The 57367-nt window shown below is 65.6% G+C and carries 53 protein-coding genes and 1 tRNA gene (1 of these 54 cut by a window edge); 44 read left to right on the forward strand and 10 right to left on the reverse strand.

Going from position 1 to position 57367, the window contains the following annotated elements; all coding sequences use genetic code 11:
- Positions 1-76: 76 nt before the first annotated feature.
- The 3 genes from G3572_RS18635 to G3572_RS18645 all read left to right on the forward strand — a co-directional run bounded on the left by G3572_RS18635 (position 77) and on the right by G3572_RS18645 (position 2208).
- Positions 77-153: transfer RNA gene (locus tag G3572_RS18635), tRNA-Met, on the forward strand.
- Positions 154-389: 236 nt separating this feature from the next.
- Entirely contained in the window at positions 390-1508 is a 1119-nt protein-coding gene (locus G3572_RS18640) for a thiamine-phosphate kinase (RefSeq protein ID WP_164614723.1), read from the forward strand.
- Between the two features lie 16 nt (positions 1509-1524).
- Positions 1525-2208, forward strand: coding sequence for a thymidylate synthase (locus G3572_RS18645; protein WP_164614725.1), 684 nt, complete (start codon positions 1525-1527; stop codon positions 2206-2208).
- Positions 2209-2224: 16 nt separating this feature from the next.
- Here the strand turns inward: G3572_RS18645 and G3572_RS18650 are convergent, their stop codons facing one another.
- The 3 genes from G3572_RS18650 to G3572_RS18660 all read right to left on the reverse strand — a co-directional run bounded on the left by G3572_RS18650 (position 2225) and on the right by G3572_RS18660 (position 9787).
- Positions 2225-5410: an RNA-binding domain-containing protein gene (locus G3572_RS18650; protein WP_164614727.1), complete on the reverse strand. Its 3186-nt coding sequence runs from the start codon at positions 5408-5410 to the stop codon at positions 2225-2227.
- Between the two features lie 118 nt (positions 5411-5528).
- Complete coding sequence (locus G3572_RS18655) at positions 5529-7844, reverse strand: hypothetical protein (protein WP_164614728.1); 2316 nt, start codon at positions 7842-7844, stop codon at positions 5529-5531.
- A gap of 1265 nt (positions 7845-9109) precedes the next feature.
- The gene (locus tag G3572_RS18660; RefSeq protein WP_164614730.1) at positions 9110-9787 is read right to left on the reverse strand and encodes a LexA family transcriptional regulator; all 678 of its coding nucleotides are present in this window, start codon (positions 9785-9787) and stop codon (positions 9110-9112) included.
- A gap of 108 nt (positions 9788-9895) precedes the next feature.
- On the opposite strand from G3572_RS18660, the gene G3572_RS18665 reads away from it, so the two are divergent.
- The 17 genes from G3572_RS18665 (at position 9896) to G3572_RS22390 (ending at position 23846) form a co-directional block, all read left to right on the forward strand.
- A complete protein-coding gene (locus tag G3572_RS18665) occupies positions 9896-10579 on the forward strand; it encodes a hypothetical protein (RefSeq protein ID WP_164614721.1) in 684 nt (227 codons plus the stop codon).
- A gap of 203 nt (positions 10580-10782) precedes the next feature.
- Positions 10783-10986, forward strand: coding sequence for a helix-turn-helix transcriptional regulator (locus tag G3572_RS18670; RefSeq protein WP_071166986.1), 204 nt, complete (start codon positions 10783-10785; stop codon positions 10984-10986).
- Positions 10983-11348, forward strand: a complete 366-nt coding sequence (locus G3572_RS18675; RefSeq protein ID WP_240335636.1) for a hypothetical protein — start codon at positions 10983-10985, stop codon at positions 11346-11348. The genes G3572_RS18670 and G3572_RS18675 overlap by 4 nt, the downstream gene beginning before the upstream one ends.
- A 26-nt stretch (positions 11349-11374) precedes the next feature.
- Positions 11375-11863, forward strand: coding sequence for a hypothetical protein (locus G3572_RS18680; RefSeq protein ID WP_164614732.1), 489 nt, complete (start codon positions 11375-11377; stop codon positions 11861-11863).
- Positions 11860-12729, forward strand: a complete 870-nt coding sequence (locus G3572_RS18685; RefSeq protein ID WP_164614734.1) for an ATP-binding protein — start codon at positions 11860-11862, stop codon at positions 12727-12729. The genes G3572_RS18680 and G3572_RS18685 overlap by 4 nt, the downstream gene beginning before the upstream one ends.
- Before the next feature lie 20 nt (positions 12730-12749).
- Positions 12750-13364: a hypothetical protein gene (locus tag G3572_RS18690; protein ID WP_164614735.1), complete on the forward strand. Its 615-nt coding sequence runs from the start codon at positions 12750-12752 to the stop codon at positions 13362-13364.
- 11 nt (positions 13365-13375) lie between these two features.
- Positions 13376-15067, forward strand: a complete 1692-nt coding sequence (locus G3572_RS18695) for a DEAD/DEAH box helicase (RefSeq protein ID WP_164614737.1) — start codon at positions 13376-13378, stop codon at positions 15065-15067.
- A 200-nt stretch (positions 15068-15267) separates the two neighbouring features.
- Positions 15268-15468 carry a DUF6511 domain-containing protein gene (locus tag G3572_RS18700; RefSeq protein WP_164614739.1) on the forward strand — a complete coding sequence of 67 codons (201 nt, stop codon included), beginning with the start codon at positions 15268-15270 and terminating at the stop codon, positions 15466-15468.
- On the forward strand, positions 15468-16235 hold the full coding sequence (locus G3572_RS18705) for a hypothetical protein (protein ID WP_164614741.1): 768 nt from the start codon (positions 15468-15470) through the stop codon (positions 16233-16235). The genes G3572_RS18700 and G3572_RS18705 overlap by 1 nt, the downstream gene beginning before the upstream one ends.
- Positions 16232-18529 (forward strand): AAA family ATPase, encoded by a 2298-nt coding sequence (locus tag G3572_RS18710; RefSeq protein ID WP_164614742.1) that lies wholly within the window; start codon positions 16232-16234, stop codon positions 18527-18529. Before G3572_RS18705 ends, G3572_RS18710 begins: the two co-directional genes overlap by 4 nt.
- A gap of 440 nt (positions 18530-18969) precedes the next feature.
- Positions 18970-19506, forward strand: coding sequence for a hypothetical protein (locus G3572_RS18715; RefSeq protein ID WP_164614744.1), 537 nt, complete (start codon positions 18970-18972; stop codon positions 19504-19506).
- Positions 19503-19709, forward strand: a complete 207-nt coding sequence (locus G3572_RS18720) for a hypothetical protein (protein WP_164614746.1) — start codon at positions 19503-19505, stop codon at positions 19707-19709. Before G3572_RS18715 ends, G3572_RS18720 begins: the two co-directional genes overlap by 4 nt.
- Entirely contained in the window at positions 19706-20134 is a 429-nt protein-coding gene (locus G3572_RS18725) for a DUF6362 family protein (protein WP_164614748.1), read from the forward strand. The genes G3572_RS18720 and G3572_RS18725 overlap by 4 nt, the downstream gene beginning before the upstream one ends.
- 412 nt (positions 20135-20546) lie before the next feature.
- Entirely contained in the window at positions 20547-21923 is a 1377-nt protein-coding gene (locus G3572_RS18730; RefSeq protein WP_164614750.1) for a site-specific DNA-methyltransferase, read from the forward strand.
- A gap of 1 nt (position 21924) precedes the next feature.
- Positions 21925-23022: a DNA cytosine methyltransferase gene (locus tag G3572_RS18735; protein ID WP_164614752.1), complete on the forward strand. Its 1098-nt coding sequence runs from the start codon at positions 21925-21927 to the stop codon at positions 23020-23022.
- A 9-nt stretch (positions 23023-23031) separates the two neighbouring features.
- Entirely contained in the window at positions 23032-23241 is a 210-nt protein-coding gene (locus tag G3572_RS18740; protein WP_164614754.1) for a DUF7220 family protein, read from the forward strand.
- A gap of 305 nt (positions 23242-23546) precedes the next feature.
- A complete protein-coding gene (locus G3572_RS22390) occupies positions 23547-23846 on the forward strand; it encodes an HNH endonuclease signature motif containing protein (protein ID WP_354004070.1) in 300 nt (99 codons plus the stop codon).
- 51 nt (positions 23847-23897) lie between these two features.
- On the opposite strand, the gene G3572_RS18750 is transcribed toward G3572_RS22390, so the two are convergent.
- Positions 23898-24416 carry a DUF3489 domain-containing protein gene (locus tag G3572_RS18750; RefSeq protein ID WP_164614758.1) on the reverse strand — a complete coding sequence of 173 codons (519 nt, stop codon included), beginning with the start codon at positions 24414-24416 and terminating at the stop codon, positions 23898-23900.
- A 96-nt stretch (positions 24417-24512) separates the two neighbouring features.
- Positions 24513-24737, reverse strand: a complete 225-nt coding sequence (locus G3572_RS18755; RefSeq protein ID WP_164614760.1) for a hypothetical protein — start codon at positions 24735-24737, stop codon at positions 24513-24515.
- 112 nt (positions 24738-24849) lie between these two features.
- On the opposite strand from G3572_RS18755, the gene G3572_RS18760 reads away from it, so the two are divergent.
- The 24 genes from G3572_RS18760 (at position 24850) to G3572_RS18865 (ending at position 48258) form a co-directional block, all read left to right on the forward strand.
- A complete protein-coding gene (locus G3572_RS18760) occupies positions 24850-25410 on the forward strand; it encodes a hypothetical protein (RefSeq protein ID WP_164614762.1) in 561 nt (186 codons plus the stop codon).
- A complete protein-coding gene (locus tag G3572_RS18765; RefSeq protein WP_164614764.1) occupies positions 25358-27361 on the forward strand; it encodes a phage terminase large subunit family protein in 2004 nt (667 codons plus the stop codon). Before G3572_RS18760 ends, G3572_RS18765 begins: the two co-directional genes overlap by 53 nt.
- Positions 27362-27363: 2 nt before the next feature.
- Positions 27364-27573 (forward strand): phage head-tail joining protein, encoded by a 210-nt coding sequence (locus G3572_RS18770; protein ID WP_164614766.1) that lies wholly within the window; start codon positions 27364-27366, stop codon positions 27571-27573.
- Positions 27573-29084 (forward strand): phage portal protein, encoded by a 1512-nt coding sequence (locus G3572_RS18775; RefSeq protein WP_164614768.1) that lies wholly within the window; start codon positions 27573-27575, stop codon positions 29082-29084. Before G3572_RS18770 ends, G3572_RS18775 begins: the two co-directional genes overlap by 1 nt.
- A 4-nt stretch (positions 29085-29088) precedes the next feature.
- Positions 29089-31122 (forward strand): prohead protease/major capsid protein fusion protein, encoded by a 2034-nt coding sequence (locus G3572_RS18780; protein ID WP_240335637.1) that lies wholly within the window; start codon positions 29089-29091, stop codon positions 31120-31122.
- 77 nt (positions 31123-31199) lie between these two features.
- Positions 31200-31535 carry a DUF2190 family protein gene (locus G3572_RS18785; protein WP_164614770.1) on the forward strand — a complete coding sequence of 112 codons (336 nt, stop codon included), beginning with the start codon at positions 31200-31202 and terminating at the stop codon, positions 31533-31535.
- The gene (locus tag G3572_RS18790) at positions 31535-31846 is read left to right on the forward strand and encodes a head-tail joining protein (protein ID WP_164614772.1); all 312 of its coding nucleotides are present in this window, start codon (positions 31535-31537) and stop codon (positions 31844-31846) included. Before G3572_RS18785 ends, G3572_RS18790 begins: the two co-directional genes overlap by 1 nt.
- 5 nt (positions 31847-31851) lie before the next feature.
- Positions 31852-32496, forward strand: coding sequence for a DUF6441 family protein (locus G3572_RS18795; protein WP_164614877.1), 645 nt, complete (start codon positions 31852-31854; stop codon positions 32494-32496).
- Positions 32497-32681: 185 nt separating this feature from the next.
- Complete coding sequence (locus G3572_RS18800; protein WP_164614774.1) at positions 32682-33590, forward strand: DNA-processing protein DprA; 909 nt, start codon at positions 32682-32684, stop codon at positions 33588-33590.
- Positions 33547-34230: a hypothetical protein gene (locus G3572_RS18805; protein ID WP_164614776.1), complete on the forward strand. Its 684-nt coding sequence runs from the start codon at positions 33547-33549 to the stop codon at positions 34228-34230. The genes G3572_RS18800 and G3572_RS18805 overlap by 44 nt, the downstream gene beginning before the upstream one ends.
- Positions 34231-34347: 117 nt before the next feature.
- Positions 34348-34767 carry an acyl-CoA transferase gene (locus G3572_RS18810; protein ID WP_164614778.1) on the forward strand — a complete coding sequence of 140 codons (420 nt, stop codon included), beginning with the start codon at positions 34348-34350 and terminating at the stop codon, positions 34765-34767.
- A 24-nt stretch (positions 34768-34791) separates the two neighbouring features.
- On the forward strand, positions 34792-35730 hold the full coding sequence (locus G3572_RS18815; RefSeq protein WP_164614780.1) for a phage tail tube protein: 939 nt from the start codon (positions 34792-34794) through the stop codon (positions 35728-35730).
- 11 nt (positions 35731-35741) lie between these two features.
- The gene (locus G3572_RS18820) at positions 35742-36179 is read left to right on the forward strand and encodes a phage-derived protein YdaY family protein (protein ID WP_164614782.1); all 438 of its coding nucleotides are present in this window, start codon (positions 35742-35744) and stop codon (positions 36177-36179) included.
- Positions 36180-36241: 62 nt separating this feature from the next.
- Entirely contained in the window at positions 36242-36406 is a 165-nt protein-coding gene (locus G3572_RS21920; RefSeq protein WP_205518803.1) for a DUF7697 family protein, read from the forward strand.
- Positions 36407-36433: 27 nt separating this feature from the next.
- The gene (locus tag G3572_RS18825) at positions 36434-38875 is read left to right on the forward strand and encodes a phage tail tape measure C-terminal domain-containing protein (protein ID WP_164614784.1); all 2442 of its coding nucleotides are present in this window, start codon (positions 36434-36436) and stop codon (positions 38873-38875) included.
- A 61-nt stretch (positions 38876-38936) separates the two neighbouring features.
- A complete protein-coding gene (locus G3572_RS18830; protein ID WP_164614786.1) occupies positions 38937-39563 on the forward strand; it encodes a DUF2460 domain-containing protein in 627 nt (208 codons plus the stop codon).
- Positions 39560-39910, forward strand: coding sequence for a hypothetical protein (locus tag G3572_RS18835; protein WP_149589976.1), 351 nt, complete (start codon positions 39560-39562; stop codon positions 39908-39910). The genes G3572_RS18830 and G3572_RS18835 overlap by 4 nt, the downstream gene beginning before the upstream one ends.
- Complete coding sequence (locus G3572_RS22325) at positions 39903-40034, forward strand: hypothetical protein (protein WP_275897804.1); 132 nt, start codon at positions 39903-39905, stop codon at positions 40032-40034. The genes G3572_RS18835 and G3572_RS22325 overlap by 8 nt, the downstream gene beginning before the upstream one ends.
- A gap of 4 nt (positions 40035-40038) precedes the next feature.
- Positions 40039-40698, forward strand: coding sequence for a lysozyme (locus G3572_RS18840; RefSeq protein ID WP_164614788.1), 660 nt, complete (start codon positions 40039-40041; stop codon positions 40696-40698).
- Between the two features lie 4 nt (positions 40699-40702).
- Positions 40703-40933, forward strand: coding sequence for a hypothetical protein (locus tag G3572_RS18845; protein WP_146284400.1), 231 nt, complete (start codon positions 40703-40705; stop codon positions 40931-40933).
- Positions 40934-41017: 84 nt separating this feature from the next.
- Positions 41018-41902: a phage/gene transfer agent baseplate hub protein gene (locus G3572_RS18850; protein WP_164614790.1), complete on the forward strand. Its 885-nt coding sequence runs from the start codon at positions 41018-41020 to the stop codon at positions 41900-41902.
- A complete protein-coding gene (locus G3572_RS18855; protein WP_164614792.1) occupies positions 41899-42333 on the forward strand; it encodes an NlpC/P60 family protein in 435 nt (144 codons plus the stop codon). Before G3572_RS18850 ends, G3572_RS18855 begins: the two co-directional genes overlap by 4 nt.
- A gap of 9 nt (positions 42334-42342) precedes the next feature.
- Positions 42343-46314 (forward strand): baseplate multidomain protein megatron, encoded by a 3972-nt coding sequence (locus G3572_RS18860; RefSeq protein WP_164614794.1) that lies wholly within the window; start codon positions 42343-42345, stop codon positions 46312-46314.
- A 21-nt stretch (positions 46315-46335) separates the two neighbouring features.
- On the forward strand, positions 46336-48258 hold the full coding sequence (locus G3572_RS18865) for a DUF2793 domain-containing protein (protein WP_164614796.1): 1923 nt from the start codon (positions 46336-46338) through the stop codon (positions 48256-48258).
- Positions 48259-48384: 126 nt separating this feature from the next.
- On the opposite strand, the gene G3572_RS18870 is transcribed toward G3572_RS18865, so the two are convergent.
- From G3572_RS18870 to G3572_RS18890, 5 genes are all read right to left on the reverse strand, one after another.
- Positions 48385-51492: a DEAD/DEAH box helicase gene (locus G3572_RS18870; RefSeq protein WP_164614798.1), complete on the reverse strand. Its 3108-nt coding sequence runs from the start codon at positions 51490-51492 to the stop codon at positions 48385-48387.
- Entirely contained in the window at positions 51489-53621 is a 2133-nt protein-coding gene (locus G3572_RS18875) for an EH signature domain-containing protein (protein WP_164614800.1), read from the reverse strand. The genes G3572_RS18870 and G3572_RS18875 overlap by 4 nt, the downstream gene beginning before the upstream one ends.
- Positions 53618-54700, reverse strand: a complete 1083-nt coding sequence (locus tag G3572_RS18880; RefSeq protein ID WP_164614802.1) for an OmpA family protein — start codon at positions 54698-54700, stop codon at positions 53618-53620. Before G3572_RS18880 ends, G3572_RS18875 begins: the two co-directional genes overlap by 4 nt.
- A gap of 2 nt (positions 54701-54702) precedes the next feature.
- Positions 54703-56751 carry an anti-phage ZorAB system protein ZorA gene (gene zorA / locus G3572_RS18885; protein ID WP_164614804.1) on the reverse strand — a complete coding sequence of 683 codons (2049 nt, stop codon included), beginning with the start codon at positions 56749-56751 and terminating at the stop codon, positions 54703-54705.
- Between the two features lie 492 nt (positions 56752-57243).
- Positions 57244-57367 carry the end of a BrxR family helix-turn-helix transcriptional regulator gene (locus tag G3572_RS18890; RefSeq protein WP_164614805.1) on the reverse strand. Its footprint extends 737 nt past the window's final position, so only the last 124 of its 861 coding nucleotides appear in the window; its start codon lies off the right edge, out of view; the stop codon is at positions 57244-57246.

Here is a 57367-nt window from a genome sequence, read left to right on the forward strand (position 1 = left end):
CGCCAAACCTAATAAGAGACAAAACTCTCAATACGATAACAAAAACCCGATCGAAATTAATCGCCCTCGGGAATGGCGCGGGGTGGAGCAGCCCGGTAGCTCGTCAGGCTCATAACCTGAAGGCCGCAGGTTCAAATCCTGCCCCCGCAACCAAATATCTCCGCGTTATCAAATGCTTATGCGCCGCCCTCCGGGGCGGCTTTTGCGTTTCAAGCCCCCGTGGAAGCACTGTGGAAGCAAGAAGGCGCGAAGTCTCGCGCGCCCCTTCGAATGATAGAGCTCGCTTCCTCCCGCGCTCGGCCAGGCGATATTGACTACTCGCGGGGACCTGTTGCAGCTAGGGATCTGAACAGGATCATCTCTTTCGACAATGAGTAACGGGATCGCTGATGGATGAAGAATTGACGATCCGCGAGGTTGGAGAGCGCCGCGTCGTGGCCGAGATCACCCACATGATGCGCGCAACTAGCATGCTGGTCGATGGGTTTGGACATGACGCCGCCTTCATCGAGCTCTGTCAAAAAGACAATGAGCTGCTCGTGCTGAACACTGACCGATCCGGGCTAAATGCGGCCTACGGCCTCGGGCTTGCCGGCCCAGAATGTGTTGGGGACTTCGGCGTATCTCATGCCATCAGCGATATCGTAGTCGCCGGTGGCGTTCCGCGCGCAGTCACAGTGGCCTTGCTGCTCCCTATCGATACTACGCTCGGGTTTGTCCGCGGTGTCATGAAGGGCGCGGCCGAGGCTGCTAGGCGCTACGGCGCAGAGATCGTTGCCGGTGACACCAAGCAGAACCCAAAATTCGCCCTCGTCGCCACCGCCCTCGGTACGGTGCCGCGCGACAAACGTATTTGCCGCTCAGGTGCCCGCCCGGGCGATGTCCTGGTGGTTACTGGTTACCTCGGCTCTATGATGCTGGGACTGATCGCCTTCAAGCGTGCACTCCCGCTCGATGCACGTGTCCGCCGCGTCGTCGAGCAAGCAATTATCGAGCAGCGCCCACCGTTTTCTCTCGGCCGCGCCATTGCAGAGGCTGGCATACCACATGCCGGAACCGACATAAGCGATGGCCTGCCCGGGGCAATTCACGCAATATGTGGTGCAAGCGACTGTGGCGCGTTTGTCGATGAGCTAAGCATCCCTATGCATCCCCACCTCAACGATCTCGTTACAGCATCGGGCCTCTCGCCGCTTCAGCTGAGCATTGCAGGTGGGGACTGGCAGTTTCTCTATGCCGTCCCGCCCGACCACCTGCCGATGATGCACCAGTTGGCTTCATCGCTGGATGCTAAGGTTACTGTTATCGGTGGCATTACCACGAACCAAGAGATTGCCATCCGCCATTCTGACGGCGCGTGGCACCTACTTGAACGTCTCGAGCACGACAGCTTCACAGATGACGGGAATGGCGCCGGCCATTTCGCGCGGACTGAGGCGGCCACTGCGCGACGCGGCGCGTCACTCGAAGGACGACATTTCGAGACGCTCTGGCGCAATCTGGCCTAGAATGGGGACCATTTTCATGGCGGACATGCCATTGGCCATCCGTACGCAGACTATCGGAGAGTGTTGGATCGTGAGCGTCAACCATGTGCTGAGCCACGGCCAACCTCATCACGATGGAGAGGTCGGGCTGCTCGAGGTGCTTGGTCTAGCAGTAGAGATTTCGGCGCCAAGCGTTTCCGATCCGTTGCTATCTGCCCACGGTGACCCAACCGTCCTGGCCCGGACCCTTGCCAAGTTTGCGCGAGGCGCCTGCATGCCTGACCGGCCCTTCACCTATGGACAGCGAATTTTCGACATGGCGGGAGTTGACCAGTTTGACTGGATGGTGGAGCGACTAAAACGCAAACCCGAAACGAAGTCTGCGACGATCAACCTGTTGGTTCCCGGCAGTTCTGCGGCCAGCCTGCCTTGCCTGACCACGCTTGACGCTAAAATCCGGAAAGGAAGGCTGGATCTTCAGTTCTTCTTCCGCAGTCAGAACATCTTCGGGCGCCAATATGCCAATCTGGCCGCGCTGGCGCAGCTACAAAGCGATCTTGCGAGACACTGCAACACGGTTAGCGGCACATTACGCGGCTATGTCGCCTCGGCCCATATTTATGATTTCGATAAGGACGAGGCAGGAAAGCTACTCACCGGGGCCCCGGTAAGAATTACGGACAGATACTATGAACACGGCCCCCAGGCGTCGGGGGCGTGACAGCGCCAGCTCTTTGCTACTCTACGGTGTGTCCCGATTCGACGGCAAAGCTCCAGTGCTGCCGTGCTCTGTCGAAACTAGTGATGATCCTCACATTGAGCACATTGCCCTCGCGTAGCGCATTTCGGTCCGTCGCGGCGATCGTTGACAACAGGCAGAAGATGTCCTCATCGAAGTCCTGGTGCCGGACGAAGCCGAAACCTCGCTCAGGGAGGGTACGCTTCAGTTCAACTGTCCAACGTGTCTTCGCAAGCTCCGCATTTACCTTCATCCGCGATTTGGCATCGCTCAGCAGGGCGACTGAAAACTTTGCACCCCCAGATCTTGCACGCGGCTTTCCGTGCGTCGATGGGGCGGCGGCCACAATTCGCTCACGCAACTGCATTGGCAGATCCTCCGGGTTCAGGAGCCCGTTCCTGATTGCATCGTCAATGTTCCGCCTTGTGGTTTTGCGGTCATAGACAAGACGTGCCCGCGTTCCGGCATCGACATCTGCAGGCCGCAACATGCCTTGCCTGGCTAGGCGGATAGCATTCATCATGGACATCCGGGCGCACACATTTGCCAGAAAACCTGACCGCTCACGGAGTTCCTCGGCTTGGACTATCCCTCCCCTAAGCAGGATGCTTAGCACCCGCAGTGAAAGCTCCGGTTCGACGGCAATCCGCCGAAGCTGGGCTCGGTAGCGCGGGAGCATGTCTTGTAAAATATCGTCCACCTGCTCTTTCTCGGTGCGCAGAATGTCCAGAAGGTCGAGATCCACTCGCCACGTTGATGAGCGGTCAAGTGCTGTCTTCCAAGAGGAGATGAAAGTTTCGGCAGAGATCATCTTGCGCCGCCGGAGAGCACAGAGTTCTGAGACCGAGCATGAAGACAACACTTCACGCAAGGTTGGAGTGGGGCTGACCCCCGCGATGGCGCGGAGCGCCGGCGAGAGGCCCTCGGCCCAAGCTTTGCAGCCGACCAGCGTATCAGCCAGCAATTCAATCCACGGGAAATCGGGTCCGCAGACCAGTCCGCGTAGGCGTTCGACTCTGGCGATTCCGTTGGCATGTGTTAGCGCCGTGTACCAGAAAGCATGACTGTTCAGGCTGCTCAGCAGATACTGCGAGATTGGATACTTCGGCGGCAAGCGGGCGATGATCGAGATAGCGCGGGCCTGTGCAGCAGCATCCTTCCCAAGCAGGACGTTCAATACGGCTTCTTCCCAAAGGTCATGGGCCACATCTTTGGCACGAGGGTGTAACTCGCTGCGAGTTCCGGCAGCAACGATCAGCGGCTCAACCCGCCACGCTGAATCTACAAACGCTGGTGATGGCTGCGCTAGCATCTCGAACGTGAAGGCTAGCGGCATCGCCCATATTCCTGGCTTCGCATCAGCCCGCACGGCTAGAACATCGGAATGCAAGTCTTCGTGTCGAGTTACCAAATATCTGGCACAGAGATACTCTTGGATCGTCTCATGCTCGAAGACCAGCTCTCCGCGACCTTCGTTACGAACCAAAACGGTGCCCTGTGAGGCCCAGTCGATGAAGCGTTCGGTATCCTCGCCAAGACGATGGATCAGCAGGGCGTTAGCCTGCGGCAGAGGAATTCGACCGCTACCCTTCTGCCGCGCTCGAAAGGCCAACTCCGCCAGCGCTGTGATGGCCAGCTCGTGATCCCATGGCAGCGTCTTCCCGTCGCGCCTTGACCGTTCGGTCTCGCGCCGGAACCAGGCATCGAGAAAGCGGCAATACAGTTTCGAGCGCTCGTTCGGGATTTCATCGGTCTCGCGGGTGACCTCAGCGGCGATGCGTAGCAGCATCGGGCTGCCAGCGATCACACTACCACCGTCATGAAGGTGGAGTTGCTCAAGTATCGACTCGGCCTTCTGCGGTTGCTCGAGGTAGGTCACCAGGAATTTGCTTTGACATGCCCGGTCCATTGCCTCGAGCTCGAACACCTCCAACTTGATCTGTGGCGGCAGCTGTGCGCTCCGGCTTGTCAGCTGTAAGCGCGCGGCGGGATACTCGCGTGAGATCCCTGCGATCTCCTTCAAGCATTGATCATAGTGCAAGTCCGGGCATTCATTCAGCCCATCAAGACAGAGAGTTAACTCGCCTGCACCGACCCTCGGCGCCAGATCTTGCCAGTCGATGCCGCTTTCGGTTGCAAGCAAGCCTGCCAAGCCTTCGGCGGAATAGGAGGCAAGCGATACCAGAAGCGGCCAAGGCTTGCCGGGCTTCCACTCGCGCGCCGCTTGGAAGGCGAAGGCAGCAAGGCACCTGCTCTTGCCCGACCCACCTTCTCCGATCAGCAGCGCTTGGCTGGTTCGTCCGAGCAACTCGGTAGCCGGCCCCCTACGCGGCTCGGGGTCGGTCCGCAGCAGATCGCTGCCCTCGCCAGAGCGCGTCGATTCGCTCCGGACCCAGTTGTCGACGTCATTGAGTACCTGTACCTTGCCGCTGGCGCTCAGCCCTGAAGTGCGCCGCTGAACCGCGCAAAGCGGGACGAACTGAGCCGCGACCGGCGCCAGACGCGCCTTCAGCGTGGCTACATAGCGGCTTACATCGGGTAGGAGTTCCTCCGTCGAGCGCGCAAGCAGGCCAGCTTGCTCGAACCGTTTCCAGAGCAATGGTATTTCAGCGGCAAGCTTATGGCGCTGCGCTTCATGTGCCGACAGCACATCCGCTTGATCTCCGTCCAACGACACGACCTGCCCGACCGCGCCGCGTTTGCGCAGGTAGATCTGCCGGGTGACATCCTTTGATGCCTCGACCTCGACAAAGCCGTAGCCCTCAGGCGCGGGGTCGACAAAAATGGCTAAAACGCTCTGCTCGCCTTGCGGAATCTCTTCCAGCGCAACCAGACGCTCGAGCAACGGGGCGTTCACAAGTCGGAAATTACCTTGGCGGCCAGTCCTCCAACCCTTGGTCGGGCATAGAACCTGCTGCATGACCACCTCGCGACGAAACGCCTCCGCCCCCTTGGATCGCCGCCGACCGTGTGGATCGCTGGCCTCGATACCGATAAGGCCGCCATCGTCGGCAACCCCCAACAGCACCACTCCACCGATCGAGTTGGCCAGCGCAATGACCGCCTTCGCAACGTTCCAGCGATAGTCGTCTGCATTCGTTCCCTGCTCAAAATTGCCACCCTCAGGATAGAATGAGGCCTTAAGCTCCAGCCACTCAGTTTCACTATTTCTGACCAATTCCATCAATGTATTCACGCCCCCACGAGGATGCAGCAGAACTCGGCGTGCAAGTTCAGGAGCGGAAATGGGGGCTTTGGGGAGAGACATATATTCTGTGCTCAAGAGTGTACCGGTACGCGGCTCAGTGAAAGTTGAAGGGAAGGCATTTCGCCAGATGTACCCAGATCCGGGCGGGCGTTATTCTGCCATTTGAAGCCTCAGCGGTGAATTCGGCCAACGCCTCCCAAGGCGCGTGCTGCAGGCGCTTTCGCAGCCCGTCCTCCTCTGCATGATCAGAGCTGGCTAGCGGCACGCCAATCGCCTGCGCCATAGTACTAAGCACCAACGCCATCCACTCGAGCGTCACACCGTGGTCATCGTCGAGGCAGGTGCGGACGGCCGCATCTAGGTGCGAGCGCGCCTCCTCAGTCTCGCCCGCGTCCTTTAGAAGCCAGGCCCGATAGGCTAGAATTAGAGGCCAAGGGTGATCGCTACCGCTCTTCCACTTTTCGCGGTTGCCGAGATAGGCCGCGCGGGCAATGGCCATCTGCCGGGGAAAGCGGTTCAGCGCACGCAACCATAGATGATTTTCGAAGCGCCTTTCCTGATCCGACGCGGACAGGGACCGACTGATTGCTTCGGGTTCACGGTTGCCGAGCAATCGAAGTATGGAGTCCAGTACCATTCCCACTTCGGCGCTCGCCTCTTCGCCGTCGGCATCGAAAGGCACAGCGTCCATCCGGGCGATCATCTCGTAGATGCGGGTTTGATGCGTCTCTCGTGCAACCTGCCGTGGATCGCTCAGTCGGGCGAAACTTTCTGCGGCCGCCTCGAAAAATGAAACGGCTGTGGCAGGATCATGTGAGAAGGCATGCATCTGGCCGCGCGTGGATTGCAGTTTACCATAGTTCAGCAGTCCGGCCACCGCGATGGGCTTAGCAAGCCATGTTTCGACGATCTCCTCTAGCGCGCTGAATTGAAAGTTATTTGTCATGGTGCTTGCCATGCGCAAAAGCGCCTCGGCTACCAGTTGTGGCGCCTCGTCCTCAAGCTTATTGACCCACTCGAGGCAGCGGAAGACAAGCTCATCCTGGATCTGCCCGCGATGATTGGCCAATGATAGGTTGCTGCTGTCGAGCTGCAGTCGCAGCGTGCCTGGTATGATCTGCGACTGGTCGGCATACTGCTCCAGCCAATCGATGGCTCTGCCCAGCGCGGCAAGGGAGTACTGCTTGCTAGCAAGGCGCGTCTGGACTTCTTCGAGGTATAGCTCCCATTGCCGAGGGAGGCGCGCCATCGCCTTGCCGAGGCGGTCGAGTTCGCGGCGCAGGAAGCTACCGTCTTGCTCTTCCGCCGACGCAGCACAAAGTGCATACCAATCGGCCGGTGCGAGCGGTCCCCCGCGGGTCAATGCCAAATAGAGATGGTGCAGACTGCTTTCGTTGGCCTTGACGAAGCAATGGCCCTGCAATTGCGATTTTCGCAACCGGTCCTTGTTCGACCAGTCCGAGCTGCCCCACGTAAAAGCCACGACATCGACATAACCGTTCATCGGGTGCTTCTTGTCCATGAAGCCCATTTTAAGTGCAAGGCCCTTGAAACGCTGCGGATCAAGGGCAGCCAATTCACTTTCGAGCGCCTGTGCCAGCGCCTTCAAATCGGTCTGAGAACTGTAGGCGTCACGCTGCTCAATCAGGATTCGAACCTGGCTTTTACGCCCATCCATCGGAATCGGAAGTTGCAGCAGCGTCCAGCGCACAAGATGGAGAACGTGACCGATCCAGTACCGATGTTGTGCAGTATCATCAAGAACGCTGAAGCCAAGAATGCCGACCGGTGCATCGAGAACCCGTTGCAGCACATCGTCGACCTCAGAGAAGCTTCGTTCAACGGCGTGAAAGCCGCCGCAATCAGCCAGTTCGACGCCGTCGGGAACGGCTAGCGCCACCACTCGGCCAGTTAGATTCGGGTTGTCGGCGCGCTCCGTACTGTCGAAATTAACGCCAGTTTCATCGACATAAACCGTCCAGGAGTCGGCAGGATGTAACGCACGCAGGCAGTTCGGGTGTCGACCATCCCGCAAAGTTGTCCGAACCCTCGACCGCTGCTTGGGATGATTATTTCGGCCACGAAGATTCTGCTCACGCTTAATCAGATCGCTGACTTTCCGTTCGAGGCTTGAAAGTATATCGCGGTCGCGCAACCACGCCCCCCTTGCATCGACCAGCCATTGTCGGGCAGCGTGCTCCCCGCCGGCGCTGAACACCTTCTCCAACTCCTGCTTGGCGATGTAAGCTTTCGCCCCCTTGGTGCGCCTGGCGAGAAACTCATCGACCCTGTTGGCGGGGCCTTCGGCGCGAACCTCGTCCTCGAGCTCCTGTAGGTTTCGTTGCCGCTCCGGGGTAAGTCCCCATGATTCCCACAGATAGGCAAGCCAAAGCGGGTCATTGTCCTTCATCGCGCGATTTTCTTCCCTGCTTGCTGGAGACAAATATAGAATTCCGTGGTTGGATCGTTCCTGCTATCGATATGAGCTCTTGATAAATTTGCCACTACCGTTGCACTTATTGCAGATTACGCTCCGCCTTCCGCTGCCTTCACAGCGATTACAGCTTGTCTGCTTTCCCGATGAATAGATTCCGGTTCCAGAGCATCTTCGGCATTGATCTTCTCCATAGCGACCGGTTCCATTACAGGCTCGACATTGACCGTCGGGAAACGTAAAAGTTCCCGTGCCGTTGCAAGTCCTGCAATTTATCTCCTTCTGACCAGTGCCATCACATTTGAAGCAGATACCATTTTCGTGCGTCGTCACATGATCTCGGAAAAAACCAGGTGAATACTTGCGCGTGACGTCAGTACCATCTCTCTTCCGCGCGCGCTCCGTCGCGCCGCTCCAAAAGATGTTCTCCCGGACTGTTCCTTCTTCAACAACTTTCCCTTGCTTGACAGTCTTTGTCCGCGTCTTGTTGCCGAAGAAGCCAGTTCCATGCGTGTAGGTCTTGGTTTTTCCAGAGTCGTGATGCTTCACGACCTTCTGCTTCCGGCCCAACCAGTCAGTTTTGTAGTGAACGGTCGTGCCAACGCCAAATACTGATTTGAACAGCGTTTCAAACAGACCACTTTGGCGACGTCGTCCCATTTCAACTCCGACCAACCGCTTTGTCCTCGAAGACCCATCCTGAGCCTACACTTCGCAAGAAGTCGCGACACACCGATCATACGCCGCATGAAGGGTCCGGTACATTGGCAAGGCGTGGCCCCAAGGAAGCTTGATTGTGAAGATTCAGTACCGCTTCATTCCCGAAAGGCGCGAGAGAGCACATTTTAGATAGTCAACCAGCTCAAACTTCGTCCCTCTGACCCTGCGCCGAAAGATACCCGATCCGGAAACCCTCGTGAACTGCCGTCGAGCACGTGTATAGCAGTTTGACGGATGCATTGCCCAGCCACGGGCCGTAAGCAAGCGTTTTCTGAACTGGACAGTTTCTGTCGTTGTCGCAGTGTGTTTCATGTTAGGGTGAGAAGTGTTCGCTGCGATGCTCCATTGGGCGGCGCCATCCTGTGGCGGTGTTACGCATTCCACGGCAGGAAACAAAGACTTCGATTGACAACCCTGCCCCCCTTGACGCAAGCTTCAATCATCGCAGAGGTGCGTCCGGAGAGAAATCTCGCGGGCGCTTTTTCGTTTCTGGCTCCGGGCGGAAACGGCAACACCCATCCTCATATCTCCCGTGCGAACCAGCGGATGCGGCCGATGATGCGGATCTCGTCCGCCGTGCGCTCGTAGGCGGGGTAGAGCGTGTTGTCCGAGATCACCCGTACAGCTGGTGGGTCGCTGTTGGGGATGTGCTCGAGGCGCTTGGCCACCAGGCCCATGCCATCGTCGAGGACGAAGATGCCGGGGGGGCTGGGGAACTGGCGGGTCATGTCGACAAGCACGGCATCGCCGTCCTGCAGCGTCGGGACCATGCTGTCGCCTTCGACATGCATGATCCGGAGTTGTGACGGACTGGCCTTCAGCTTGTGGCGGATCCACGACTGGCGGAAGTGGTAGGCGCGACCGGGCGTGTCGTCATCCTCGGTCACCACGGCGCCGCCGCCCATGGCTGGGCGGGGCGTGGCATGCGCGATCGCCACGAAGGTATCCTCGGGGGTCTCGTTGAAGGGGGAGGGGCCCTCGATCTCGCCGATACCGTGGATCAGCCACTCGCGGTCGACCTTCAGCACGCGGGCGACATCGGCCAGCCGGTCGATGCTGGGGCGCGAGGAGCGCCCGCGCAGGATGTCATAGACGAAGGATCGGTTGACCCCGGCCATCTCCGCAACATGGGCCGGTGCCAGGCCGAGCTGGTCGGAGCGGGCCCGCAGACGGTCGGCCAGGGTGTGAGTTTCGGTCATCTTTTCCCCAAGGGGTTGTGGATATAGTTGGATATGACAGGATTGAATTGGGATCGTCAAGCGGCTAGAACAAAAGCCAAACAGATTGCATGGGAATCGGGGGCCCGGATGGAGATCGAGAAGGCGTATTTCACCCTGCCGGAAGTCCTCGCCCGCTGGTCGATGCCCGAGGTCGATCTGGTCTATCTGGCCGAGAACGACCAGTTGCGGCTGTCGGTCCGCATCCTGAACCTGCCCATTGAGTTTGGCGACTACGAAGAAACCGACGATGGCCGCTGCTACTCGATCCCAACGGAGCGGTCCGTGTTCAATGGGCTGCTGGACCTGCACGTCCAGGACGTCTTCCAACTTTTTCGCAAGGGTGAGGTCAGCATCACCCGCTTCCGGACCGCAAAGGCGGACTACGCCTGTTTCTACGGCTCGCGCGAGAGCCTGACGATCCGCAAGCCGGATTTGATGTTAAGGCGCGAAGAACGCGACCGTTTCGAGGCTGCGACCGGATTTGGCGGCGCCTCGGGCATGAAGCCAGCAGGCGCCTTCCACGCCTCCGCTGATTACCAGAGCGTCCGTTGCAATGGCTGCGAGTTCCGGCTGGGGCCGATCCAGGCGCAGGTCGTGCGGATCCTGCATGCTGCGGCCAAGCGGGGCGATCCGTGGCAGAGCGGCAAGGCGGTGCTCTCCCAGGCTGGGTCGCGCAGCCTCAAGATGGCGGACGTCTTCAAGTCCAAGAAGGACTGGCCGCTGCTCATCGAGTCGAACGGCCGCGGGGCCTATCGCCTCGCGGGCATCTGAGTCGAACGCCCCGTGCCCCTCCCTCTGGCTCACCGCTGTGGGATGCGCCGGGGGATGGAGGGGGATGGCGATCCCACCGTCATACGTTTCACCCCATGATTGAAACGATCCGGCTGATCCCCCGCCGTATCCCACTCTGATCCCGACGACATCCCCGCATCGCGCCGTGCATCTTCCTCCCGACGACACACCGGGAGAGGACGATGCAGACCAGAACCTGCCTGAACCAGACCGAACTCGCCGCGCGCTGGAGCATTTCGGCGCGCACCCTCGAACGCTGGCGCTGGACCGGCGAGGGCCCGGCCTTCCTGAAGATCGGCGGCCGTGTGGTCTACCGGCTCGAGGATGTGCTGGCCTATGAGCAGGCCCGCCAGCGGCGCAGCACCGCGGATCGGGGCGCGGCATGATGGCTCGGCATTCCATCCTCCGCGCCACAGGCGTCGTGTCGATCTTTGGCGCGGCCGGACCTGCGCTTGACGAGGTCGGGCTTTCGGCCTGGATCGCGCAGGCCGCGCCCGGCGAGACGCTGGTCTACCATCGCGGCTTTCTCGCGGTCGATGCGACCTCCGTCATCTCGAAGCTGCCCGCCGAACAGCAGCGCGCCCTTCGCCTGGTGGCCTCGGCCGCGCTGCGCGCCGCCGAGCAGGGGCTTGTCCACCTCGTGCAGGCCCGGATCGGCCCCGACCAGTTCGCCTACATCGCCATCGCCCGGGCCAAGCCGCGCCAGGCCGGTCCTGCCCTGTCCATGCGCCTTCTCGAGGCCGCCTGACCCTATCCCCCATTACGGAGACCTCCATGACGTTCCCGCAAAACACCCCCAGCATCGATCAGCTGATCAACTTGCCCGCAGGCGAGATCGCCCAGCTTCCCGTCGAGCTTCTGGCCGCCCTGCAGCGCGAGATCGACGCCGCGGCCAAGCAGATGAAGGCCGTCACCGCACGCTTTTCCACCGCGCTTGAGGTCCGCTACGCCGCCCGAGCTGCCGAGGCACGCCGCGCCTGCGGCAAGGACACCGGCACCGTTCGCATTGTCGACGGAGATTTCACCGTGGTCGCCGACCTGCCGAAGCGCGTCGAATGGGACCAGGCCAAGCTCGCCGCCATGGTCGAACGCATCCGCGCCGCAGGCGAAGATCCGGCCGAATACGTCGAGATCAGCTTCAAGGTGCCTGAGCGCGCCTATGTCGCCTGGCCCGAGGCAATCCGCCAGGGCTTCGAGCCCGCCCGCACCGTCAAGACCGGCACGCTGAAAGTCGACCTCCTCCCGCTGGAGGATCGCGCGTGAGCCTGCCCATCATCACCGCCGACCAGCGGTTGGCCGAGCCGCGCGGCATCAAGGGCTGCATCTTCGGCAAGTCCGGCATCGGCAAGACCAGCCTGCTTTGGACGCTCGACCCGGCCTGCACGCTGTTCATCGACCTCGAGGCGGGCGATCTGGCCATCGAGGGCTGGCCGGGCGACAGCATCCGGCCACGCACATGGGCGGAGTGTCGGGATTTCGCAGTGTTCATCGGCGGGCCGAACCCGGCCCTGCGCGACGAGCAGCCCTACAGCCCCGCGCATCATGCCGCCGTCTGCCAGAAGTTCGGCGATCCTGCCGCGCTCGACCGCTACGACACGATCTTCGTCGACTCGATCACCGTGGCGGGGCGGCTCTGCTTCCAATGGTGCAAGGGCCAACCCGAGGCGGTTTCGGAAAAGACCGGCAAGCCGGATGTGCGCGGGGCCTACGGGTTGCACGGGCGCGAGATGATCGCCTGGCTGACCCACCTCCAGCACACCCGGGGTCGCAACGTCTGGTTCGTCGGGATCCTCGACGAGAAGTTCGACGACTTCAACCGGCGTATCTTCCAGCCGCAGATCGACGGCTCGAAGACCGGGCTCGAGCTGCCGGGGATCGTCGACGAAGTGATCACCATGGCCGAGCTCAAGGCCGATGGCGGCGATCCCTACCGCGCCTTCGTCTGCCACACCATCAACCCATGGGGCTTCCCGGCCAAGGACCGTTCCGGTCGTCTTGGCCCCGTGGAAGAGCCGCATCTTGGCCGCCTGATGGAGAAGATCCGCGCCCCCGGCACGCCCGCGCCAAGGCGCCTGACCTTCACGCCGCCCGCTGAAGGCGCGGCCGATCACCCCCATCCGCAATCCTGATCCGCAAAGGAGACACCCCCATGAGTTCCTGGAACGACTTCAACGACGCCCAGTCCAACACCAACCTCATCCCCAAGGGCACGCTGGCCAAGGTGCGGCTGACGATCCGCCCCGGCGGTTTCGACGACGCGTCGCAGGGCTGGACGGGCGGCTATGCCACGCGCGGCTCGACCGGCGCTGTGTACCTGAACGGTGAGTTCACGGTGACCGAAGGCCAGTATGCCCGGCGCAAGATCTTCACCCTGATCGGGCTTTACAGCCCCAAGGGGCCGGACTGGGCCAACATGGGCCGCAGCCTCGTGCGTGGCATGCTGAACTCGGCGCGCGGGATTTCCGACAAGGACCAGTCCCCGCAGGCGCAAGCGGCGCGCCGGATCAACGGGCTGAAGGATCTCGACGGGATCGAGTTCCTCGCCCGGATCGATGTCGGCACCGATGCCACTGGCGATGACAAGAACCAAATCCGCAGCGCCGTGACGCCGGACCATCGGGATTACGCCCAACATATGGGCTTGTCCGCACAGCCCGGCTACCACCCGCCCGCGCAACCCGCGCCGCAGCAGCCGGTTCAGCAGCAGCCGGTTCAGCAGCAGCCCGCGTCGCCCGTACCGGGTCGTCCCTCCTGGGCACAGTGAGGGCCTGACTCATGCGCCTTCGCCCCCGTCAGAGCCTGTTCGTGGAGCGCAGCCTCGCTGCGCTCTGCGATCACGGCAACACCCTCAGCATCGCCTCGACGGGCTTCGGCAAGACCATCGCCCTGTCGGCGGTTGTCGCGAAGTCCCTCGAGGGCGGTGATGCCAAGGCCTGCATCCTGGCCCATCGCGACGAGTTGACCGCCCAGAACCGGGCGAAGTTCGGCCGGGTCGCGCCTGACATCCCCACGTCCGTCGTCGATGCCGAGGCCAAGAGCTGGGCCGGACGTGCGACCTTCGCCATGGTGCCGACCCTCTCGCGACCCACCAATCTGGCCGCGATGCCCGCGCTCGACCTGCTGGTCATCGACGAGGCGCATCACGCGGTGGCTGACAGCTACCGCCGGATCATCGATCATGTCCGGGGTGCCAACCCCGCCTGCCGGATCTTCGGCGTCACGGCCACGCCGAACCGGGGTGACCGCAAGGGTCTGCGCGAGATCTTCGACAATGTCGGCGACCAGGTGCGGCTGGGCGAGCTGATCGCCTCGGGCCACCTCGTCCCGCCCCGCACCTTCGTCATCGACGTGGGCGTGCAGGAACAACTGCGTGCTGTGCGCAAGAGCGCCGCTGACTACGACATGACCGAGGTCGCGCAGATCATGAACCGCGCGCCGGTGACGGACGAGGTCGTGCGGCACTGGCAGGAAAAGGCGAGCGAGCGGCCGACCGTGGTCTTCTGCTCCACCGTCGCCCATGCCGAAAACGTCGCGGCGGCCTTCAAAGGCGCAGGTGTTTCGGCGGCCGTCATCCATGGCGATCTCGATGCCAGCACGCGTCGCCGGATCCTCGCCGCCTATGCCTCAGGCGAAATCCGCGTCATCGTCAACGTGGCCGTGCTGACCGAGGGCTGGGACCACCCGCCGACCTCCTGCGTCGTCCTGCTGCGCCCCAGCTCCTACAAATCGACCATGATCCAGATGGTCGGGCGTGGCCTGCGCACAGTGGAACCCGAGGAACACCCCGGTGTCGTCAAGACCGACTGCATCGTGCTGGATTTCGGGACGTCGAGCCTGATCCACGGTACGCTGGAACAGGATGTCGACCTCGACGGCAAGCTTGATCCCGGAGAGGCGCCGACGAAGACCTGTCCGGCCTGCGAGGCTGAAATCCCATTAGCCGCCATGGAATGCCCGCTCTGCGGCGAGGCGTTCGCGCGCGACCCGGAGGAGCAAGGCGAAGGCCAGGATGCCATTCCGCTCTCGGGTTTCATCATGTCCGAGATCGACCTTCTGAGGCGGTCGAGCTTCGCATGGGTCGATCTCTTCGGCGATGACGCCGCGCTGATGGCCAACGGCTTCAATGCCTGGGGCGGGATCTTCTTTCTCGATGGACGCTGGCACGCGGTGGGCGGCGCGAAGGGGCGTGCACCCCGGCTGCTGGGTGTTGGGGAGCGGACGGTCTGCCTCGCGCAGGCCGATGACTGGCTGAATGAATACGAGACCGACGAGAGTGCCTTCAAATCGAAGGGCTGGCTAAAGCAGGCCGCGACCGAAAAGCAGCTGCAATACCTGCCGCCCGAGTTCCGTCAGGATTATGGCCTGACCCGCTATCGCGCCTCGGCGCTGATGACCTTCGGCTTCAACAAGCGCGAAATCCGCCAGCTCGTCGGCCGTGCCAGCCCGGGTATCGGGAGGGCGGCGTGACCCATGCCGGGCAAATTGCACCCCTTCCTGAACCGGCCCGCCATTGGCACCCGCGCCTGCAACCTTGCGCCGTCTGCCTGCGCCCGGCGCAAGGCTTCGGCTTCTTCAACCCCGCCAAACCACGCCCTCGCAAGCATCGCTGGTTCTGCTCGATGCCCTGCCAGGGATGGTTCGCGGCCCGCCATCGCAAAGGACTGACCATGCAGGGAATGACCGAGGAAGAGCGCGTGGCCATCGCGCTGGTGATGAAGCGTCTGGGCCAGACGATGGACCGGATCGGCTGGGACAAGCGGCTTCGCGATCTCACAGCGGCAGACGTCACCGCGCTGATCGAAGAGGTGCTGGAGGGCTACGGGGCCGAGATGTCGCGCATCGCGGCCACGGCGGAGGTGCCGTTCTGATGCTGGACTACAACCATCGCCCCGGCATTGCCGAACGCGTCAACGCTGCCATCGATGCCGCGCTGATCGCCGAGCGCGAGGCCACGCCACCCCGAACCTATCTCGGCGCATCCCGGCTGGGCCATGCCTGCGAACGGGCCTTGCAGTTCGAATTCGCGGGCGCGCCCAAGGACGACGGTGCGGATTTCGGCGGTCAGACGCTGCGGATCTTCGAGATCGGCCACCAACTCGAGGATCTGGCCATCCGCTGGCTGCGCGCGGCCGGGCTCGACCTCTACACCCGCAAGGGCAATCGCCCCGATGGCGAGCAGTTCGGCTTTTCCGTCGCGGGCGGGCGCATCCGGGGGCATGTCGACGGGATCATCGCCGCGGCACCTGCGCCGCTGGGCATCGGCGTTCCCGCGCTCTGGGAATGCAAGACCATGAACGCCAAGAACTGGCGGGCCTGCGTCAAGGACGGGGTCGCTGTCGCCAAGCCGGTCTATGCCGCGCAGATCGCGCTCTACCAAGCCTACATGGAAGGGGCGGTCCCCGGCATTTCGGCCCATCCGGCGCTGTTCACGGCGATCAACAAGGACACCGCCGAACTGCACCACGAGCTTGTGCCCTTCGATGCAGGGCTCGCGCAGCGCATGTCGGACCGGGGCGTCCGGATCCTGCAGGCGACCGACGCGGGCGAGCTGCTGCCCCGCATCGCCACCAATCGTGACTTCTTCGAATGCCGCTTCTGCCCATGGGCCGCGCGTTGCTGGGGGCTGCCCGGATGAGCGACGACAACATCATCCACTTCAGCCCATGGCAGGACTTCAACGACGCCCCGGCGGCCGAAGATCCGTTCGGCGTGGAGCCCGACCCGGTCCAGATCGCGACGTTCCTCGATGTCGTGTTCGGCTGGTGCGAAGGCCAGATCCCGGTTCGAGGCTTTGTCGACATGGGGCAGGGCAAGGAGGGCCGGCCCCACAACGTCTGGATGGACGCTGACGCCACGGCAGCTGGCAAGCTCGCCACCTTCGCCAACTGGGCCTGGCGCGAAGGGGCCGCCGTCTACGTGATCCCCGGCACGGTCGCCGGGGCAGGGCAGGCCAAAGCCGCCGAAGTCCTGCAAATGCAGGCATTGGTCGTCGACCTCGACGCGGGTGGCATCCCTGCCAAGCTCGCTCATCTGTTGCGTCATCTGGGTCAACCCACCCTGATCATCGAGAGCGGTGGGCGGACGTCCGAAGGTGCAGCCAAGCTGCATGTCTGGTGGAAGATGACCGAACCCGCCGAGGGGGCGGCGCTGGCCAGTCTTTGCCGCCTGCGGGGCGAGATTGCCCTGAAGGTCGGCGGCGACACGCATTTTCGGTCTGCGCACCAGCCGATCAGAGTGGCAGGCACAGTCTATCACAAGCATGGCAACCAGCGGCTGGTGCAAATTCGCGAGCACCATTCCGTCGAGGTCGATCTCGACGAGTTCGCAGAGCGCGTCGCCGAAATGCCGCCCTTGCCGGGGGCCGGGATGGTCGCCAGCGGCAGTGTCACCCCGGACAAGCCCCGCCTCGACGATGTCTTGGTGACCCCAGTGCGCGAGGGCGGGCAGGACGACTGGTCCCGTTTTGAGGGGGCATCGGCCGCGATCGGCCATTTCATCCGCATGGTCCACGAAGGCCGGATGTCGAAGGACGAGGGCTGGCAGGCGATCTGCGGCTACAATTCCGCGATGCTCCGGCCCTCCTGGCCGATCGAGCGCCTTCAGCGCGAGTCCGAGCGGCTCTGGGATCTGCATGTCCAGAAGAACGGGCCGCCGCTGGTCCGCCTCGACAGCGCGGCCCCCGCGCCCTGCGAAATGCCCACCTTCACGCTCGGCGCACTGCTGGACGATACCAGCCCGATGCCCGAGGACATCATCGCGCCCCGCGTCCTGACGCCGGGTGGCTTGCTGGTGCTGGGCGGTGCGCCGAAGGTCGGCAAGAGCGATCTGACCATCAGCTGGCTCGTGCACATGGCTGCCGGGGTGCCGTTTCTCGGCTTCACCCCGCCGCGCCCGCTGCGGGTGTTCTACCTGCAGGCCGAGATCCAGTATCACTACCTGCGCGAGCGGTTGGGCCAGATCGCGCTGCCCGCCAGGGTTCTGGCCGCCGCACGCGAAACCTTCGTGGCAACGCCGAAGCTGAAGCTGCTGCTCGATACCGAGGGCAGCATGCGCGTGGCGCGCGCCATCCAGGCAGCCTTTCCGGATGTGGGCCCAGACATCATCTGCATCGACCCGATACGCAACCTCTTCGATGGTGGTCCGGATGGTGGCGGCGAAAACGACAACACCGCCATGATGTTCTTCCTCAAGGACCGGGTCGAGGTGCTGCGGGATTACATCAACCCCGCTTGCGGGGTGATCCTGGTTCATCACACGCGAAAGCTGTCGAAGCAGCAGCTGAAGGACGATCCGTTCCTCGCCCTGTCGGGGGCCAGCGCGCTCAGGGGCTTCTACACTTCCGGCCTGATCCTGCATCGGCCGGATGAGGACGCACCGGAGCGCAAGCTCGAGATCGAGCTCAGGAATGGCCCCGCGCTGCCCTCGAAGCTGATCGACAAGGTTGGCGGCCAGTGGGTCGAGATCAACCCGATGAATGAGCGCCTGGTCCGCGCCGAGGTTGGCGCGAAATACGACGCCGAGCGCGTGCGCAAGCAGGAGGTGATCCTCTCCATCCTGCTTGAGGAAGCCGCCGAGGGGCGTCTCTATACCGCCAACCAGTTCGCAGAAGTATTCGAGAACAAGGGCGGTCTGGGCGGCAAGGATGCCATCCGCGACCGGATTGCCGTGCAGGCCACCAAGGGCACCATCAAGTTTGTCCGCAACGCGGCGCCCTATGGCCTTGGGCCGTCACGCTCGCGCTTTGGCTACCTCTGCGTCGAGGGAATGGTCATGCCCTTGGGGCGCGAGGAGGTCGATCCGGAGACCGGCGAAGTCAGCCCCGCACGCGTTGCAGTGCTGCCGACCCATTACAAATCGCCCCAGACCGGCGCGCTTCTCGAGGTCGAGAACCCGCATATCTGGGTCTATCCCGAGGGGGATCGTCCATGATCGCGCCCGCAGATCGCTTCGCGCGGAATTGCGCAGAGGCCAGTTTGAACCAGATTGGCCAAACTGCCGAAACTGCCTCGCCATCCTCACGCAGGACCACGCAGGGTCCAGTTGTGACCAGTTTCGGCCCGCTTCCGAAACTGCCCCTGCAGGATTGCGCGGAAGCCGCAACGGCTACGCTGCAACCAGTTTCGGCAGGATCGACCGAAACACACCTCCCGAAACTGGAATTCCCGTTTCCTGTCAGTGTCTTGATCGGTGTTCCAAGTTTAGGGGGTGAAACCACCCCCTACGGGGGTGGGGGAGAACGCCGCAGGCGGGTTCTCCCTCGCCCACCCCCAGGGGGTTCGCGCGCGGGGCCTGTCACTGGTCCGATCACGCCGAGTTCCCAATCTGACGTCGCCTTCCACCGAGCAGCCAACTAGAAGAGGAGACCCCCCATGGCTGACCTGTCCTTCGCCACCCAACCCCATGTGGTCATCCCCGATCTGCCGACCGCCGTCAGGTCAGGCCTCACCCTGTTGGCCCTCGACCTTGGCACCACGACGGGATGGGCGCTGCATGGCCTTGATGGGCTGATCACCAGCGGCACCGTCTCCTTCCGTCCCGGTCGCTTCGATGGCGGTGGCATGCGCTATCTGCGGTTCACCAACTGGCTGGGCGAACTCGACCGGCTGTCCGGGCCCATCGCCTCCATCTGGTTCGAAGAGGTCCGTCGCCACGCCGCAACCGACGCCGCCCATGTCTATGGCGGGCTGATGGCCACGCTGACCGCATGGGCCGAACTGCGCGGCGTGCCTTACGAGGGCGTCCCGGTCGGCACGATCAAGCGCCACGCTACCGGCAAGGGCAACGCCGACAAGGCGGCGATGATTGCCGCCGCCCGGGCAAGGGGCTTCAGTCCCGCCGATGACAACGAGGCTGATGCCATCGCGATCCTGTTCTGGGCGCTCGAGACCAAGGGGGGCCTGCAATGACCGGGATGCGTTTTGCGCCGAAAGGCTATGGCGGCCGCCGTCGGAACCCCGATGAGGTCAAACGCGATGGCTGGCACGAACAGCGCGTTCTGGCCGTCGCCCTCGACGATCACCGCCTGACCTGGCCCGAGCGGGAATTGGTGCGCCAGCTAGGCGAGAAGCTTTATGGCCCGGCCAGCAGCGGGCGGGAGGTGCAGCGATGACCGTGTGGACCCCCGCGCTGGTCGAGGAACGACTGGCCGAAGCCGCCTTCGTCCTGAAGCGTCTGCCCGAGCCGCGCAGGCAGGGTTACTTCAGCACCTGGCCTGCGGTCCTGCACAGCTTTGGCGACAACGTCGGGCAGGAACCCAAACCTATGCGCGTGCTTCCCTCGCCGCAGGCAATCAGCCGCATGGAGGAAACGCTGACCTGGACTGCCTGCCTCGAGCCGGTGGACGGTCGCATCGTCTGGATGAAAGCCCATGGCGAGCGGTGGAAGGAGATCTGCTGGTCCGCGGGGCTGCACCGGTCGGCGGCACATCAGCACTGGCAATTCGGCCTCGCGGTGATCGCTCTCACTCTCAACAAGCGGCGGTTCAACCGCAACCTGTCGAAGCAGAGGGTGATCGAACTGGCCCGTGGCGCGTAAACCTGCGCGCCAGATAGAAAATTGTCCGCCGGACAGTTTTCGAAGGGACAGAAAGCCCTCTCCCGGGCTAGAAAGTTGATATGCTCGGGAGAGGAGCGCGCGGGGCAGGGGGGCCACTGGCTTCCGGTATCCAGCGGGAGTCCGGCCGGGGTCCAACCCGAGGGAGTTTCCGGTTCCTTCCGGGCAACATTCGTATGCTGGCGGGCGAAGCGCGGCGCATCGCTAGCGACAGGGCCGGATTTTTGGGAAGCCACCAGGAAGCCAGCGCTGCCTGAACCCGCCTGAAACACCGCAAAATCAAACTCTTGAAGCTGGACACCCCAATGGCCGCTGGACCCCGCGTGGAGTCCAGTCTGGACCCCGGCGTCCGGAAGCCAGGGGTTTCCACCCTGATCCGAGGAATGACCCGCCGATGACGCTGAGCTTTGCCCCGGATCGGATCGAGATGTGGCCACTGGCGAGGCTGCAGCCCTACGCCCGCAATGCGAAAACGCATTGCGCGGATCAGGTCGCGAAGATCGCTGCCAGCATGGCCGAGTTTGGCTGGACCGTACCCTGCCTCGTGGCGGAGGATGGCGAACTGATTGCAGGGCACGGCCGGGTGCTGGCGGCGACACAACTGGGGCTGACCGAAGCGCCGGTGATCGTTCTCGGGCATCTGACGGAGGCGCAGCGTCGGGCTTACCGGATCGCGGACAACAAGCTGACGGAACTCGGCACCTGGGACGAGGCGCTGTTGTCGGCGGAACTGAACGACCTACTGGCCGAGGATTTCGACCTGTCGCTTGTCGGGTTTTCCGATGGCGAACTCGACAATCTGCTTGCCTTTGTGCCGGAGGGGGACGGGGAAGAAGGTGGCGCCGGGGGCTCCGTGCCGCCGGTGACCATTCCCGAACCGCCGCGCAACCCGGCGTCTCGCACGGGTGATCTGTGGATCCTCGGCGATCACCGGCTGCTCTGCGGCGACAGCACCAGCGCAGCCGACGTGCGCCGCCTGATGAATGGCGAGCGCGCGATCCTGTTCGCGACGGACCCGCCGTATCTGGTGGACTACGACGGCTCGAACCATCCGACCCGGAACAAGGACTGGTCAGCGTCCTACGGCACCACGTGGGACGACAGTTCGCAGGGCGCGGAACTCTACGACGGTTTCATCGCGGCGGCCGTGGCCGAGGCCATCGCCGACGATGCCGCCTGGTATTGCTGGCATGCCTCGCGCCGCCAGGCGATGCTGGAAGCCTGCTGGGAGAAGGCTGGTGCCTTCGTCCATCAGCAGATCATCTGGGTGAAGGACCGCGGAGTTCTGACCCGGTCGCATTACCTCTGGAAGCACGAACCCTGTTTCATGGGCTGGCGTCGCCCGAACCGCCCGCCGAAGGTGGCCGAGGAAACGCTGCCATCCACATGGGCGCTGCCCAGCTTCGCAAAGGACGACCGGCCCGACCATCCGACGCCGAAGCCGCTCGACGCCTTCGGGATCCCGATGCGCCAGCATGTGGCGCGGGGCGGCCTCTGCTACGAGCCGTTCTCGGGCTCCGGATCGCAGATCATGGCGGGCGAAGCCAATGGCCGACGCATCTTCGCGATGGAAATCAGCCCGGCCTATGTCGATGTCGCCGTGGAGCGCTGGCAGGCCGAGACCGGCCGCGACGCGATCCGCGACGGTGACGGAAGGACATTCGCGCAGGTGAGGACCGAGCGGCTGGGCGACGATGCCGACGCACGGGCCGATGCGACGGACACGGACGCCGCCCCCGAACCCGCGCGAAAGCGCAAGACCGCCGCGTGACATGCATGACCTGGCTTTACCTTCCTCCGGACGCGCTTCCGGAGCCGGAGACGCATGCCTCTTCGGCCTCTCCCTCTGCTCCGGCGCAGGCGGGCTCGATCTCGGGCTTGTCCTCGCCATCCCCGGATATCGTGCTGTGGGCCATGTCGAACGGGAAACCTACGCCGCAGCCACTCTCGTGGCGCGGATGGAAGACGCGTCCCTGGATCGCGCGCCTGTCTGGGACGACGTTGGAACCTTCGACGGCCGCCCTTGGCGCGGCGCGGTGGACATCGTCACTGCGGGCTATCCGTGCCAGCCGTTCTCGGTCGCGGGCAAGCGCCGGGGTGCCGACGACCCGCGCCACCTCTGGCCCCATGTCGCCCGCATCATCGACGAGGTCCGGCCGCCCTTCGTCTTCCTCGAGAATGTCGCTCATCATCTCCGTCTCGGCTTCCCCGAAGTCGCCAGCGGAATGGTCGGCATGGGCTACCGCCTTGCGGCAGGCCTCTTCACGGCGGCGGAAGTCGGCGCGCCCCACAAGCGCGAACGGCTGTTCATCCTTGCCATCCGCGAGGGGGACGAGCTGGCCGACCCCGCGCGCCTGCTCTGGGACCCGGTCGAGTGGCGGGAACCGGACGGAGCTGCTGCGGCTCTGGCCGACGCCGAGGGCCAGCGCGAACGAGAACCGGCAGACGAAGCCGACGCCTTCGCAAGCGGCGGGGCAGCATGGGATGAACCTCGCGACGACGGCCGCGCTCTGGCCGACGCCGATGGCGAACGACGGCTGCAAGCCGAGCGCGGGCAACCGTCGCTTGGCCGACCTGACCCATTCGGCGGGGATGTGGATGACGCCGACGGCTCGAGACCACAAGGATGGGGCGACCACCTTGGCGAACACGCCGGTGAACGGGCTGCTTGGCCGCCAGGTCCTGGTGACACCGACGGCTGGGCCGAATACCTCCGACGTGCGCCGAACCTTGAACCCGCTGTTCGTCGAGGCGCTGATGGGCTGGCCCACCGGGTGGACCGGCTTCGCCTCTGTGGCAACGGCGTGGTCCCCTTGGTTGCGGCGCATGCGCTGCGAACTCTGGCAGTTGAACTGCTGGCCGATGGATGAGGTGGCGGCATGAAGCAAACCCGCCTCATGTCGCTGGTCGAGTCCGTCGCCAACGTGATCGTCGGCTATGGCGTCGCCGTGGTCACGCAGATCGTGATCTTCCCTATCTTCGGGCTGCACACGACGCTGGCCCAGAACCTGAAGATGGGCGCGGTGTTCACCGTGGTCAGCATCGCGCGGTCCTACGTCCTGCGGCGGCTGTTCGAAAGGTTCCGTTGACGTGATGCGGGACGATCATTTATCCTGGCGCTGCTGCGAATTCGGCCACGGCCGAATTGAGTAAGCCAGCGGCTACTCTGACCTGAGGTCTTTTCCTGCAGGTTTCGCGGTCCGGCATGCGGAGCCACGGATTACCGGGCCTCGCGCGAGCAGGAGCTTCCAGCCGGGGAGCGTCCGTTACGGGCGTCGCGCATTCGCTTCTCACGAAGTCGAATGAAAGGGCCCGTGTAATGGGATTTGTTAAACGTATCCGTCAAAGGAAGATGATAGCCCAAGGTGGCCGCTGCTACTATTGCGGCCTGCCGATGTGGGACGATGCTGTGGAAGCCGCATCTTCTCAACGAAACTACCAAACGAGGCGGACCCCAAAGGCGCTACGCTGCACCGCCGAGCATCTACACGCCCGCTCCGACGGTGGTCGCGACACGGATGAGAACATCGTTGCGGCGTGCTGGTACTGCAACAGCCAGCGCCATAAGCGGAAGTGCCCGCCCTCGCCCGAAGAGCATCGCGTGTATGTCCAGAAGCGCATGGCAGCCGGAAAGTGGCTGCTGGCGCAGGTGTCATTGGTCGGTCTCACAGCGACACTGACGAGGCCATTGTAGATAAAGGCCGCCGCCCAGTCGGGGCGGCGGCGTCGCATTTCTGGCGTTGGGTCAGGCGCCGGGAAGCCGGTAGACCCGCCCGCGCCCCTCTACCTTCTCCGAGGTCACCTCGAGCCCGAGCTTCTTCTTCAGAGCACCGGCCATCGCGCCGCGTACCGTGTGCGACTGCCAGTCCGTCGCTGCCATGATCTCCTCGATTGTGGCGCCGTCCGGTGCCCGCAACATTTCAATCAGCGCTTCCTGCTTGGTGCCCTTCCGGCGCGGGGAAGATGTGGTGACGTTTTCGGCTGGTGTCGTGGTGGCATCGTGCTCGGTGATCCCGAGCATGCTCTGTGCCAGCGGCGTTGCGCGCAAGGTGATCGGGCCGCGCGCCTCGTCGTGCCGCCAGACGGTGTTGATGTCGGTGGCCGGGACTTCTTCGATCAGCCCGAGCTTCAGGAGGCTCTTGCAGACATTGCCGACAGCGCCGCCCTTCAGCTTGGCGGTGACGGGGAATACCGCGCCACCATCACGCGCGCAGGCCGCCGAGAGGACAACGGCTTGGGTGTCGGTCAGCTGGATCTGGGTCATGGGGTCGTCTCCGTTCTCGGGGCCGCGACCGTCGCAGCCCTTCTACGACCCCAAGCCGCGCTGGGCGCGCGGCTGGAGCTTTGGCGTTGCGGTTGGTCAGATGGCGTGCTCGCCCTCCCTGAAGGCGCTGTCGCTGATCTCGCGCAGCTTGGCGCGGTAGTGGTTCAGGGTGCCGACGTGGCCCCAGTGGATCTCGTCGGGGCTGGTCTCGAAATGGTCCGCGCTGAGGGCGGCGAGCCGCTCCAGCATCGCGTCGATCTCGGCCTTGGCGTCGATGAAGGCGTCGAGGGCTTTGGTGTTATCGGTGGCGCGGCGGGTCATTTCGGTGGCTCCTTGGCGAGTTGCATCGTCCTTGTGGGATGAACGTTCGCTCCAGGGGCGCAGCTTATCAACTCGATAAGCACATGAATCTGAATGATAATCGGAGCCGTCGATGCAGGGCATGAGCGAGCGCCAGTACGCCGCGCATGTCGGCCTGTCGCGGGGCGCGATCCAGAAGGCGAAGACTGCCGAGCGGCTGGTCCTCTATCCCGACGGCAGCATCAACGCTGCCGCCAGCGATGCGCGGCGTGCCGAGACGACAGACCCCTCGAAGACCTGCAAGCCGCCCGCGCCGAAGCTGAAGCCCGTCCCCGAGGCGGCGGTGGCCGCTGTCGGCGACACGCTGCGCGAACAGGGTCTGGCGGTTCCGGCGGTGGGCAGCGGCACGACCTTCCTTCAGGCGAAGACCGCGAACGAGGTGCTGAAGGCGCAGGAGCGGCGCATCCGGCTCCAGAAGCTGAAGGGGGAGTTGATCGAGCGGGCCCGCGCGCTGTCGCTGGTGTTCCGGCTGGCGCGGGAGGAACGGGACGCATGGGTAAACTGGCCTGCGCGCGCGGCGGCGCTGATGGCGGCCGATCTGGGCGTCGAGCCAGCCGCGATGCAGAAGGTCCTTGAGAAACATGTCCGTGCCCACCTCGACGAGCTTGCCGAGGTCCGGCCTGACTTCCGGTGATGATGAGGGCCTGACCGACTTCGACGGCGCAGCAGAAATCCTGCGCACCTGGGGTGCAGGGCTGACGCCCGACGCGGACCTGACCGTCTCGCAATGGGCGGACCGGCACAGGATGCTGTCGGGCCGGGCTTCCGCCGAACCGGGGCGCTATCGCTCGGCCCGCACGCCTTACATGCGCGAAATCATGGATCGGCTGTCGCCCGGCGACGAGATGCAGCGCATCGTGTTCATGAAGGCCGCACAGGTCGGCGCGACCGAGGCGGGCAACAACTGGATCGGGTTCGCCATTCACCAGGCGCCGGGCCCGATGCTGGCGGTCCAGCCGACGGTGGAGTTGGCCAAGCGCAACTCGCGCCAGCGGATCGACCCGCTGATCGACGAGAGCCCGGAGCTTCGGGAGAGGGTGAAGCCCGCACGATCCCGCGATGCGGGCAACACGATGCTGTCCAAGGAATTCGCGGGCGGCATCCTGATCATGACCGGGGCGAACTCGGCGGTCGGGCTGCGCTCGACCCCGGCGCGGTACATCTTCCTCGACGAGGTGGACGCCTATCCGGCCTCGGCCGACGAGGAAGGCGATCCGGTCACCCTGGCGGAAGCGCGGTCACTGACCTTCGCACATCGGCGCAAGGTCTTCCTGGTCTCGACCCCGACCATCCGGGGGCTGAGCCGGATCGAACGGGAATACGAGGCCAGCGACCAGCGGCGGTTCTTCGTGCCGTGCCCGCATTGTAGTGCGATGCAGTGGCTGAAGTTCGATCGGCTGCGCTGGCAGAAGGGCCGCCCGGAGACGGCGGAATATCACTGCGAGGGCTGTGACGCGGCAATCGCGGAGCACCACAAGACGACGATGTTGGAGGGCGGCGAATGGCGGGCGACCGCCACGGCGGCCGATCCGACCACGGTCGGCTACCACCTCTCGGCGCTCTATTCGCCGGTGGGCTGGCTCAGCTGGTCCCGCATTGCCCGTGGCTGGGAGGCGGCCCAAGGGTCGGACGAGGCGATCAAGGCGTTCCGCAACACGATCCTCGGCGAGACATGGGTCGAGACCGGAGAAGCGCCGGACTGGCAGCGGCTCTACGACCGCCGCGAGCGCTGGAAATCCGGCACCGTGCCTGCGGGCGGGTTGTTCCTGACTGCCGGGGCCGACGTCCAGAAGGACCGGATCGAGGTCGATGTCTGGGCCTGGGGGCGCGGGCTGGAAAGCTGGCTGGTCGATCACGTCGTGATCGAGGGCGGGCCCGACCGGCACGATGCATGGTCGGAACTGACCGCGCTGCTGGACCGGTCATGGCCGCATGAACGTGGCGCGCATCTGCGCATCGCGCGACTTGCCATCGACACGGGTTATGAGGCCCCGGCGGTCTACTCCTGGTCGCGGGCGCAAGGGTTTGGGCAGGTATCGCCGGTCAAGGGCGTCGAGGGTTTCAACCGTTCGAGCCCCGTTTCGGGGCCGACCTTCGTCGACGCGACCGAGGGTGGCAAACGCCTGCGGCGCGGGGCTCGGCTATGGACCGTGGCGGTGTCGACCTTCAAGGCCGAGACCTACCGCTTCCTGCGGTTGGCGCGGCCGACCGAAGAGGACATGGCCGAGGGGGCCGCGTTTCCGCCCGGTTCGGTCCATCTGCCGCATTGGGTCGAGAACGAATGGCTGAAGCAGTTCGTGGCCGAACAGCTGGTGACAGTGCGCACCAAGCGCGGCTTTGCCCGGCTTGAATGGCAGAAGCTGCGCGAGCGCAACGAGGCGCTGGATTGCCGGGTCTATGCCCGCGCCGCCGCCTGGATCGCGGGCGCGGACCGTTGGCCCGACGAGAAATGGCGCGACCTCGAGGATCAGCTCGGGGCCGCCCCCACCGACACCGATCCCGCGGGACAGATCAACCGGCCGGGACAGGCCCCGCAGGGCAAGCGCCGCTCCGATTGGCTCGGACGGCGCGGAGGATGGTTTTGAACATGACCGACTGGACGGAAACCGAGCTCTCGGCGCTGCGCCGGGCCTATGCCAGCGGCACGACCCGGGTCAGCTATGACGGCAAGTCGGTCGACTACGGCTCGGCCGAGGATCTGCTCGCCCGCATCCGCACCATCGAGCGCGCGATCGCCGGGACAACCCGACCGCTGCCGGTGTCCGGGTTCGCGGGCTTCAGTCGCGGAGATCGCTGATGTCGGCCAACTGGTTCGATCATGCCATCGCATCGGTGGCGCCGCGCATGGCGGCCAGACGCGTGATGGCGCGTCAGGCCTTCGAGACCCTGACGCGGGGCTATGACGGTGCGGCGCGCGGGCGGCGGACCGAGGGCTGGCGTGCGCCGGTATCCTCGGCCGACACCGAAATCGGCGTGGCCGGGGCGCTCTTGCGTGACCGGATGCGCGATCTGGTGCGCAACAACCCGCATGCGGCCAAGGCCGTGGCGGTGCTGGTGAACAACATCATCGGCGCAGGCATCATGCCGCGAGCCGCGAGCGGCGATGACACGCTGGACCGCAAAGTCGATGCGCTGTTTGCCCGCTGGTCAGCGGACTGCGACGCTGACGGCCAGCTCGACTTCTACGGCCTGCAAACGCTGATCTGCCGCGAGATGGTTGAGGCGGGCGAAGTCCTGGTGCGCCGCCGTTTGCGCCGGTCGTCGGACGGATTGCCGGTACCACTGCAGCTGCAGGTGCTGGAGGCCGACTTCCTCGACGCCACCAAGTCCGGCGTCCTTAGCGGTGCCCGGCTTGTGCAGGGGATCGAATTCGATCCGGTCGGCAAGCGCCGGGCCTACTGGCTGCATGGCGAGCACCCCGGCGATGCCTGGGGCGCGCTGCAGGGCGGGCTTGGGTCTCGCCCGGTCCCGGCGACCGAGATCGCCCATGTCTACGAGAAGCAGCGCACGCAGGCGCGTGGCGTTCCCTGGGGCGCGCCGGTGATCCGAAGTCTGCGCGATCTCGACGATTACGAGGTGGCGGAACTTGTCCGCAAGAAGACCGAGGCCTGCGTCACCGCCATCGTCTTCGGCGATGATGAATCCCAGCAGGGCATTGCACCCACCGTGGTCGATGCCGACGGCAACCGGGTCGAGCAGTTCGAGCCGGGGCTGATCGCCTATGCTCGCGGTGGCAAGGACATCCGCTTCAACCAGCCGTCCGCCACCGGCGGTTACGGCGAGTACAAGCGGGCGAGCCTGCACACGATCTCGGCCGGCTTCCGCGTGCCCTACGAACTTCTGACCGGTGACCTCAGCCAGGTCAACTATTCCTCGATCCGGGCGGGGCTGGTCGAGTTCCGCCGCATGATCGACGCCGTCCAGTGGCAACTCTTCATCCCGATGCTCTGCGCGCCGGTCTGGCGCTGGTTCACCGAAGCCGCATGGGCGGCAGGCCAGATCCCCACGCCGGACGTGCGGGTGGAATGGTCGCCGCCGAAGTTCGACGCAGTCGATCCCTACAAGGACGCGATGGCCGATCTGCTGGCGATCCGGACAGGGACCATGACGCTGTCGCAGGCCATCGCCCGGCAGGGTCACAACCCGGACGCGGTCCTCGCAGAAATCGCCGCGACCAACGCCAAGCTCGACGGCCTCGGTCTCGTGCTCGACAGCGATCCGCGCCGCGTCACCAAGACCGGCAGCGCGCAGGCGGGCGACCCGACCAGTGACCCGGCCGCCCCCGCATCCGAACCAGAGAAGGAATAGGGCCATGCCCGACACGATCATGGCGGCCCCGGTCGCCCTGCCGATGCAGCTGCGGCGCGCGCCCATTCTGCCCGCGACCGTCAATACCGAGTCGCGCTCGGTCGACGTGGTCTTCACCACTGGCGCGGCCGTCCGGCGGCGGCGGTGGACCGGCTGGGACACCTCTGTTCCCTTCGACGAGATCCTCGAGGTCAGCGACCGGGCGGTAGATCTGACGCGCCTCAATGCCGGCGCCCCTGCGCTCGACAGCCATTCCGTCTGGTCCTCGCATTCGCAGGTGGGGGTCGTCGAGCGCGCCTGGATCGAGGGCAAGGAAGGCAAGGCCACCATCCGGTTCCCCCGCGAGGGGCTCGACCAGGCCGCCGACCGCATGTTCGGCCTGATTAGCGACGGGATCATCCGCAACGTCTCGGTCGGCTATTCCATCGAGCGGGTGAAAGTGGTCGAGCCCGCCGCGAAGGGCGATGTCGAGCAGCGCATCGTCGAACGCTGGACCGCGCTCGAGGTCAGCTTCGTGACCGTTCCCGCCGATCCCCGCGCGCAGGTGCGTGCGGCGGATCAGGCCAGCTATCCCGTCGAGATCGTCGACAACCGCATGCAAAAGGAGGCACCCATGCCTGAGAGCACGACCACCGTGGCCGGGGATGTCCCCGCCAGCCGTGAGACCCGCCAGCAGCCCATTTCGGCACCGGCGAACCCCGAGCCGACCGGCGCGCGGATGCCGGAACCGGCTCCTGCGCCCGACAGCGAGGCCATCGCCACCCGTGCCCGCGAGGCCGAGCGCGACCGCGTCTCGACCATCTACGATCTGACCAGCCGTCTGAACCTCGAGCGCGGCTTTGCCGAGGATCTGGTCAAGCGCGGCGTCAGCGTGGACGAGTCCCGCCGCCTGATCCTCGACCAGGTCGCTGCGACGTCCGACGAGAACCGGACCTTCCCGCATGTCTCCGTTCCCCTCGGCGGCCGGGACGAGCGCATCACCCGCCGCGATGCCGTGGCGAACGCGCTGCTGCACCGCTACAGCCCGACGCTCTTTCCGCTGGAAGACGCCGCGCGCCAGTATCGCGGCATGACGCTGCTGGAACTCGCCCGCGAGAGCCTCGGCAATGCCGGGGTCAACACGCGCGGCCTCTCGCGCGACGAGGTGGCGACCCGCGCCCTGCATTCGACCTCGGACTTCCCCGAGATCCTGTCGGCCGTCACCAACAAGACCCTTCGCCAGGCCTATGACGCCTATCCCCGCACCTTTGCGCTCTTCTGCCGTCAGGTGCTGGCGACCGACTTCAAGTCGATGCACCGGGTGCAACTGGGCGAGGCGCCGCAACTCCTCGAAGTGGGCGAAAGCGGCGAGTTCAAACGCGGCACCCTCGGCGAGAGCAAGGAGAGCTACAAGGTCAAGACCTATGGCCGGGTCGTGGCCATCACCCGGCAGGTGCTGATCAACGACGATCTGGATGCCTTCACCCGGATCCCGGCGATGTACGGCAACTCCATCGCGCAGCTGGAAAGCGACGTCGTCTGGGGCATCATCACCGCGAACCCGGCAATGGCCGACGGCAACGCGCTGTTCCACACCACCCACAAGAACCTCGCCGCGACGGGCGCTGCGCTGGATGTGGCGAGCGTAGGGGCGGCCCGTGCGGCGATGGCGCTGCAGACGGGCCTCGACAAGAAGACGGTGCTGAACATTCGTCCGGCTTTCCTGATCGTCCCGGCCGCGCTGGAACTGAAGGCCGAGCAACTGGTCGCCCAGAACCTCGTCCCTGCCGACAGTGCCAAGGTGGTGCCGCAGTCGATCCGCACGCTGTCGCCGATCAGCGAGCCGCGCCTCGACGCGGCGAGCGCCACCTCCTGGTATCTGGCGGCGAGCCCCAACCAGATCGACACCATCGAGTACGCCTATCTGGAAGGTCAGCAGGGCGCCTACATCGAGACCCGCAACGGCTTCGACGTCGACGGGGTCGAGATCAAGTGCCGCCTCGACTTCGGCGCCAAGGCCATCGACTGGCGCGGCCTCTACAAGAACCCGGGCGCGTAACCGCCACCCCATGCCGAACCCTGACATGCGGGCGGTCCTGACGGGCCGCCCTTCGTCTGTCCACGAGGATCCTCCCCATGAAAACCTACGTCCAGCCCGGCAATACCATCACCCTGACCGCGCCCTATGCCGTCGCTCCCGGGGATGGCCTGCTCGTCGGCTCCATCTTCGGCGTGGCCTCCGGCACCGGCGCTCTCGGCGAATCTGTCGAAGCCGCGCTCGTCGGCGTCTACGAGCTGAAGAAGCTCGGCTCCCAGGCTTGGGCCGTCGGCGACCGCATCTATTGGGACAACACCGCCCGTCAGACCACCAAGGTCACCACCTCGAACACGCTAATTGGCGTGGCGACCGAGGTGGTGGCGGGTGGCGCGGGCGATGTGGTCGGCCGGGTGCGGCTGAACGGCACCTTCTGATGAGCGGCTTTGCCGCCGCCGTGGGTGCGCTCTTCGCCGATCCCAACATCGGGCGGGACGCGGTCTACATCGCCGACGGTTGTGCGCCGGTCCTGGTGCGCGTCGTTGCCCGGCGTGCCGATGCGGTCACCGACTTCGGTGACGCGCGGCTCTGGTCCGAAACCACCCGCGTCGACCTGCGGGTGGCGGAGGTGCCGAACCCCCGCCCCGGCGACCGCATCGAGATCGAGGGCGTCGCCTTCCTCATCCAGGGCGAGCCCGTCCGCGACCGCGAGCGGCTGGTCTGGACTGTCGACCTGCGCCCCGCGTGACCGCGATGAAGCTCAAGCTCGACATCGATCCTGACATCGTCGAGATGATGGCCGCCGAGGTCGCGGCGGGTGAGCGCGCCGTATCGGCTGCAATCCGCGAGGCCGGGACAGGGCTGAAGACCGCGTGGCGGTTGCAGATCACCGGCGCGGGGCTAGGGGCCCGGCTGGCCCGCACCATCCGGTCGGAGCAGTTCCCGAAGGCCACGCCCAGCCTCAACGCGGCGGCCGTGGTTTGGTCCAACGCCCCCGTCATCGTCGGCGCGCATGACACCGGCCCGCTGATCCGCTCGAAAAACGGGTTCTGGCTGGCAATTCCCACGTCTGCGGCGGGCAAGTCCCTCCGCGGTGGACGCATAACCCCCGGCGAATGGGAACGCCGCACCGGCCTGCGCCTGCGGTTCATCTATCGCCGCCGGGGGCCAAGCCTGCTGGTGGCCGAGGGGCGGCTGAACACCAAGGGCCGTGCCGTGGCGTCACGGTCGAAGACCGGTCGGGGTGTCGTCACCGCGCCGATCTTCTTGCTGGTGCCGCAGGTCAAGCTGCCGAAGCGGCTGGACCTGGCACGGGATGCGCAGCGAGCGCATGATGCCGTGCCGGGGCTGATCGTGGCGAACTGGGTGGAGAGTAAGGTGGGCCCCGGTGGTCCTTGATTGCGGTTCTGACGGTTCGACGTGCGTCCCAATGACCTGCTTGCGCTTTGGCGCCTTTCGGTGAAAAGTCGGTTTGTCAGAAGGTTCTAGGGCGTCGCCATACTGTCCAGCTTGCGTTCTGACGAAGTGTTCTATATTTGTTCTGTGCCATTCACTGGAAACATGGCGCGGGAAGGAGGGGGATAATGCAGCTTGAGTTACAGGCCGAAGACTTTTCCGATCGCGCCGTCTCGCCGTTCCATGAACTGGGTGCTTACGAAGCACTCTGGGAGGAACAGAAGGCGAGTTTCAAGTCCATCGCAGACATGTTTGCTAAGCGCAAAGGATCCTTACCGTCTGATTTCGTGGAGCGGTCGCGCGCCGTCAACTACGCCAACGATGTCCATGCCATGCTGCGAGACGCCGGCGTTGAGCACTATGGTATTCGCATCCATGGCGCTGGCGATTACCCTGAGCGCCTTCGTGTCGCAGACCACCCAGTTGAGCTCCTGTACTTCCAGGGTTGGTGGGACCTCGTGAACTCCCCGCGGGCGGTTGCCGTGGTTGGTACGCGCAAACCCACCGACGAAGGGCTTGCGAGAACGCGCAGGCTGGTGAAGTCCCTGCTGGGCGACGACTTCACCATCGTCTCGGGGCTTGCGGCAGGGGTCGACACAGCTGCCCACACGGCTGCTATCGAGAATGGCGGCCGGACAATCGCAGTGCTGGGGACCCCGCTGTTGAAAGCATACCCAGCGGCCAATACGCGGCTCCAACGCGAGATTGCCCGCAACCACCTGCTCATCAGTCAGGTGCCGGTGAAGCGGTACAGCGCACAGAAAAATCCGGTCGCGAACAACTTCTTCTTCCCGGAGCGGAACATCACAATGTCTGCGCTTACGCAGGCCACGATCATCGTCGAGGCCGGGGAGACCTCGGGGACTCTGATCCAGGCGCGACACGCGCTTAAACAGGGGCGGAAGGTCTTCATCCTCGAGAGCAATTTCCGCAAGCCGGGGCTGAAGTGGCCCCACACATTAGAAGAACGTGGCGCGATCAGAGTGGCCGACTATGACGACATCCGCAGGCAGCTCCTTTCCGTCGCGCTTCACTAGGATCGACGATCTTACCCGTGGCGACCACAATCACCTCCTGCCGGGGGATGAGTGCCTGTTCTTCGGCGACTACACGGCGCGGAAAGGATGGGCGCACAGCGCCACCAACCAGTTGATACTGAACTTCAAGATGCCAGTGAACTGGCGGGGGACGAACCGGTGGCCGCACAAGCAGCGTGCGATCCGGACAGTGGCAGATCTGTTCTCGGCCCGAATTGGCCCACGGTTCGGGGAACTCACCCTTGTCCCGGTGCCGCCGTCGAAGCTCAAGACTGACCCGGAATACGATGACCGAATGATGGACATGCTGAGGGCGCTGAAGCCGCCCGCAGGCATCTCGGCCGATGTCAGAGAGATCGTTACTCAGACCGAACCAATTGGTGCTGCGCATGAAAGTTCCAGCCGTCCGCCGCCCGAGGCATGGGAAAGCGTGTACGAAATTGATGAGACGTTGACCGGGCAATCGCCAAGTTGGATCGGCATCGTAGATGACCTGCTTGTGACAGGGTGCCGGTTTCGAGCCATGTCAAACGTCCTGAGCCGACGCTTTCCGAAGGCAAGGATAACTGGACTTTTCATCGCGCGGCGTGTGCCAGAAGCCATAGATTTCTCAGACTTTTTCGACCAGATTGACGACTGAAGCTCGGCTTTGAAGGCCGATAGAGCTGTGATCTGACATGGCTGACACGCGTACAATGCCGTTGTGTCGTAGTTTTCCACGCCAAAACTCCCCTTCTGGACTGGAGCCCTTTCGGTCGTGCCCACCCCTCGCGAAACCATCCTCGCCGCGCTGCATGCGCGGCTCTCGGCGCTGCCCGCCACCGCCCTGCGCGGTGACGCGCTGCCCGAACGAGTCCCTGCCGCAGGCCTTCTGATCCTGCGCGACGGCGAGCCGGGCGAGCCCGAGGTGACGCTCTCGCCGCTGCGCTACCACTACCAGCACCGGGCCGAGATCGAGGCGGTCGTGCAGGGTGCTGCCCGTGACACCGCCTTCGACACCCTCTGCGCCAGTGTCGGCGCGGCTCTGGCCGCCGACCGCACGCTGGGCGGCCTCTGCGACTGGGTCGAGGCGGAAGCGCCGCGTCCGGTCGATCTGGCCGTGGAGGGTGCCGCCAGCCTGAAGGCGGGGGTGATCCCGGTCATCCTGCACTATTCCACGGCCGATCCTCTGGCCTGACCCCACCCACGATAGGAGAACACGATGGCACGAGCCCATGGGGCGCGGGCGCAGATGGCGCTTGCGTTCGAGACCGTCTACGGCACCGCGCCTGCCACGGGCTTTCGCACAGTGCCCTTCGCGAGCACCACGCTCGGCTCCGAACAGCCGCTGATCGCCTCGGAACTGCTGGGCCAGGGGCGCGATCCCTTGGCCCCGATCAAGGACGCGGTCACCGCCGATGGCGATGTGGTGGTGCCGATCGATGTCGAGAACCTTGGGTTGTGGCTGAAAGCGGCTTTCGGCGCGCCGGTCACCTCTGGCACCACGCCCAAGACCCATACGTTCCAGTCGGGCAACTGGGCGCTGCCAAGCATGGCCATCGAGACGGCGATGCCCGAGGTGCCGCGCTACGCGATGTACAGCGGCTGTGTTTGCGATCAGTTGTCGTGGCAGATGGCGCGGTCAGGGTTGCTGACGGCGACAGCGCGGCTGATTGCGCAGGGCGAGAGCGTCGCGGCGGCTACGGCCGCTGGCACGCCCACTTCGCTGGCGCTGCAGCGGTTCGGACATTTCAACGGCGCGATCACGCGCAACGGCACGCCGCTCGGCAACGTCATCTCGGCCGAGGTGACCTATTCCAACGGGCTCGACCGGATCGAGACCATCCGTTCGGACGGCCGCATCGAGGGGGCCGATCCGGGCATGGCCGCCCTGACCGGCCGGGTCGAGGTGCGCTTTGCCGACACCGCGCTGATCACGCAAGCCATTGATGGCACGCCTTGCGAGCTGGTCTTTGCCTGGAGCCTCGGGGCCGACGCCAGCTTCACCTTCACCGCCCATGCCGTCTACCTGCCGCGCCCCCGGATCGAAATCCCGGGCCCGCAGGGCATCCAGGCCACCTTCGACTGGCAGGCGGCCAAGGCCACCAGCCCCGCCCGGATGTGCACCGCCGTCCTCGTCAACACCGTCGCAACCTATTGAGAAGGCCCGCCATGCTGACCCTCGACCTCACCAACGCGTCGCAGTGGTGCGACCTCATCCCCGGAGTGCGTGTCCGGCTCCGCCCGCTGACCACAGCACTGATGGTGTCCGCGCGGGGCGATCCGGCGATTGCCGACCTGCCCGAGGGGTCCGCGACCGAGGAAGCCGCGCTCGCCATGGCCAAGGCATTGGCGCGGCGCGCGATCCTCGACTGGGAGGGGATTGGCGACGCCAATGGCAATCCCATCGATCCGAGCCCGGAGGCCGTTGATGCGCTTCTCGACATCTGGCCCGCATTCGAGGCGTTCCAGACTTCTTACGTCGCCAAGGCCCTCCTGCTGGACGCGGAAAAAAACGCCTCATCGCCCTTGCCGACTGGTCCTTCGGTGGGGGCGAAGGCTACTGCGCGGCCTGCGGAACAACCTGTCCCGACTGCCCCGCACGGCTGAACTGGCCGCTGACGCTCGAAGGCGCGCAGGTCTGGGACCTGGCGCAGCGCCTTGGCGGGCAGATGCGCGTCATCCCTGGTGCTGTGATCGGCTGGGACATGGGGGCCGCGCTGGCCTTGGGCGCGGCCCTCGGCATCTCCCCACCCGCCATCGCCGAACTGCTGCCCGCCATCGAGGCAGTGATGGTCCGCCGCGTGAACGAACAGATCGCGGCGAACCGCGACTGACCCCATTCCACCCGGAGCCCCGATCCCATGGCCGAGAAACGCGTCTCCGTCCGGCTCGCCGCCGTCGGTGGCCGCCAGGTGCGCGCCGAACTGGAGGGGATCGGTGAGGCCGGTGCTCGTGGCTTTGGCCGTCTGTCCACCGAGATGGAACTGGCCAATACGCGCCTCTCCAGCTTCGCGCGCCGCGCCGGGATCGCGCTGGCGGCATTGACCGCCGCCGCAGCCGCTGCGGGCGTGGCGATGGTCCGCTCGGGGCTCGACGTCATCGGCGCGCAGGCGGACATGGCGGCCTCGCTCCGGACCACCGTCGAAAGCCTGCAGGTGCTGACATGGGCTGGCGAATTGGCCGGTGTTTCCATGGGCGAGATCGAACAGGCAACCAAGAAGCTGACCACGCGGTTGTCGGAAGCCGCCGCTGGTTCCGGATCGGCGGTTGGCGCCTTGCAACGGCTGAACCTGACGGCCGCCGAGTTGCAGGCGCTGCCGCTCGACCAGCGCATCGTTGCCATTCAGGACGCCTTGGCCCGCTATGTGCCCGAGGCCGAGCGGGCGGCCGTTGCCTCCGACCTCTTCGGCGACCGGGCGGCACTCGCCTTCCTGCGGATCGACAGCGCCACCCTGCGCGACGCCGCGCGCGATGTGCAGGACTTTGGGGTGGCCGTAAGCGCGGCCGACGCGGCACAGATCGAACGCACAGGAGATGCCATTGCCAAGCTGAGCCTGATCTGGCTGGGCCTGACCAACCGACTGACCGCCGCCGTCGCCCCGGCGCTGGAAACCGTGGCGAATGCGCTGGCGGATATGGCGCGCGGCACCGGGCCCATCGGCGGCGCGATCACGGCGGTCTTCGACAACCTCGCACGGCTTGCCACCTATGCCGCGACATTCGCTGCCTTCATGGCGGGTCGTTGGGTGGCCGGGCTGGCCGTTGCCGCTTTGTCGGTGCGCGGCCTCGCCACCGCGCTGGTGTTCCTGCGCGGCGCGCTGATCCGCACCGGCATCGGCGCGCCGATCGTCGGCGCGGGCGAGTTGGTCTACCAGTTCTCACAGCTCGTGGACCGGGTCGGCGGCGTGGGTGAAGCGTTCCGCCTGCTGGGCGATCTTGTATCGGAGGTCTGGTCTCGGATCGGCCTGTCGCTCGACGCGATATTCGCGCGTATGGCGGCCGGGTGGGAGGGCCTGAAGGCGGCCGGTCTCTCGGCCCTTGAAGGCACCATCGCGGGCGTGGTCAGCTTCGGCGACCGGACGGCGGCGATCTTCCAGGGGGCCTATGACGTGGCGGTCGCCATCTGGGGAAGTCTGCCGGGCGCTATCGGCGATTTCGCCTTCCAGGCCGCGAACGGGCTTATCTCCGGCGTCGAGGCGATGCTGAACGGCGTCGTCACCCGCATCAACAGCTTCATCGAGACCCTGAACGCGGCCCTCGCGCTGCTGCCCGAATGGGCAACCGGCGAAGGGGGCGTGCGGATCGGCGTTCTCGATCCGGTGGAACTCGGCCGCATCGGCAATCCGTTCGAGGGTGCGGCAACGGCTGCAGGGGCTGCGGCGGCGGATGCCTTCTCGGCGGCACTATCCCGGGCCTACCTCGAGCCGCCCGACCTCGGGCTTGGCGCGATGGCAGACGATGCGCGTGGCCGGGCTGACGGTTACCGCGAAGCAGCAGGCATGCTGGCCGATGCCGCAGGCCGTCCGCTGGCCAGTTGGCAGGCGCTGAAGGATGCCGTCACCGGCACGGGCACCGAGGCCGAGACCGCACTCGCCGATGCAGCCGCTTCTGCAGATGCCGTCACGGCCGGGCTGAACGACACCGCCACCGCCGCCGACGGCGCTAGCGGGGCCGCGCGTGACGCGGGGGCGGCTGCGGCCGAGGGCGCGGACGCGGCGCTCTCCGGCTGGCGAGCCGTCACCGCCGCGCTGGCCGACTACGGCGCCAAGGCGCGCGACATCGGCGGGGATATCGGCAGCGCGCTGGTGGGCGCGTTTCAGAGCGCTGAGAACGCCATCGGCGACTTCGTGAAAACCGGCAAACTCGACTTCCGCGATCTGGTCACGTCGATGATCGCCGACCTTGCCAAGCTCGCCGCCCGGCGCTTCATCCTGGGCCCGATTGCGAACGCCCTCTCTGGCGCGCTGGGCGGCGCGGGTGGGATTTTCGCGAACATCCTGCATGCGGGCGGAACGGTCGGCGCCCCAGGTCCCGGCCGAATGGTCCCGGCCATGGCCTTCGCGGGCGCGCCGCGCATGCACAACGGAGGCTGGGCTGGTCTTCGGCCGGATGAGGTGCCCGCGATCCTGCAGCGCGGGGAGCGGGTGCTCTCTCGGCGCGAGGCGGCTGGCTACGGCCAGGCGGGTGGTTCGACCGTCAACGTCACGATCAACGCCCGCGACGCCGAGAGCTTCCGCCAGTCGCGCACGCAGGTGGCGAGCGACATCGCCCGTGCCGTGTCACTGGGCCGGAGGGGGATGTGAGTGCGACCCCGCAAGTGGGAGTCGGTTGCGGGGACCAGAGCACGAACCAAGGAGAGTTCTGATGGCGTTTCACGAGGTCCGGTTTCCGGACAACATCAGCCGCGGGGCGCGCGGTGGCCCCGAGCGGCGCACACAGATCGTCGAACTGGCCTCGGGCGCTGAGGAGCGCAACGCCAGCTGGGCCAACAGCCGCCGCCGCTACGACGTTGCCTACGGCATCCGCCGCGCTGACGATCTGGCGGCGGTCGTGGCGTTCTTCGAGGCGAGGAACGGCCGCCTTCACGGTTTCCGCTTCAAGGACTGGGCAGACTTCAAGTCCTGCCTGCCGTCGCAGCCGGTCGCGCCGGCCGACCAGTCTATCGGCACCGGCAATGGGTCGGCTACCCAGTTCCAACTGGCCAAGCGCTACACCTCCGGCGCGCAGTCCTGGACCCGAACCATCACCAAACCCGTCGCCGGGACCGTTAGCATCGCCTTGAATGGGGTCCCCCAAGCCTCCGGCTGGTCGGTTTCCACCGCGACAGGCTTGGTGACCTTCACCACCGCTCCGGCCGCAGGCGTCGTCATCACCGCGGGTTTCGACTTCGACGTCCCCGTCCGCTTCGACACCGACGCCCTCGACGTCACCCTCGACCTCGAACGCCTCGGGTCGATCACCTCGATCCCGCTCCTGGAGATCCGCACATGAACGACGAGACCGGGTTTCTGGCGGCGGTGCTGCGCGAGCTTGCAGCCTCGACGGCGGTGATCCTCGCCGCCTGGGGCGCGCTTGGCGGGGCCACCAATGCGCTGACCACCCGGATGCGGCTGCGCGACGCGCTCCGGCACATCCTGCTCGGAGGCCTGATCGCGGCAGGAATGGGAAGCCTCTCGATGGCGCTCGTCACCGCATGGCTCGCCCTGCCGCCGCAGGCGATCCCCGCGGGTGGCGCTGCAGGCTCGGCCGCCTATCTCGTGGGCGTCTTCGGCCCCGCCTTCATCGAACTCGTCCTCGCCCGGCTGCGCGGCGCGCAGGGAGGGGCGGACGATGAATGACCTTCTCCGCATCGCGCGCGCCCTTCGTTGCGACCCGGGCGATCCCGGTCAGGCCTTCCGCCACCGCCTGGGCGTAGGCATCGCCGTCGCCGCCCTGATCCTCCTCCTCTCCCTCCTCAGGTAATCCCATGCACATGACCGATCGGGGCCTCCTGGCCCTCGTCCGGCACGAAGGAGTCGTGCCCGGACCCTATCTCGACGTGAAGACCGTCTGGACCTTCGGCATCGGCCATACAGCCGCCGCGGGGCCGCCCGATCCGGCGAAGATGCCCCGCGGGATTTCCGCCGACCTCGACGCCGGGATCCGCGAGGCCTTCAGGGTCTTCCGCGCAGACCTTGCCGCCTACGAGGCCGAGGTGCGACGGGCCGTGAAGGTGCCGCTGGAACCACATGAGTTCGATGCGCTGGTCTCCTTCCACTACAACACTGGCGCGATCTCCAGAGCCACGCTGACGAAAGCGCTCAACGTCGGCAATCGCGTTGCAGCCGCCGACGCGTTTCTGAACTGGCGGCGACCGGCGGTGATCATCCCGCGCCGCGAGGCCGAGCGCGACCTGTTCCGCCACGGCCGCTATCCCGGCGGGACTATCCCGGTCTGGGCCGTGGACCGCGGGGGTCGCGTCGATTTCTCTCGGCCCGTTCGCCGCCTGACCGAGGCGGAAGCGCTCGCGCTCCTGCGCCTGCCGTTCGTGCCGCAGCCGTCTGTCCCGCAGCCTGCGTCCGACGCGCCTGCCGGTTGGCTCGCCCGGCTGGTCGGTCTTTTCACCACACTGATCCGGAGGGTCTGATCCCATGCGCTACATCCGTCCGACCTCGCTCACCTGGTGGGCGGGGCTGCTCGCCTTCGCGACCGGCGCCGCCTCCCTCGCGCTGCCCGCCACCGGTCCGCTCGCCGATCTTGCCCGGCTGATCACACTCCTGTCTGGTTCAGGCGACGCATCGCCTGCTGCGCTGATCGCTCTCGGCCTCGGCCTCATCGGCCTGCGCGACCGCATCGAACGCGGGTTCCGCGGCGATGATTGAGTTCCTCGCGGGCATGGTCGTGGGCGGTGCCATCGGCATGTTTGTCGTCGTCCTTTGTGTGGCTGCAGCGCGGGGAGACCGGCCATGAAGTCCCTCCCGCCCGCGCTGCAGGCGCATCTCGACGAGGGCACGACGACGCTCGCCTGGTGCTGGCGCATCACCCGGACAGATGGGGTGAGCTTCGGCTTCACGGACCACGACCGGACACTGTCGTTCGACGGCACCGAGTTCGAACCGGAAAGCGGGCTGACGGCGTCCGAGGTCCGATCCGGCTCTGACCTTTCCGTCGACGCGCAGGATGCGCAAGGCGTGCTCTCTTCTGACCGGATCACCGAGACCGACATTCTCGACGGCCGGTGGGACAATGCAGCAGTCGAGGTCTGGCGGGTGAACTGGGCCAGCCCGGCGCAGCGCGTGCTTCTGCGGCGCGGGGCCATCGGCCAGATCCGGCGCGGGCGGCTGGCCTTCGTGGCGGAGGTGCGGTCGCTGGCGCACGTCCTTGGCCAGACGGTTGGGCGGACGTTTCAGGCGAGTTGCGACGCCACGTTGGGCGATCAGCGCTGCGGCGTAAACCTCGAGGCCGCGGCCTTCAAGGGGACCGGCGCCGTGATCGATGTGCTGCGCGACCAGGCCTTCACGGCTTCCGGCCTCGGTGCCTTCGCAACGGGCTGGTTCGCGTTTGGCCTTGTCGAATGGTCGACCGGCGCCAATGCCGGGCGGCGGGTCGAGGTGCTGTCGCATGACCTCGTCGACGGGATGGCAATCCTGACCCTGCTGGAAGCACCGGTGCGCCCGATCATGGCGACAGACGCATTCATCGTCCGCGCCGGTTGCGACAAGCGGATCGCGACCTGCGGGTCGAAGTTCGCCAATGTCGCGAACTTCCGGGGCTTCCCGCACATCCCGGGCCAGGACGCGGTCCTGCGCTACGCCACCAAGGACGGCGGCCATGACGGAGCTGTGCTGTGACAGCCGCCGATCCTGCCCGCGTCATCTCCGCTGCTCGGTCCTGGCTCGGCACACCCTATCACGATCAGGCCAGCCTGCGCGGAGTCGGCTGCGATTGCCTCGGCCTCGCGCGCGGGGTCTGGCGCGAGGTCGTCGGGCCGGAGCCGTTCCCGATCCCGCCCTATAGCCGGGATTGGGGCGAGACCGGGCCGCGCGAGGTGCTGGCGGACGGGGCGCGGCGGATGATGCCGGAGATCGCACCCGCAGATGCGCCGCCCGGCGCGCTGGTCCTGTTCCGTATGGTGCCGCGCGCCATCGCCAAGCATGTCGGTATCCTGACCGTCCCCGACACCTTCCTGCACGCCTATGAACGCCTCGGCGTGATCGAGGAACCGCTGACACCCGCATGGCGGCGGCGCATCGCCTTCGCCTTCCTCTTCCCTGCACGTTGAGATTTTCAAATGGCCACGCTCGTCCTCGGCGCTGTCGGGTCCGCCATCGGCGGGGCCTTTGGCGGCGCGATCCTCGGGTTCTCTGGCGCCGCCATCGGTGGCTTCATCGGCTCGACCATCGGCTCGGTGGTCGACAGCTGGATCGTGTCCTCGCTGGCCCCGGCGCAGAAGATCGAGGGCCAACGCCTCGACAGTCTGCGGATCACATCCGCGACCGAAGGGGCCGTGATTCCGCGCCTCTACGGCCGCATGCGCATCGGCGGCAACATCGTCTGGGCCACCGATTTCCGCGAGGAGACGAAGACCACGACGCAAGGCGGTGGCAAGGGCGGCGGGGGCGGCAAGGTCCGGACCACCGAGTATCTGTACTATGCATCCTTCGCGGTCGCCCTCTGCGAAGGCCCGATCACCGGTATCGGCCGCGTCTGGGCCGACGGCAAGCCGCTCGACATGACCGGCATCACCTGGCGCTGGTATCCGGGGAACGAAACCCAGACCGCCGACCCGTTCATCGCTGCGAAGATGGGGGCGGCCAGCACCCCGGCCTATCGCGGCACGGCCTATGTCGTCTTTGAAGAACTGGCGCTTTCCACCTACGGCAACCGCCTGCCGCAGCTCAGTTTCGAGGTATTCCGGCCTCTGGCTGATCCGGACACCGCCGAGGGGCTGGTGAAGGCGGTGACCATGATCCCGGCCTCGGGCGAGTTCACCTACGCGACCGCCCCGGTCAAGAAATCCACCGGCGCTGGCGGCGCGACCGTGGCCGAGAACCTGAACGCAATCGCCGACACCGCTGACATTGTCGTGGCCCTCGATCGGCTGCAGGCGATGGCCCCGGCAGTGGAAAGCGTCAGCCTCGTCGTGGCCTGGTTTGGCGATGATCTGCGCGCCGGAAACTGCAAGGTGCGGCCGGGCGTCGAGGTTGCGGCAAAGACCACGACACCGTCGGCATGGGTCGTGAATGGCGTCAACCGTGCAGACGCGTTTCTGGTCAGCCGAGATGCCGAGGATCGTCCGGTCTACGGCGGCACCCCTTCGGACTTCGCGGTGGTGCAGGCCATCCAGGAGATGAAGGCGCGCGGCTTGCGGGTCACCTTCTATCCGTTCCTGCTGCTTGACGTGCCGCCCGGCAACACCAAGCCCAATCCTTACAGCGCCAATGCCGCTGCCTTGGGCCAGCCGACATTCCCCTGGCGGGGGCGGATCACCTGTTCCCCGGCTGCGGGTTTTGCAGGGTCGGTGGACAAGACCGCCGCAGCCGCCACGCAGGTGTCGGCACTGTTCGGCACAGCGGCGCCCGCGAACTTCAGCGTGTCAGGCACCAATGTCAGCTGGACCGGGCCGGTCGGGGAATGGTCGCTGCGCCGGATGATCCTGCACTACGCGCATCTGTGCAAAGCGGCCGGGGGCGTCGATGCCTTCCTGATCGGCTCCGAAATGCCCGGCCTCACCACAATCCGGTCGGGTGCCAGCAGCTATCCCGCCGTCACCGCCTTCAAATCCCTCGCGGCAGATGTGCGCGCGATCCTCGGCGCGGGTTCCAGGATCGGCTATGCCGCCGACTGGTCGGAATACTTCGGCCACCACCCTGCAGATGGCAGCGGCGATGTGTTCTTCCACCTCGATCCGCTCTGGTCGGATGCCAACATCGACTTCATCGGCATCGACAACTACATGCCGCTGTCGGACTGGCGCGACGGCTTCGACCATGCTGATGCCCTCGAGGACTGGTCCGCGATCCATGATCGCGGCTATCTGCAGGCCAACATCGCGGGCGGCGAGGGTTTCGACTGGGTCTACGCCTCGGCCGCGGATCGGTCGGCGCAGATCCGCACTCCGATCACCGATGGCGGCGCTGGCAAACCGTGGGTCTTCCGCTACAAGGATCTGCGCGCCTGGTGGTCGAACCCGCATTTCAACCGGCCGGGCGGGGTCGAGAGCGGCACGCCGACCGCATGGGTGCCGCAGTCGAAACCGGTCTGGTTCACGGAACTGGGCTGTCCCGCCATCGACCGAGGCACGAACCAACCGAACGTCTTCTTCGACCCGAAGTCGTCCGAGAGCTTCACTCCGTACTTCTCGCGCGGCTGGCGTGATGATGCGATCCAGCGCTCCTATCTCGAGGCCAGCAATCTCTGGTGGGGTCAGAGCACGAACAACCCGGCGTCGTCCATCTACGGCGGCCGGATGGTCCAGGTTCCGGAATGCGCCGCCTGGACCTGGGATGCGCGGCCCTATCCGTTCTTCCCCGAACTGACCGGGGTCTGGGCCGACGGCCCGAACTGGCGGCTTGGCCACTGGCTGACCGGACGGCTGGGCGCGGTGTCATTGGCCGCGCTCGTGCGGCACCTCTGCCTGCGCGCTGGGCTTGCGGAGAACCTGATCGACGTTTCCGGCCTCTGGGGCGCGGTCGAAGGCTATGTGATCGGTTCGCTGGAAAGCCCGCGCGCGTCGATCTCCACGCTGGCCCGGCATTTCGGATTCGATGCCATCGAGACCGAGGGCGTGATCCGTTTCGTCATGCGCGGCCGCGCCTCGGTCGCCACGCTGGCCATCGACGATCTCGTCGCCAGTCGGGAAGGCGAGGCGTTCGAACTGACGCGCGGCCAGGAGACCGAACTGCCCCAGGCCCTGAAGTGGCAGGTCGCGCGGGCGGACGAGGATTATGATGCCGCTCTCGTCGAAGCCCGACGCATCACCGTCGACACGACGCGCATCGCCTCCGAAGCCTTCCCCATGGCGATCCCGCCCGAGGAGGCCGAGCGCCGCTGCCGCCGTGCGCTGATGGAAGCCTGGATCGGACGCGAGAGCGCCACCTTCCGCCTGCCGCCCTCGCGTCTGGCCCTCGATCCGGCCGACGTCATACAGCTGGGCCATGATGGCCGCGAGGTGGAATACCGGCTCGTCTCGGTCGCCGATGCCGAAGCGCGCGGGATCGAGGCGGTGCGTCAGGACCGCGCGGCCTATGACCTGCCGCCCGGGGAGCCCCGGCCCGCGAGCCTTGCAAGCCCCGTCGTCTTTGGGACGCCGGAAGTGGTGATGCTCGACCTCCCGCAGATCACCGAAGACCAGCCCGCGCATCGCCCCCTGATCGCCGCCCATGCCAGCCCTTGGCCGGGTGAGATCGCGGTGTTCCGCAGCGCCTCGACCGATGGCTTCAACCTCCTGACTACCTTTGGCAGTCGCGCGCGGATTGGCACACTGGCCTTCGATTTCTTTCCGGGGCCGACCTGGCGCTTCGATCAAGGCAATGCGCTGGTGGTCGATCTTCTGACGGGGACGCTGGAGAGCGTGAGCGATGTCGCCCTATTCGGCGGGGCCAATGCGCTTGCGGTCGAGAGTGCCGCTGGCCAGTGGGAGATCGTGCAGGCGGGCGCGGCCGAACTGATCGCCCCTGGCCGTTACCGGCTGACCCGGCTCCTGCGCGGCCAGCGCGGAACGGAGAATGCGATGGGCAACCCGGCCCAGGCCGGAGCGCGGGTCGTGGTGCTGGACGCGGCACTCACCTCTTTGCCCATCGCCGAGGCCGATCTCGGACTGCCGTGGAACTGGCGGGTTGGCCCGGCCGCGCGTTCTGTCACGGATGACAGCTACGTCGCGCTGGGCTTCACCCCGACCGGGCGCGGCCTTGTCCCATTCGCGCCGGTCCACGTCGAACAGCCTTGGCGGATCGCGCGAGCCCCAGGCGATCTGACGATCCGCTGGACCCGGCGGTCCCGCGCGCTGGTCGCTGATGCCTGGGAACAGGTCGAGGTGCCGCTGGCCGAGGACATCGAATCCTACGACGTCCAGATCCTCGACGGGACAACCGTCAAGCGGACGCTGACCTGCACTACGACCTCCGTTCTCTACGCCGCCACCCAGCAGAGCGCCGATTGGGGTGCACCGCTCGGGCCCGGCCAGACGTTGGCGATCCGCATCTACCAGCTGTCGAACCGCCTCGGCCGCGGCACGCCTGCCGCGGTCACGATGCAATTCTGATCCCAACCCACGGGAACCCCCATGTCCGACACCACGACCCATCTGGGCCTGCCCTATCTTCTGGCGGCGCAAGCGCAGAAGCATGTCACCCACAACGAGGCGCTGCGGCTGCTCGATGCCATGGTGCAGCTTTCCGTTCTGGACCGCACGCGCACTGCGCCCCCGGCCAGCCCGGCCGACGGCAACCGGCACCTCGTGGCCTCCAGCGCAACGGGCCTCTGGGCCGGGTGGGATCTGAACATCGCCTTCTGGATCGACGGCGCATGGGTCAGGCTGGTTCCGCGCACCGGCTGGTTGGTGTGGGTCGCAGTCGAGGGCCTGTTTCTCGTCTGGACCGGTGCGGCCTGGGAGGTCATGGGCGAGCCGCGCGATGTGTCGGACGCGGTGTTCAGCCTAGTGAACGATGCGGACCCGACGAAGAAGGCCACTTTCTCGCTGGCGGGGATCAGCGCGGGCACCACGCGGAGTTTCACCCTGCCCAACACCTCCTCGGAATTGGCGATCCTCGCAGGCACGCAGACCTTCTCCGGCAACAAGACGTTTTCGGGGACGCTGACGGCATCGGGCACCGTGACGGTCTCGGCGGCCACGGCGACCATCGGCACCTCCACCGGCACTGCGACCTACGGGATGGGCACCGGGGCCACGACCACGGGCGTCACCAAAACCGTGAACCTCGGCACCGGAGGTGCGTCCGGGTCCACAACGGTCGTCAACATCGGATCGGCCACCGCCGGGGCGGGTGGGACGACGGTGATCAACACGCCCAACGTCACTTTCGCCAATGCCGTGACGCAGGTCGGCATGCCGCAGGCGAACCTGACCGCGCAGCTTCTGGGCCTCGGCGGGGCGACGGCGGACAGCTACAACCGGCTGTCGGTCAACACGCCTGCGGTCCTCCTGAACAACGCAGGCACTGGCATCGAGGCGACGGTCAACAAGTCAGCTGCGGGGAACGACGCGGCATTCGCCTTCAAGACCGGGTTTTCGGCGCGTGCCCTGATCGGCCTTCTCGGCAGCGATGACTTCAGCTTCAAGGTCAGCCCGGACGGATCGGCCTTCTTCGATGCCATCAGGATCGACCGCACCAGCGGCCAGGTGGAACTGCCGCAGCCTACGGTCCTGCCGGGACTGGCCGCGGCGCCATCCCCGCCGCCCGCAGGCAAGGCCTCGTTCTATGCCCGCAACCGCGCCGGGGCGCCGTGGATCGATGTGATGCGCCCCTCGGGGCGGGACTTTCCGCTGCAGCCGCACTTCGGGGTGAACCGGATCGCCAACTGGGCGCCTTCGACCGGCACGACGATCACCAGTGAAGGTCTGCCCGTCACCTCGGTCGGCACCGTCTCGCACCCGACGCTCGCCGCCACGAACCTTGCCGCCTCGATGCGCCGCTGGCGATTGACCTCGGCAGCCGTGGCGGACTCTGTCGCCGATCAGCGATCCGCAGGCTGGGCCTGCTGGCGCGGCAATGCGGCGGGCCTCGGCGGCTGGACTTTCGTCACGCGGATTTCGCTGACGACGCTGCAGGCAACAGGGATGGGGTTCTTCGGGCTTTACGGCTCTACCGCCGCGCTTGCCACCACCCTGACGCTGGCCGCCGCGGTGAACTGCATCGGCATCGGTTTCCAGCGCGGAACCCATGCAAACTGGCAGCTGGTCCGCAACGACGGCACCGGTGCGCCGACCCTGACCGACATGGGCGCGTCCTTCGCCATCGCCACGGGTGGCGTGCTGACGCTCTTCATCGCCGCGCCGCCGAATGGCAGTTCCGTCTGGGTGCGCGTCTTGGACGAGGTTTCCGGCGCGGTGTTCGAGCAGGAGATCACCGCCGACCTGCCCGCCGCCACACAGTTCCTGTCGCCGCGGCTCTTCCTCAACACCGGCGCGACCTCCGCCGCCGTCGCCTACGACTGCGCCGGGGTTTATCTGGAAACGGATTTTTGAGCGGAGTAGCTGAGGATGACGATTTCATCCCACCGTTTCCGCGCCGATCACGAGCGGGGTGTGGCTTCCAAATGGATATCGTTGGGGCGCGGCGGCATTGGTTCCAACAGAGCCATCTAATCTGGGTCACGCATATGGAATCGATCCGTCAGGGTTCGATTGTGGCAAAGTCATATCGTCACGCCTGAACATCATAGTCATCGCTGCATGTATGGGATCTCCTGTTTGGGTTGATGCGCCGTCGGCCAACATCTGTTGAAGTCGGCTTGCATCCTCCTCTGTGTCCCCCATCGGCCAGAGGGCGGAGCTGGCCAGCCGCCGTTTCCGGGTCATCAGGGAATGTAGCAGGCAGTCAAAGGAGTTGTGCTGATACCCGGGATGGATCGCCATCGGGACGTGCACGGTGACCGGACGGGTCTGACCGATCCGATGAACCCGGTCATTGCACTGTTCCTCGACGGCCGGGTTCCACCAACGCGAGAGGTGGATTACATGCGTGGCCGCGGTTAGGGTCAGACCGGTCCCTGCCGCCTTTGGTCCAAGCACAAGCACCTCAAACCCCTCATCACGCTTGAGGTGGCGCTGGAACCGGGTGACGATCTCCTGACGCCGCGGGATCGGGGTGCTACCGTTGATGAGGTCGACGCGGGGCAGCCGGAACTCCCGCTTCACCAGCTCGATGAACCGGTGCTGCATCTTGATGTGCTCGATGAAGACGAGCGCGCGTTCCCCCCGGTCCCGGACCCCGCGGAGGATGTCGATCGAGGCCTGCAGCCGGGCGGACATCGCCACATAGGCTGCGTCCTCTGCGGCGGCTTCCGCATTCGGGTGGACGGAGACGGACCGGATGTGGTGCAGCATCTTGAGTGCGGCCCCCCGAGTCCCGGAGGAGAGCTTGCGCCGGGCCTCCTCATAGGTGGCTGCCTGGACTTCCGGCATGAGGCGCGGGTGAATACGCCGCCCTTTGGCGGGCAGGTCCTTCGCGACCTCCTCCTTAAGTCGGCGTAGCGCCACGGGTGGCAGCCCGTCCTGCGGCTCAAACACGAGCGAGTAGAGCTCCCGCATGTTCCCCTCGGCCGCCTCCCCGAACCGGGCTCGGAAGTCCGACAGGGACCCTAGGCGGCCCGGCGTGATCTGCTCCATGATCGCCCAGAGGTCGACGGTGCTGTTCTCGATCGGCGTCCCGGTCAGCCCGATCCGGAAGTCCGCGTTCAACGCCATCGCCGCTTTGGCGCTTAGCGTGGTCGGGTTCTTTACGTTCTGGATCTCGTCGAACACAGCGGTCGAGAAGGGGATTTTCGCTAGGGAATGCTGGTAGTTCGTCAAGGTGGTGTAGGTGGTCAGAACCCAGTAGCGGTGACCCCGCCCCTCCGCGATCGCCTCATGAAGGTCCGAGAGGTCAAGGATCGCGTTCCCGCTCTCCGTCTCGACCCCCTGCGGTCCCGGCTTCTTCTTCCCGCCAAGCGCGGACCCGTAGAGCCGGATCACGTTGCCGAGCGCGGGCGCCCGGAGATGCTTGTCGACCTCCAGCTCCCAGTTCTCAAGAAGCGAGGTGGGAGCGACGACAAGGACCGGTCCGGTCCGGCCTCCTTCAGCGCGCGTCATGTTCTCCTTCATCCAGGCGAGGAAGGCGATCGCTTGCAGGGTCTTGCCGAGCCCCTGCTCATCAGCGTTAAGGACCCCGGGCATTCCGGCAGCCCAAGCGTCCAGCTTCCAGCGGAAGCTGTCCAGTTGGTGCCCCTTCAGATCCGCCTGAACGACCTCAGGCAGGCTGTCCGGAGCGAGTCTGGTGCGCGGCTTGACACGCGCCGCCCATCTCAGCTCCGACAGGTTGTCGGCCGTGTCCACAATGATCGGACCAACCTGCTGCTCAACGGGCTCGTCTGGTCCCAGAACCGGATCGGCCTCACCGCGCCCTTTCAGCGTCTCGAGACGCTGCTCGAGCGCCACCCGAGTGGTCTGGGTGGCAGGGATCTCCGCGCCACCGACATCGACGGTTGGGGCGCCGACCGCCATAGCCCGCTCCACCTCGCCGATCAGCTGCTCAACCTGATCCGGAGGCATCGCCTCGATCCTCTGCGCCGCCGCGCCGGTGAACGCTTCCGGGAGCCAGGTGGTCCCGGAGCCGGTGATCTGGATTTCTGGCTTCGCATAGACCGTGATCCCAATCACCCGATCGGAGTATTCGGAATACTCGACCGTTTCCACGAAGGCGGGCTCGGCCGCCTTCTCGATCAGCTCCTGCTCCGCGGCTGGCGAGAGCCCCTCAAGGCGCCCTTTCGAGCGCAGGTGCTCGGTTACAGCGTCGGTGATCCTCTGGCGCGGGTTGCGCATGAAGGCGGCGCGGGTGACCGGGTCCGCCTGCTGCATCTCCGTCATCACCTTCAGGACCGGGGCCGCAGACGGATCCACCACCAGGTAGTTTTGCGCCCCGAGCTTGTAGGCGGGCCGTGCACCGCGCGAGAAGGCGAGGTTCTGGAACGTGTCCAGCCGGCCCCCGTTCAGCTCCGCCTCACGCTCGCTGATCGGTGCCCCCTCGCTGGCCGCGGTATCGACCGCCTCCCCGGAGAACGGAATGATCGCGAACTGGTCATCCCCCTTCGGACTGATAGAGAACCGGTCCGTCAGGGTCACCTCGAGCCCGGACAGGAAGTCCGTCATCCCCAACCGGGCCTCCGCGTCCTTCCCGCTCATCCGGACACCCGGCTCCAGCGCGCGGCGGAACCGGGCCAGCGCCTCCCAGTGCGCATCTAGATCAGACCCGGACTGGAACCGATCCGCCACCTCGAGCGCGTCCAGCATCCAGCGCGGCAGCCGGCGCAGCCCGTCCGAGCCCGTTCCGGACGTCTGGGCGATCGCCCCGGTCCGCTGCACGAGCTCGCGCCGACCGGCCCGGACCCACTCATGGGTCAGCCGGAACTCCGGCGAGCCGAGGAGGCCGGACACGTCCGTCCTAAGGGTGAGGTCGATCAGCGGCGGGAGCCCGAGCGCCTCCGCCGTTTCCGAGGAGAGTCCGCCGAGGGTGCGGTGGGTCATGCGGATCCGGCTTCCGCCGATCTCCACCTCGTCCCCCGCCTCCTCGGCGGTCGACCTCAGGTCCGCGAGGGCGAAGCTGAGGTGCTGATCATGGTCGATGATCTGGTCCGACGGGCGCGACAACAGTCGGTTGAGCAGGGTCTGCCTGGACCGGAAATCCAGGGTCACCCCATCCGTGTCGTAGGAGAGCTGGATCATCTTCGCCCCCGTGCGGCGTCCCGCCGCATCAGCTCATAGAGCTGCTGAAGGTGGTGGATCTCCGCCGGGCGGAGATCCGGGTTCCTTGATTTGAGCTTCGCCAAGGCTGTCCCGAGGGTCCGATCCCCGGAGAAGACGTTGCGTTCGCGTGCGAACGCCTCCATCACCTCGGCGTGCCGGAAGAGGAGCTCAAGCCGCTGCACGGACGTGTCCGGGAGCGGGGGAAGCGGGGCCGGGTCCATCACCTTCGGTACCGGCGTCTCCGCGGAACGGGCCATGATTCCGGCTGGACCGTGCCCGAACGTCTCCATCGAGGACAGGAGGTGGGTGAGTGCATTTCGCAGGTTGTCCGGCGCAGGCCCATTCGAGCGGATGATCCACTCTAGACCGGCGCGCGCGTTCGGGGAGAGAAGGGTCTTCGTCTTCCCGTCACCCAGCCGATCAAAATAATCGATGATCGCCCGTGCGGCGGGGGCGCCGGACTGCAACAGCAGGTCAAGCGTCGTCCGGGCCCGATTGGGAGGGGCGGCCGTTCCTGCGGCTGGAGACCGGGGGGGAGGGGTGATGATGACGCGGGGTGGGACCGTAGCCGGTCCGGCGGGACGCGGGGCCGGACCGGCAGGCGCGCGAGCCTCCAGATCAAATTGGGGCTGGACGGGCGGGTCCCGTCTCGGCGGGGTTGCGGCATATGCACGTTGCGGGGGAGAATAGCGCGGCTGAGAAGATCTGGGCCGATACACTTTCGTGTAAGCGGAGGTCTGACGGGAATACTCCACGTCGGCGTTGATCATATCCCTCACCCAGCGCTTCCAGGTCTCAATGGACCCGTTTGTCGGGCTGCCATGCGCCCGGGACGCGGAGTCCCGACGGTTGTCCGAGGCGCGCATGATCTCCTCGCAGTCGTAACCCTCTTGGAACATCTTTGGTGCCATCGGGTCATCCTTGTGAAACACATGTGTCCGGTAACTGTGACACCCGTCTACCATGATCTTATCCCCGATCCGCATGATGAGCAGGGAGGTGTTTGAGGAGGGGCGGGCCGCCTGAAAACCGAACCGGCTGTCGGCGTTGCGGGCGTCCTCCCGCATCAGGTTCTGGCGCGCATAAGTGAACGCCTGCGATGAGAATGCGACCCAGGCCGCATCAATCTTCCCCTCATCGAAGAGCTGAAGCCAGAAGTTGCGCCGGGGCGGCCACATCGCGTTCTTCTGCGCCGCGTCCACCACACCAGTGAAGAATCGCATGTCCTCGCGGGTGAGCCAGCGGTGGATGACTTCCATGTGTGCCCGGCCGATCCCGGCCCAGACCCCGCCGGACCGGATACGGGGGTCCCCGTACATCTCGATCAGCGCCTCGACGAGATGGGACCGGAGCTGATCGGACGGGGCCTTGTTGATCCACGGGCTAGTCAGCGCCTCGATTGCCTGCTCCGCTCCGATCGTGCGGGCGTCACGACCCGGGGGGCGGATCCAATCGATGTACCAGTCGATCCGGGCCCGCCCGGTGAGCTCGGGCGCGACCAGCGCGGAGAGGACCTCATGCGCCCGCTCCATGAGACCGGGCCCGTGCGGGTTCCGCAAGCCGGTCCGGCTCAGTTCAAGGAACGGGTCCGTCATCCGGACCATCCGAGACGCGAGTCGGCGCGGTCCGTCTGCCGCGTCCAGAAGCTCCGGCACCCCCTCCAGGAGGCCTCGCACGGACAGGCTCATCCTACCCCGTGCGGCATCAAGCGCAGAGGCGATAGACCGGGTGTGCACCCCGTTCGCCACATAGCTCTCGAGATAGACCGCGAACAGCCCGGACAGAAACGTCTCCGATTGGGAGGCGCGCAGCTCCTCAATAAGGAAGTTGCGGGCCTGCGTAAGGTCCGCCCTGTCGCGCCGTTCCGGGTCGAAAACCGCCGAGGCGGCCGCGAGGACGAAGGAAATCCGGGCGTTCTCCCAGTCGTCATTGGCGACCCGGTCACGAAGACGAACGGCGAGCGCCTCACGTTCGCGGGGGTTCACGTTTACGGCGACGTCCGGCCAGCGTTCGTGAACCTTCTGGACCGCCGTCTCGATGTAGCGCAGCTCCGGAACCGCTGGCGGGTTGAACCGGGTCAGCCGGGTGATCGCGTCATCGAGCCTCATTCAGACCCCCCGGCCGCCCGGAGAGCGTCAAGGCGGCGGCCGATCTCCTCGACCTCCTCAACGGTGCTCGGGGCGTACATGATGATCCTCAGGTCGATCCGCCGGTTCGCGGCCTTCCCCTCTGTGGTCGCGTTGGTCTCGATCGGCCGCATCTCCCCGTAACCGGACACGGACATGACCGGCTGACCCCGAAGGTTCTCATGGGCCAAGATCGTCCGGTCCTCGTCCAGCATGACCAGCAGGGTCGCGTTTGCCCGATCTGTTGACAGGCGGAGGTTGTTGAGGTCGGACCCGTCCGTATCCGTGTGCCCCTCTATCTGGACCGCCTCGATCAGCGCGTTTCCGCTGTCACACCCCTCGCCGCGGCTCGCCCGGTCCCCGAGTGTGAAACAGACTAGGATCTCATCCAGCAGGCGCCCCATCGTGTTGACGATCTGCCGCTGCCGCTGCTCAAGCTGGCTGGACCCGCTCCGGAACAGGCCCTCCCCCTGGAAGCGGAGCGCGTCCTGTTCCGGGCTGATGACCACCTGAAGGTCAGGAAACTCGATCAGGAGCCGCTCGCGTAGCTCGATCAGGATCTCCCGGCGCTGCTCGATCGCCTGGGCCAGATAGGCCTCCAGAGGGTTGACCTGCTGCAACCGGGCCAGCCGCTCGAGAAGCTCGTCCCGTTCCAGCGTTACGTCGTCGAGCTCGCGCTGAAGCCGATCCACCAGCGCCTCAAGCTCCCGGATCCGCTCGAGAAGATCGGCGTTTTCCGACCGGAGCCTGTCCCGCTCCTCGATCGCCGCATTGCGCTCGGAGATCGCGGCGTCGCGCGCCTCGCGTGCCGCGTCCCGCTCCGTGATGGCGGCGTCCCGTTCCGCCTCAAGCCGCCGGATATCCGCCCGCGCCTCCCGGAGATTATTGAGGATCACGTTGAACTGATCCCGCGGGACCGTGTCCTGGCTGCTGAGCTGGGTGGCGAAGAAGGCGAGCAGGATCATCACGATCAGGAGGAAGCTGATCGTCATGTCAGTCATCGTGACGAAGACGGACTCTTCCTCCTCCTCTTGGGTCCGCCGCCGAACGAGCCCCCGCATGATCAGCGCCTCGACTCAGGAAGGAACTTCTCGGCCCGGTCCACGATCTCGTGCATCTTGTCGATCGCCGGGGCGAGTTCCCCGTTCATGGTGCGAACGTGCCCGAACAGGGTGTCCACGGCGGTCCGGACGTGCTTAGTGAACTCCTCAAAGGCGGACCCGAGTTTTTCGTCCATGTCGTCGATCTGCTCGCGCTGGCGCTCGATCTGGGTCAGCGCTTCCCCCAGCTTCGCAAGGGTCGCCTCGAGGAGCTTCTGCTCCGCGCCAAGGGCCGACTTCGCCGCGTCGAGGATCCGCACGGCCCCCTCAGCTGTCTCCCGGGCGCTCCGGGTGACCGTGTCCGCGGCCCGCTCCGTGCTTTTCGAGAGGCCAGCCACTGCCGTCTCGATCTGTTCCACGCTGCCCCGGATAGGTCCGGCCGCGGCCGCAAGCTCACGCGAAGCGGCTGTGACGGTCTGGGCCGCGTCACGGGTCGCCTCCCCTCCGGCCCGGATGTTCCCGGCCGCGGTCGCGATCTGCCCGGAGCCGTCCTTCAGGCGGGTCGCCATCTGGTCCAGCTGCTCCACAACCTCGCTGATCGGGTCGACCAGGTCTTGACGCAGCTTGTCCCCGAAGGACCCGGTGGCGCTCAGGAGGTCCGCCCCGCTACGAGAGACCGCCTCGACCAGCTCCTTACCAGCCAGGCTCACGGCGCCGCTGACCTCCACCCCGGCCGTCTCCATCCTGGACCGGACCGCAGCGGAGCCGGATTCGGCCGCCGCCTCAAGCCGCTCCTTGAAGCTGTCCGCGGACGTCCGCATCGCGTCGGCCGCCTCCCGAAGCGCGTCCGCCCCCTCGGACGTGTTGCGCCGGATCCCCTCGAGCGTCTCGTTCATGATGCCGAGGAGCCTCTCGGCGCCCGCGTTCAGCGTCCCGTCCGTCGTTTCCGCGGCGGAGGCGAGGCGAGCCGTCAGGTCCTCTGCGGCCCGGGCGAGCCGGGCGACGGAATTCTCCATCTCCTCGCCCATTCGGCCGGAGCTCTGGTCCATCCGGTCCGAGAGGCGGGCGATCTTCTCGCCGGCCGCTGAGAGCTGGGTGCTCGCCTCGGAGAGCGCCCGTCCGACGTCGTCGGAGAACCGGGATGACAGGTCGTTCACCATTTGCCCGACTCCGTCGGCGCCAGCCTTCCCGACCCGATCGAGAAGCGGTGCCATCGCGGCCCCGATCGAGGAGGCGATAGATTCTGGGATCTCCTTGCGCAGCGGCTCGCCGAGCTTCTCGACCAGCTCAAGCCCGATCCGCTTGAAATTGTCCTCCTGACCGCGGGCGATCGCCAGCTGTTTGAGGGCGACGCCCTCGAGGCTGACGAAGCTGAGGCGCTCCTCGAGGCGCGCACACAGCAGATGGATTGATCGTTCGATCCGGCCCATGGAGACCCGGAGTGTGATCGTGAACAGGATGGACGCCAAGAGGCCGGTCAAGGACATGATGAACTTGGCGGACGCCGCCCCGAGCAGGTCGTTCAGCGCGCCCCTCATCTCTTCCGGCGTCGCCTCAATGCTGAGACCGCTCCCGATCGCCTGCAACGCAGAAATGAGCCCGAGGAAGGTGAGCAGGAGGCCGACGGACACGAAAAGGCCCGGCAGGTGGCGATGAAACCCCGGACCATAATGGAGGTCTTCCAGATTGAAGAAGCCGGAAGGACGAACGCTATTGCGCAGGACTGGCGGGGTGACTGTTTCGTCAAGAACTAGCGTCTCACGGAACTCCGACCAGGCAGCGGTGATGTGGACATACCCTTTCAATGTGCGACGAGTCTTTACCTCGGAATCGATACGCGGGGACTGGGCGGTGAAGTCCTCTTCGTTCGCTGTTTTCTTGATAAGCTCGTCTAGCCAGCGCAGGGTGGTGAGCTTCCGGCGGGTCGTTAGGACCACCATGGCCAAAGACAGGACCAGCCAGCAAAGGATCAGAATGGAGATCCAGCCGGGCATTTGCTCCTGGGTTAGGAACGAGGAGACCCAGAAAATGAACTGGGACATGCTCGTCCCGATACCGCCGATAAACTCCAACTTGTTCTTCCCTTCCGCTCACGTCCCGAATTCGGTTGTTCTCGTACAATTCATGAGAACCTTAACTCCAGCTACGGCTAACCATTGATAATCCACATCTATCTGCCCGAAAAGCGCACCAGTGTTCTCAGGGTTCGGCGTCTGCCTTTTTCCGGATCTTTTGGCTCTCCGGGTCGTATTCCAGCTCGTGCAAGTTCCCGTCCCGGATCGCCTGTACTGCCCGGCTCACGTGCTCGGGCAGCACGTAGAACCACTCCCGCGGGTATTGTCTGTCGCGAGCGCGAAGTCGAAGGGGAACTCGATCGGTTCATAAGGCTTGGCCGCGAGGGCTGCGAGCGCGTCGTAGATTTCAGCCGGGTTCACGCACTCACCTCACGCAAAGCCTGAAGGAGTCGCCCACCAGTGCCGTATCGGACTCGGTTGAACGGACGCGTCGGTTCCTATACGCGCGGACCCAGTCACTGGCTCGCGTGATGATGTCAGCAAGGGAGATCATCGCTGGTATCCTATGATGCTGTTCCGGTTCAAAAGCACGATCAGTTGGTCCTGGGGCTTCCTGGCAGCAGGATCGGTATCGAGCCCCAGCCGCCGGAGCGCGTAGTAAAGCAATGCCCGT

The organism is Pseudotabrizicola algicola (genome assembly GCF_010915705.1).
GTDB lineage: Bacteria > Pseudomonadota > Alphaproteobacteria > Rhodobacterales > Rhodobacteraceae > Pseudotabrizicola > Pseudotabrizicola algicola.

Bases quoted from the DNA above. Each gene is read 5' to 3' on its own strand.
- G3572_RS18640 (WP_164614723.1), top strand. From the start codon at position 390: ATGGATGAAGAATTGACGATCCGCGAGGTTGGAGAGCGCCGCGTCGTG.
- G3572_RS18645 (WP_164614725.1), top strand. From the start codon at position 1,525: ATGGCGGACATGCCATTGGCCATCCGTACGCAGACTATCGGAGAGTGT.
- G3572_RS18650 (WP_164614727.1), bottom strand. From the start codon at position 5,410: ATGGAATTGGTCAGAAATAGTGAAACTGAGTGGCTGGAGCTTAAGGCC.
- G3572_RS18655 (WP_164614728.1), bottom strand. From the start codon at position 7,844: ATGAAGGACAATGACCCGCTTTGGCTTGCCTATCTGTGGGAATCATGG.
- G3572_RS18660 (WP_164614730.1), bottom strand. From the start codon at position 9,787: ATGACCGAAACTCACACCCTGGCCGACCGTCTGCGGGCCCGCTCCGAC.
- G3572_RS18665 (WP_164614721.1), top strand. From the start codon at position 9,896: ATGGAGATCGAGAAGGCGTATTTCACCCTGCCGGAAGTCCTCGCCCGC.
- G3572_RS18670 (WP_071166986.1), top strand. From the start codon at position 10,783: ATGCAGACCAGAACCTGCCTGAACCAGACCGAACTCGCCGCGCGCTGG.
- G3572_RS18675 (WP_240335636.1), top strand. From the start codon at position 10,983: ATGATGGCTCGGCATTCCATCCTCCGCGCCACAGGCGTCGTGTCGATC.
- G3572_RS18680 (WP_164614732.1), top strand. From the start codon at position 11,375: ATGACGTTCCCGCAAAACACCCCCAGCATCGATCAGCTGATCAACTTG.
- G3572_RS18690 (WP_164614735.1), top strand. From the start codon at position 12,750: ATGAGTTCCTGGAACGACTTCAACGACGCCCAGTCCAACACCAACCTC.
- G3572_RS18695 (WP_164614737.1), top strand. From the start codon at position 13,376: ATGCGCCTTCGCCCCCGTCAGAGCCTGTTCGTGGAGCGCAGCCTCGCT.
- G3572_RS18700 (WP_164614739.1), top strand. From the start codon at position 15,268: ATGCAGGGAATGACCGAGGAAGAGCGCGTGGCCATCGCGCTGGTGATG.
- G3572_RS18705 (WP_164614741.1), top strand. From the start codon at position 15,468: ATGCTGGACTACAACCATCGCCCCGGCATTGCCGAACGCGTCAACGCT.
- G3572_RS18710 (WP_164614742.1), top strand. From the start codon at position 16,232: ATGAGCGACGACAACATCATCCACTTCAGCCCATGGCAGGACTTCAAC.
- G3572_RS18715 (WP_164614744.1), top strand. From the start codon at position 18,970: ATGGCTGACCTGTCCTTCGCCACCCAACCCCATGTGGTCATCCCCGAT.
- G3572_RS18720 (WP_164614746.1), top strand. From the start codon at position 19,503: ATGACCGGGATGCGTTTTGCGCCGAAAGGCTATGGCGGCCGCCGTCGG.
- G3572_RS18725 (WP_164614748.1), top strand. From the start codon at position 19,706: ATGACCGTGTGGACCCCCGCGCTGGTCGAGGAACGACTGGCCGAAGCC.
- G3572_RS18730 (WP_164614750.1), top strand. From the start codon at position 20,547: ATGACGCTGAGCTTTGCCCCGGATCGGATCGAGATGTGGCCACTGGCG.
- G3572_RS18735 (WP_164614752.1), top strand. From the start codon at position 21,925: ATGCATGACCTGGCTTTACCTTCCTCCGGACGCGCTTCCGGAGCCGGA.
- G3572_RS18740 (WP_164614754.1), top strand. From the start codon at position 23,032: ATGAAGCAAACCCGCCTCATGTCGCTGGTCGAGTCCGTCGCCAACGTG.
- G3572_RS22390 (WP_354004070.1), top strand. From the start codon at position 23,547: ATGTGGGACGATGCTGTGGAAGCCGCATCTTCTCAACGAAACTACCAA.
- G3572_RS18750 (WP_164614758.1), bottom strand. From the start codon at position 24,416: ATGACCCAGATCCAGCTGACCGACACCCAAGCCGTTGTCCTCTCGGCG.
- G3572_RS18755 (WP_164614760.1), bottom strand. From the start codon at position 24,737: ATGACCCGCCGCGCCACCGATAACACCAAAGCCCTCGACGCCTTCATC.
- G3572_RS18760 (WP_164614762.1), top strand. From the start codon at position 24,850: ATGCAGGGCATGAGCGAGCGCCAGTACGCCGCGCATGTCGGCCTGTCG.
- G3572_RS18765 (WP_164614764.1), top strand. From the start codon at position 25,358: ATGTCCGTGCCCACCTCGACGAGCTTGCCGAGGTCCGGCCTGACTTCC.
- G3572_RS18770 (WP_164614766.1), top strand. From the start codon at position 27,364: ATGACCGACTGGACGGAAACCGAGCTCTCGGCGCTGCGCCGGGCCTAT.
- G3572_RS18775 (WP_164614768.1), top strand. From the start codon at position 27,573: ATGTCGGCCAACTGGTTCGATCATGCCATCGCATCGGTGGCGCCGCGC.
- G3572_RS18780 (WP_240335637.1), top strand. From the start codon at position 29,089: ATGCCCGACACGATCATGGCGGCCCCGGTCGCCCTGCCGATGCAGCTG.
- G3572_RS18785 (WP_164614770.1), top strand. From the start codon at position 31,200: ATGAAAACCTACGTCCAGCCCGGCAATACCATCACCCTGACCGCGCCC.
- G3572_RS18790 (WP_164614772.1), top strand. From the start codon at position 31,535: ATGAGCGGCTTTGCCGCCGCCGTGGGTGCGCTCTTCGCCGATCCCAAC.
- G3572_RS18795 (WP_164614877.1), top strand. From the start codon at position 31,852: ATGAAGCTCAAGCTCGACATCGATCCTGACATCGTCGAGATGATGGCC.
- G3572_RS18800 (WP_164614774.1), top strand. From the start codon at position 32,682: ATGCAGCTTGAGTTACAGGCCGAAGACTTTTCCGATCGCGCCGTCTCG.
- G3572_RS18805 (WP_164614776.1), top strand. From the start codon at position 33,547: ATGACGACATCCGCAGGCAGCTCCTTTCCGTCGCGCTTCACTAGGATC.
- G3572_RS18815 (WP_164614780.1), top strand. From the start codon at position 34,792: ATGGCACGAGCCCATGGGGCGCGGGCGCAGATGGCGCTTGCGTTCGAG.
- G3572_RS18820 (WP_164614782.1), top strand. From the start codon at position 35,742: ATGCTGACCCTCGACCTCACCAACGCGTCGCAGTGGTGCGACCTCATC.
- G3572_RS21920 (WP_205518803.1), top strand. From the start codon at position 36,242: ATGCGCGTCATCCCTGGTGCTGTGATCGGCTGGGACATGGGGGCCGCG.
- G3572_RS18825 (WP_164614784.1), top strand. From the start codon at position 36,434: ATGGCCGAGAAACGCGTCTCCGTCCGGCTCGCCGCCGTCGGTGGCCGC.
- G3572_RS18830 (WP_164614786.1), top strand. From the start codon at position 38,937: ATGGCGTTTCACGAGGTCCGGTTTCCGGACAACATCAGCCGCGGGGCG.
- G3572_RS18835 (WP_149589976.1), top strand. From the start codon at position 39,560: ATGAACGACGAGACCGGGTTTCTGGCGGCGGTGCTGCGCGAGCTTGCA.
- G3572_RS22325 (WP_275897804.1), top strand. From the start codon at position 39,903: ATGAATGACCTTCTCCGCATCGCGCGCGCCCTTCGTTGCGACCCGGGC.
- G3572_RS18840 (WP_164614788.1), top strand. From the start codon at position 40,039: ATGCACATGACCGATCGGGGCCTCCTGGCCCTCGTCCGGCACGAAGGA.
- G3572_RS18845 (WP_146284400.1), top strand. From the start codon at position 40,703: ATGCGCTACATCCGTCCGACCTCGCTCACCTGGTGGGCGGGGCTGCTC.
- G3572_RS18850 (WP_164614790.1), top strand. From the start codon at position 41,018: ATGAAGTCCCTCCCGCCCGCGCTGCAGGCGCATCTCGACGAGGGCACG.
- G3572_RS18860 (WP_164614794.1), top strand. From the start codon at position 42,343: ATGGCCACGCTCGTCCTCGGCGCTGTCGGGTCCGCCATCGGCGGGGCC.
- G3572_RS18865 (WP_164614796.1), top strand. From the start codon at position 46,336: ATGTCCGACACCACGACCCATCTGGGCCTGCCCTATCTTCTGGCGGCG.
- G3572_RS18870 (WP_164614798.1), bottom strand. From the start codon at position 51,492: ATGATCCAGCTCTCCTACGACACGGATGGGGTGACCCTGGATTTCCGG.
- G3572_RS18875 (WP_164614800.1), bottom strand. From the start codon at position 53,621: ATGAGGCTCGATGACGCGATCACCCGGCTGACCCGGTTCAACCCGCCA.
- G3572_RS18880 (WP_164614802.1), bottom strand. From the start codon at position 54,700: ATGCGGGGGCTCGTTCGGCGGCGGACCCAAGAGGAGGAGGAAGAGTCC.